At 53.4% G+C, this 57671-nt stretch carries 48 protein-coding genes, 1 tRNA gene and 2 pseudogenes; 27 read left to right on the top strand and 24 right to left on the bottom strand.

Annotated features, from left to right (window positions below):
* Nucleotides 1-11: 11 nt before the first annotated feature.
* The 3 genes from ACR0MS_RS15050 to dgcN form a co-directional block, all read right to left on the bottom strand.
* Nucleotides 12-872: a D-amino-acid transaminase gene (locus tag ACR0MS_RS15050; protein WP_480575032.1), complete on the bottom strand. Its 861-nt coding sequence runs from the start codon at nucleotides 870-872 to the stop codon at nucleotides 12-14.
* Nucleotides 873-882: 10 nt separating this feature from the next.
* Nucleotides 883-1848, bottom strand: a complete 966-nt coding sequence (dgcA, locus tag ACR0MS_RS15045; protein WP_480575035.1) for an N-acetyl-D-Glu racemase DgcA — start codon at nucleotides 1846-1848, stop codon at nucleotides 883-885.
* Between the two features lie 65 nt (nucleotides 1849-1913).
* On the bottom strand, nucleotides 1914-2915 hold the full coding sequence (gene dgcN / locus ACR0MS_RS15040; protein WP_480575038.1) for an N-acetyltransferase DgcN: 1002 nt from the start codon (nucleotides 2913-2915) through the stop codon (nucleotides 1914-1916).
* A gap of 295 nt (nucleotides 2916-3210) precedes the next feature.
* Here dgcN and ACR0MS_RS15035 point away from each other — a divergent pair, with 295 nt between their 5' ends.
* Nucleotides 3211-4173 carry an L-malyl-CoA/beta-methylmalyl-CoA lyase gene (locus ACR0MS_RS15035; protein WP_480575041.1) on the top strand — a complete coding sequence of 321 codons (963 nt, stop codon included), beginning with the start codon at nucleotides 3211-3213 and terminating at the stop codon, nucleotides 4171-4173.
* 33 nt (nucleotides 4174-4206) lie between these two features.
* Here the strand turns inward: ACR0MS_RS15035 and ACR0MS_RS15030 are convergent, their stop codons facing one another.
* A complete protein-coding gene (locus tag ACR0MS_RS15030; protein ID WP_480575044.1) occupies nucleotides 4207-4785 on the bottom strand; it encodes a PA14 domain-containing protein in 579 nt (192 codons plus the stop codon).
* 117 nt (nucleotides 4786-4902) lie between these two features.
* A complete protein-coding gene (locus tag ACR0MS_RS15025) occupies nucleotides 4903-5355 on the bottom strand; it encodes an Lrp/AsnC family transcriptional regulator (protein ID WP_480575047.1) in 453 nt (150 codons plus the stop codon).
* 73 nt (nucleotides 5356-5428) lie between these two features.
* Between ACR0MS_RS15025 and ACR0MS_RS15020 the strand changes: the two genes are divergently transcribed.
* Entirely contained in the window at nucleotides 5429-6025 is a 597-nt protein-coding gene (locus tag ACR0MS_RS15020; RefSeq protein ID WP_480575050.1) for a LysE family translocator, read from the top strand.
* Between the two features lie 112 nt (nucleotides 6026-6137).
* Nucleotides 6138-7100 carry an acetyl-CoA carboxylase carboxyltransferase subunit alpha gene (locus ACR0MS_RS15015; RefSeq protein WP_170486016.1) on the top strand — a complete coding sequence of 321 codons (963 nt, stop codon included), beginning with the start codon at nucleotides 6138-6140 and terminating at the stop codon, nucleotides 7098-7100.
* A 5-nt stretch (nucleotides 7101-7105) separates the two neighbouring features.
* Here the strand turns inward: ACR0MS_RS15015 and ACR0MS_RS15010 are convergent, their stop codons facing one another.
* From ACR0MS_RS15010 to ACR0MS_RS15000, 3 genes are all read right to left on the bottom strand, one after another.
* A complete protein-coding gene (locus ACR0MS_RS15010; RefSeq protein ID WP_480575054.1) occupies nucleotides 7106-8233 on the bottom strand; it encodes a lytic murein transglycosylase in 1128 nt (375 codons plus the stop codon).
* Between the two features lie 111 nt (nucleotides 8234-8344).
* A complete protein-coding gene (locus ACR0MS_RS15005) occupies nucleotides 8345-8992 on the bottom strand; it encodes a GntR family transcriptional regulator (protein ID WP_480575056.1) in 648 nt (215 codons plus the stop codon).
* Between the two features lie 30 nt (nucleotides 8993-9022).
* Entirely contained in the window at nucleotides 9023-9718 is a 696-nt protein-coding gene (locus ACR0MS_RS15000) for a M48 family metallopeptidase (protein WP_480575060.1), read from the bottom strand.
* Nucleotides 9719-9818: 100 nt separating this feature from the next.
* Between ACR0MS_RS15000 and ACR0MS_RS14995 the strand changes: the two genes are divergently transcribed.
* The 3 genes from ACR0MS_RS14995 to ACR0MS_RS14985 all read left to right on the top strand — a co-directional run bounded on the left by ACR0MS_RS14995 (nucleotide 9819) and on the right by ACR0MS_RS14985 (nucleotide 12207).
* Nucleotides 9819-10145 carry a TIGR02300 family protein gene (locus tag ACR0MS_RS14995; protein ID WP_170350278.1) on the top strand — a complete coding sequence of 109 codons (327 nt, stop codon included), beginning with the start codon at nucleotides 9819-9821 and terminating at the stop codon, nucleotides 10143-10145.
* A gap of 143 nt (nucleotides 10146-10288) precedes the next feature.
* Nucleotides 10289-10364, top strand: a tRNA-Ala gene (locus tag ACR0MS_RS14990).
* A 100-nt stretch (nucleotides 10365-10464) separates the two neighbouring features.
* The gene (locus tag ACR0MS_RS14985) at nucleotides 10465-12207 is read left to right on the top strand and encodes a DUF6538 domain-containing protein (RefSeq protein WP_480575063.1); all 1743 of its coding nucleotides are present in this window, start codon (nucleotides 10465-10467) and stop codon (nucleotides 12205-12207) included.
* A 43-nt stretch (nucleotides 12208-12250) separates the two neighbouring features.
* On the opposite strand, the gene ACR0MS_RS14980 is transcribed toward ACR0MS_RS14985, so the two are convergent.
* A complete protein-coding gene (locus ACR0MS_RS14980) occupies nucleotides 12251-13522 on the bottom strand; it encodes a hypothetical protein (RefSeq protein WP_480575066.1) in 1272 nt (423 codons plus the stop codon).
* Between the two features lie 371 nt (nucleotides 13523-13893).
* Between ACR0MS_RS14980 and ACR0MS_RS14975 the strand changes: the two genes are divergently transcribed.
* From ACR0MS_RS14975 to ACR0MS_RS14945, 7 genes are all read left to right on the top strand, one after another.
* On the top strand, nucleotides 13894-14559 hold the full coding sequence (locus tag ACR0MS_RS14975; RefSeq protein ID WP_480575069.1) for a recombinase family protein: 666 nt from the start codon (nucleotides 13894-13896) through the stop codon (nucleotides 14557-14559).
* 1529 nt (nucleotides 14560-16088) lie between these two features.
* The gene (locus tag ACR0MS_RS14970) at nucleotides 16089-16325 is read left to right on the top strand and encodes a hypothetical protein (protein WP_480575071.1); all 237 of its coding nucleotides are present in this window, start codon (nucleotides 16089-16091) and stop codon (nucleotides 16323-16325) included.
* Between the two features lie 60 nt (nucleotides 16326-16385).
* On the top strand, nucleotides 16386-17018 hold the full coding sequence (locus ACR0MS_RS14965) for a hypothetical protein (protein WP_480578980.1): 633 nt from the start codon (nucleotides 16386-16388) through the stop codon (nucleotides 17016-17018).
* Between the two features lie 28 nt (nucleotides 17019-17046).
* Nucleotides 17047-17811: a hypothetical protein gene (locus ACR0MS_RS14960; protein ID WP_353391551.1), complete on the top strand. Its 765-nt coding sequence runs from the start codon at nucleotides 17047-17049 to the stop codon at nucleotides 17809-17811.
* Between the two features lie 234 nt (nucleotides 17812-18045).
* Complete coding sequence (locus tag ACR0MS_RS14955; RefSeq protein WP_480575074.1) at nucleotides 18046-18564, top strand: peptidoglycan recognition protein family protein; 519 nt, start codon at nucleotides 18046-18048, stop codon at nucleotides 18562-18564.
* Between the two features lie 152 nt (nucleotides 18565-18716).
* On the top strand, nucleotides 18717-19130 hold the full coding sequence (locus tag ACR0MS_RS14950; RefSeq protein WP_353391546.1) for a hypothetical protein: 414 nt from the start codon (nucleotides 18717-18719) through the stop codon (nucleotides 19128-19130).
* Between the two features lie 29 nt (nucleotides 19131-19159).
* Complete coding sequence (locus tag ACR0MS_RS14945) at nucleotides 19160-19441, top strand: hypothetical protein (RefSeq protein WP_353391544.1); 282 nt, start codon at nucleotides 19160-19162, stop codon at nucleotides 19439-19441.
* A gap of 105 nt (nucleotides 19442-19546) precedes the next feature.
* Here ACR0MS_RS14945 and ACR0MS_RS14940 read toward each other — a convergent pair whose 3' ends face one another.
* On the bottom strand, nucleotides 19547-20044 hold the full coding sequence (locus ACR0MS_RS14940; protein ID WP_480575077.1) for a thermonuclease family protein: 498 nt from the start codon (nucleotides 20042-20044) through the stop codon (nucleotides 19547-19549).
* Nucleotides 20045-20559: 515 nt separating this feature from the next.
* On the opposite strand from ACR0MS_RS14940, the gene ACR0MS_RS14935 reads away from it, so the two are divergent.
* Genes ACR0MS_RS14935 through ACR0MS_RS14925 form a run of 3 tightly spaced genes read left to right on the top strand, consistent with a single transcriptional unit; the run spans nucleotide 20560 to nucleotide 23038 of the window.
* Nucleotides 20560-21840: a hypothetical protein gene (locus ACR0MS_RS14935; RefSeq protein ID WP_152457318.1), complete on the top strand. Its 1281-nt coding sequence runs from the start codon at nucleotides 20560-20562 to the stop codon at nucleotides 21838-21840.
* Nucleotides 21840-22619 (top strand): COG3904 family protein, encoded by a 780-nt coding sequence (locus ACR0MS_RS14930; protein WP_480575080.1) that lies wholly within the window; start codon nucleotides 21840-21842, stop codon nucleotides 22617-22619. The genes ACR0MS_RS14935 and ACR0MS_RS14930 overlap by 1 nt, the downstream gene beginning before the upstream one ends.
* A 23-nt stretch (nucleotides 22620-22642) precedes the next feature.
* On the top strand, nucleotides 22643-23038 hold the full coding sequence (locus ACR0MS_RS14925; protein WP_170647186.1) for a thermonuclease family protein: 396 nt from the start codon (nucleotides 22643-22645) through the stop codon (nucleotides 23036-23038).
* A 192-nt stretch (nucleotides 23039-23230) separates the two neighbouring features.
* Here the strand turns inward: ACR0MS_RS14925 and ACR0MS_RS14920 are convergent, their stop codons facing one another.
* Nucleotides 23231-23680, bottom strand: coding sequence for a hypothetical protein (locus ACR0MS_RS14920; protein ID WP_480575083.1), 450 nt, complete (start codon nucleotides 23678-23680; stop codon nucleotides 23231-23233).
* Nucleotides 23681-23688: 8 nt separating this feature from the next.
* The gene (locus tag ACR0MS_RS14915) at nucleotides 23689-24735 is read right to left on the bottom strand and encodes a tetratricopeptide repeat protein (protein ID WP_480575086.1); all 1047 of its coding nucleotides are present in this window, start codon (nucleotides 24733-24735) and stop codon (nucleotides 23689-23691) included.
* Nucleotides 24736-25155: 420 nt separating this feature from the next.
* Here ACR0MS_RS14915 and ACR0MS_RS14910 point away from each other — a divergent pair, with 420 nt between their 5' ends.
* Together ACR0MS_RS14910 and ACR0MS_RS14905 are read left to right on the top strand one after the other, a co-directional pair.
* Nucleotides 25156-25458 (top strand): hypothetical protein, encoded by a 303-nt coding sequence (locus ACR0MS_RS14910; RefSeq protein WP_480575089.1) that lies wholly within the window; start codon nucleotides 25156-25158, stop codon nucleotides 25456-25458.
* A 783-nt stretch (nucleotides 25459-26241) separates the two neighbouring features.
* Nucleotides 26242-27780 (top strand): site-specific integrase, encoded by a 1539-nt coding sequence (locus ACR0MS_RS14905; RefSeq protein ID WP_480575092.1) that lies wholly within the window; start codon nucleotides 26242-26244, stop codon nucleotides 27778-27780.
* Nucleotides 27781-27908: 128 nt separating this feature from the next.
* Here the strand turns inward: ACR0MS_RS14905 and ACR0MS_RS14900 are convergent, their stop codons facing one another.
* Together ACR0MS_RS14900 and ACR0MS_RS14895 are read right to left on the bottom strand one after the other, a co-directional pair.
* On the bottom strand, nucleotides 27909-28853 hold the full coding sequence (locus ACR0MS_RS14900) for an alpha/beta hydrolase (protein WP_170649983.1): 945 nt from the start codon (nucleotides 28851-28853) through the stop codon (nucleotides 27909-27911).
* Between the two features lie 323 nt (nucleotides 28854-29176).
* On the bottom strand, nucleotides 29177-31219 hold the full coding sequence (locus ACR0MS_RS14895; protein WP_480575095.1) for an amidohydrolase: 2043 nt from the start codon (nucleotides 31217-31219) through the stop codon (nucleotides 29177-29179).
* A 445-nt stretch (nucleotides 31220-31664) separates the two neighbouring features.
* Between ACR0MS_RS14895 and ACR0MS_RS14890 the strand changes: the two genes are divergently transcribed.
* Nucleotides 31665-32225 (top strand): recombinase family protein, encoded by a 561-nt coding sequence (locus ACR0MS_RS14890; RefSeq protein WP_480575098.1) that lies wholly within the window; start codon nucleotides 31665-31667, stop codon nucleotides 32223-32225.
* Nucleotides 32226-33249: 1024 nt separating this feature from the next.
* Complete coding sequence (locus ACR0MS_RS14885; protein ID WP_480575101.1) at nucleotides 33250-34368, top strand: linear amide C-N hydrolase; 1119 nt, start codon at nucleotides 33250-33252, stop codon at nucleotides 34366-34368.
* 857 nt (nucleotides 34369-35225) lie between these two features.
* Here the strand turns inward: ACR0MS_RS14885 and ACR0MS_RS14880 are convergent.
* The 6 genes and pseudogenes from ACR0MS_RS14880 to ACR0MS_RS14855 all read right to left on the bottom strand — a co-directional run.
* Nucleotides 35226-35396, bottom strand: coding sequence for a hypothetical protein (locus ACR0MS_RS14880; protein ID WP_480575104.1), 171 nt, complete (start codon nucleotides 35394-35396; stop codon nucleotides 35226-35228).
* A 91-nt stretch (nucleotides 35397-35487) separates the two neighbouring features.
* On the bottom strand, nucleotides 35488-38571 hold the full coding sequence (locus tag ACR0MS_RS14875; protein WP_480575107.1) for an efflux RND transporter permease subunit: 3084 nt from the start codon (nucleotides 38569-38571) through the stop codon (nucleotides 35488-35490).
* Complete coding sequence (locus ACR0MS_RS14870; RefSeq protein ID WP_480578985.1) at nucleotides 38571-39668, bottom strand: efflux RND transporter periplasmic adaptor subunit; 1098 nt, start codon at nucleotides 39666-39668, stop codon at nucleotides 38571-38573. Before ACR0MS_RS14870 ends, ACR0MS_RS14875 begins: the two co-directional genes overlap by 1 nt.
* A 651-nt stretch (nucleotides 39669-40319) precedes the next feature.
* Nucleotides 40320-43460 (bottom strand): efflux RND transporter permease subunit, encoded by a 3141-nt coding sequence (locus ACR0MS_RS14865; RefSeq protein WP_480575112.1) that lies wholly within the window; start codon nucleotides 43458-43460, stop codon nucleotides 40320-40322.
* Nucleotides 43461-43463: 3 nt separating this feature from the next.
* Entirely contained in the window at nucleotides 43464-44591 is a 1128-nt protein-coding gene (locus ACR0MS_RS14860) for an efflux RND transporter periplasmic adaptor subunit (RefSeq protein ID WP_480575114.1), read from the bottom strand.
* A gap of 330 nt (nucleotides 44592-44921) precedes the next feature.
* Nucleotides 44922-45130, bottom strand: a pseudogene (locus ACR0MS_RS14855) (site-specific integrase); the annotation flags it as partial.
* Between the two features lie 144 nt (nucleotides 45131-45274).
* Here ACR0MS_RS14855 and ACR0MS_RS14850 point away from each other — a divergent pair.
* Nucleotides 45275-47581, top strand: coding sequence for a glycosyltransferase family 2 protein (locus tag ACR0MS_RS14850; RefSeq protein WP_480575117.1), 2307 nt, complete (start codon nucleotides 45275-45277; stop codon nucleotides 47579-47581).
* A 123-nt stretch (nucleotides 47582-47704) separates the two neighbouring features.
* Entirely contained in the window at nucleotides 47705-49081 is a 1377-nt protein-coding gene (locus ACR0MS_RS14845) for a hypothetical protein (protein WP_480575120.1), read from the top strand.
* Nucleotides 49082-49292: 211 nt separating this feature from the next.
* Here ACR0MS_RS14845 and ACR0MS_RS14840 read toward each other — a convergent pair whose 3' ends face one another.
* Nucleotides 49293-50444 carry an NAD-dependent epimerase/dehydratase family protein gene (locus tag ACR0MS_RS14840; RefSeq protein WP_480575123.1) on the bottom strand — a complete coding sequence of 384 codons (1152 nt, stop codon included), beginning with the start codon at nucleotides 50442-50444 and terminating at the stop codon, nucleotides 49293-49295.
* A 36-nt stretch (nucleotides 50445-50480) separates the two neighbouring features.
* Entirely contained in the window at nucleotides 50481-51554 is a 1074-nt protein-coding gene (locus tag ACR0MS_RS14835) for a polysaccharide biosynthesis protein (RefSeq protein WP_480575126.1), read from the bottom strand.
* 591 nt (nucleotides 51555-52145) lie between these two features.
* Between ACR0MS_RS14835 and ACR0MS_RS14830 the strand changes: the two genes are divergently transcribed.
* Together ACR0MS_RS14830 and ACR0MS_RS14825 are read left to right on the top strand one after the other, a co-directional pair.
* On the top strand, nucleotides 52146-53201 hold the full coding sequence (locus ACR0MS_RS14830; RefSeq protein WP_480575129.1) for a glycosyltransferase family 2 protein: 1056 nt from the start codon (nucleotides 52146-52148) through the stop codon (nucleotides 53199-53201).
* Nucleotide 53202: 1 nt separating this feature from the next.
* Entirely contained in the window at nucleotides 53203-54285 is a 1083-nt protein-coding gene (locus ACR0MS_RS14825) for a glycosyltransferase family 2 protein (protein WP_480575132.1), read from the top strand.
* A 170-nt stretch (nucleotides 54286-54455) separates the two neighbouring features.
* Here ACR0MS_RS14825 and ACR0MS_RS14820 read toward each other — a convergent pair whose 3' ends face one another.
* Nucleotides 54456-54671 (bottom strand): hypothetical protein, encoded by a 216-nt coding sequence (locus ACR0MS_RS14820; RefSeq protein ID WP_480575135.1) that lies wholly within the window; start codon nucleotides 54669-54671, stop codon nucleotides 54456-54458.
* Between the two features lie 76 nt (nucleotides 54672-54747).
* Between ACR0MS_RS14820 and ACR0MS_RS14815 the strand changes: the two are divergent.
* Nucleotides 54748-54864: pseudogene (locus ACR0MS_RS14815) on the top strand (transposase); the annotation flags it as partial.
* A 151-nt stretch (nucleotides 54865-55015) separates the two neighbouring features.
* On the opposite strand, the gene ACR0MS_RS14810 reads toward ACR0MS_RS14815, so the two are convergent.
* On the bottom strand, nucleotides 55016-56203 hold the full coding sequence (locus ACR0MS_RS14810) for a helix-turn-helix transcriptional regulator (RefSeq protein ID WP_480575138.1): 1188 nt from the start codon (nucleotides 56201-56203) through the stop codon (nucleotides 55016-55018).
* A gap of 171 nt (nucleotides 56204-56374) precedes the next feature.
* Here ACR0MS_RS14810 and ACR0MS_RS14805 point away from each other — a divergent pair, with 171 nt between their 5' ends.
* Both ACR0MS_RS14805 and ACR0MS_RS14800 read left to right on the top strand, forming a co-directional pair.
* Nucleotides 56375-56869 carry a CBU_0592 family membrane protein gene (locus ACR0MS_RS14805; RefSeq protein WP_480575142.1) on the top strand — a complete coding sequence of 165 codons (495 nt, stop codon included), beginning with the start codon at nucleotides 56375-56377 and terminating at the stop codon, nucleotides 56867-56869.
* Entirely contained in the window at nucleotides 56866-57291 is a 426-nt protein-coding gene (locus tag ACR0MS_RS14800) for a chlorhexidine efflux transporter (RefSeq protein WP_480575145.1), read from the top strand. Before ACR0MS_RS14805 ends, ACR0MS_RS14800 begins: the two co-directional genes overlap by 4 nt.
* The last annotated feature ends 380 nt before the right edge of the window (nucleotides 57292-57671 follow it).

The following is a 57671-nucleotide window of genomic DNA, read 5'->3' as shown; positions in this document are numbered from 1 at the left end:
GGCCTTTTTACTCAGATCGCCGCTTTGCGGCTTTCGTCCAGATAGATCTCGCGCAGACGTTTGGCGATTGGGCCGGGCGTTCCCTCGCCCAGCGCGACCCCGTCGATCTCAACCACCGGCATAACGAATGCACTGGCCGAGGTGGTGAAGGCCTCATCCGCCTCTTTCGCCTCGTCGATGGTGAACAAACGTTCTTCGACTTCCATCTGCGCCTCAGCCGCCATGCGCAGAACAGCCTTGCGGGTGATACCGTGCAGGATTTCGTTGGACAGCGGGCGGGTGACGATCTTGCCGGCTTTCACGAAATAGGCGTTGTTGCTGGTGCCTTCGGTGACATAGCCATCTTCGACCATCCACGCATCGTCGCACCCGGCGGCCTTGGCCATCATCTTGCCCAAGGACGGATAAAGCAGTTGCGTTGTCTTGATGTCGCGACGACCCCAGCGGATATCGTCGATCGAGATGATCTTGGCGCCTTTCTGCGCCGCAGGACTGTCGGCCAGTCCCGGCTTGTTCTGGGTAAACAGAACCAGCGTCGGCTTGGTGTCGGCCGCAGGGAACACAAAATCCCGGTCTCCATCGCTGCCGCGTGTGACCTGCAAATAGATCAAGCCCTCAACGATCCCGTTCACCTCGACCAGCTTGCGGTGAATTTCCAGCAGCTCATCCTTGTTGCAGGGCTCGGCCATCTGCAGCTCGTCCAGCGAGCGTTTCAGGCGCACTGCGTGGCCCTCAAAGTCGATCAGCTTGCCGTCCAGCACGCTGGTCACCTCATAAACGGCGTCAGCCATCAGGAAACCACGGTCAAAGATCGAGACCTTGGCCTCGGTCTCGGGCAGGTATTCGCCATTCACGTAAACGGTGCGTGTCATCTTGTTCTCCTCAGCCCCAGAGCGCGCTTGAAGGCGGATGCACTCCAGCGTCATCAAAAATCAGCGGGTTGGTGCGGTCTTCGGCCAGAAGAAGCGGGCCGTCAAGGTCCGTTACCATCGCACCCTGCGCCAACAGTGTCGCCGGTGCCATAGCCAGAGAACTTCCGACCATGCAGCCGACCATCACTTGATAACCCTCGGCCAGCGCCTGTTTGCGCAGTTCCAGCGCCTCGGTCAGGCCGCCGGTTTTGTCGAGCTTGATGTTGACCACGTCGTATTTACCCTTCAGCGCCGGAAGGCTGGCGCGGTCATGGCAGGATTCGTCGGCGCAAACCGGCACCGGGCGCTCCATCCCGATCAGCGCGTCATCTTCACCGGAGGGCAGAGGCTGTTCGACCAGCGCCACCCCCAGACGCACCAGATGCGGCGCAAGATCGGCGTAGACGGCGGCAGACCAGCCCTCATTCGCGTCGACGATGATCTTGGCATTCGGCGCCCCTGCGCGGACGGCCTCAAGCCGGGGCATGTCATCCGGTGTGCCCAGCTTGATCTTCAGCAGCGGGCGATGCGCGTTCTGCGCCGCCTGCGCTTGCATTGCCTTGGGCGTATCCAGCGAAAGGGTATACGCCGTGATCTCCGGCCCCGGAACCGGCAGACCTGCCAGGTCCCAGGCCCGTTTACCTGCGCGTTTGCACTCCAGATCCCACAGCGCGCAATCCACCGCATTTCGTGCAGCCCCGGCGGGCAGCAGGTCCATCAGCGACTGACGTGTAAATTCGGCTGGCAGGCCGGCGATCTCAGCCTCAACCGACTCGAGCGTCTCATTGTAGCGCGCATAAGGAACGCATTCTCCCCAACCCTGATGCGCCCCATCCGAAATCCGGACCGTCAGGACCTTCGCCTCGGTCCGCGACCCGCGCGAGATGGTGAACACCTGCGCCAGCCGAAACACATCACGAGAGACCTCTACCTGCACGCGCCTACCCTTTCAGTTTAGTATCCAAAAGGCCGGCAACGAACGCCACCGGCCCAGCGCTTAGATCACAGCGCGGCCAGCGCATCCACCAGTTTACCCGCACCAAACCGATAGGGATCGGTGGCGGGCAGGCCCATTTCGGCCTCAACCTCGGCGATATAGGCCAAGGCGTCCTCTTCGCTCAGGTTCTGCGTGTTGATCGACACCCCGACAACCTGACAGGCCGGGTTTGCGATCCGGGCCATCGGAAGGGCGGCGTCGCGCAGCTCAGGCAGCGTTGGCAGAGAATATTCCGGCAGGCCGCGCATATGAGTCCGGGTGGGTTCGTGGCACAGGATCAGCGCATCCGGCTGGCCGCCATGGATCAGCGCCATGGTCACGCCGGAATAGGACACATGATAGAGCGAGCCCTGCCCTTCGATGTGATCCCAGTGATCCGCGTCATTCTCGGGCGTCAGGTATTCAACCGCGCCCGCCATGAAATCGGCGACGACCGCGTCCAGTGGAACGCCCTGCCCGGTGATCAGAATGCCCGTCTGACCGGTGGCACGGAAGGTGGATTTCATACCCCTCTTGCGCATCTCGGCGTCCATCGACATGGCAGTATACATCTTGCCTGCCGAACAATCGGTGCCCACAGCCAGACACCGCTTACCCGTGCGTTTGCGACCATTTGCAATCGGATACCCAACTGTCGGCACCCGGACATCATGCAACGTGCAGCCATGAGTCTGAGCAGCCGCAACCAGATCACCTTCATCGCGCAGCAGATTGTGCAGGCCGGACGCCAGATCATAGCCCATCTCCAACGCTTCGATCAGCACCTTTTTCCACGCCGCGCTGATCACACCGCCCCGATTGGCAACACCGATGACCAAGGTCTTCGCTCCGGCGGCCTTGGCTTCGGCAAGTGTCATGTCCGTCATCCCCAGGTCGGCCTTGCAGCCGTCCATGCGGAACTGACCCACGGCATTTTCCGGACGCCAGTCGCGGATTCCGATGGCAACCTTGGCCGCCAACTGGTCGGGCGCATCGCCCAAAAACAACAGATACGGTGTCTCGATCATTGCGGTGCACTCCTTTGATTCCGACGCAGATTATTGAACCACCCAAACGAGTGTTTCGCGTTTTCCTGCGAGGACGCAGGGTCGAGAGGGAAATTTTTGCGCATTTTCGAAAAAGGGCGCAAAAACATCCCAAGTTTTTAAAGCGATTAAACTTTAACCGCCTGCGACGCAGCGTATTGCGGTGAATGCTGCGATTGCATTGCCGCATCTGCACAAAGACGCTTGCGTAGCTTCGAGCAATTTAATACCTCAAGAGGCAAGAAAATCGCAATTTCCTTTCTCGCACGAGGTCCAGATGAGCTTTCGCATCCAACCCGCCGCCCCCGCGCGCCCCAACCGTTGCCAATTGTTCGGGCCGGGTTCCAACACCAAACTGTTCCCGAAAATGGCCGCCTCAGCAGCGGATGTGATCAATCTGGACCTAGAGGACTCGGTCGCACCCACCGACAAGGACGTGGCCCGCGCCAATGTGATCGAGGCGCTGAACACCATCGTCTGGGGCGGCAAGTACATGTCCGTCCGCATCAACGGGCTGGACACGCCTTATTGGTACCGCGACGTGGTCGACCTGTTGGAGCAAGCCGGCGACCGCCTGGACCAGATCATGATCCCGAAGGTCGGATGCGCGGCAGATGTCTACGCCGTGGACGCGCTGGTCACAGCCATCGAGCGGGCCAAGGGCCGCACCAAGCCGATCAGCTTTGAGGTCATCATCGAATCCGCCGCAGGCATCGCCCATGTCGAGGAAATCGCGGCCTCCTCGCCCCGCATGCAGGCCATGAGCCTTGGGGCTGCGGACTTTGCGGCCTCGATGGGGATGCAGACCACGGGCATCGGCGGCACGCAGGAGAACTACTACATGCTGCGTGAAGGTGAAAAGCACTGGTCCGATCCGTGGCACTGGGCGCAGGCCGCCATCGTTGCCGCCTGCCGCACCCATGGGGTTCTGCCGGTTGACGGGCCGTTCGGCGATTTCTCGGATGACGAAGGGTATATCGCGCAGGCCAAACGCTCGGCCACGCTGGGCATGGTCGGAAAATGGGCGATCCATCCCAAGCAGATCGCGCTGGCCAATCAGGTTTTCACCCCGTCGGACGAAGCCGTATCCGAGGCCCGCGAAATCCTTGCCGCGATGGAACAGGCAAAGGCCAACGGCGAAGGCGCAACGGTCTATAAAGGACGTCTGGTGGACATCGCGTCGATCAAACAGGCCGAGGTGATCGTGGCACAGGCTGAATTGATCGCCGCAAACGGTTGAAACTGAAAAGGCGCCCTTCGGGGCGCCTTTTTCTTAACGGCCAAAGACGTCGTTCGGCGTCCAGGTGAACCGTTCGCCTTTCTTGCCCCATTTCATCATCAGGCAAGACGTTCCGTATTTCTGAAAATACTTGATCTTCAGAGGGTACCATCCTGCCTGCGGGACTTCGACCTCGGTCCTCTGATTTGCGTCGCATCCCTGACGGCCGTTGAAATATCCAATTTGCTGCCCGCCGACCCAAGCGTCAATTCCGTCATTGGACCACGTCTCAAGCTCGTAGACGCCGGGCGCGTTGAACTTGATGTAACCGGTGATTTCTGCGGCAACATTGAACGCTTCGTTGAACGTCAGCACCGGATCGCCTTCCGACGTATCGCGATAGTCTAACCCGCGCAGCGGCTGGCCAGGTTTGGCCTTTTTCAGCAGAAAATCGACCTTGGACAAGTTCTGGATCTTGCGCGGAGGGTTACCCTCCCATGCGTATTTTACATCAAGCCCGGCCTTCGGGCTGGGCTGAGGGCTGGCCGGTTGCAGCTTGAGCGGCGCTGCCATGGCCGCGCCTGCAATCATCGCGAAGATTGCGACAAGCGCCCCTGTTCTGAAGAGTTTCATTATCTCCTCCCTGAGAGTCATCCTGCGGGGGTTCGAACCCCGTTTGATTAGGTCATTACCTGACACTAGGGCGTGAAATTTACCCTCGCAAGACGGTTAAACATCACAATCGCGGGGCTAGGCGCGCATATCTTTGGGAGAATCCATGACCACGTATGACGTAATCGACGTGACATGCGGCAGTGTTCCCAGCACATCCGTATGAAACGTCTTGTAGGCCGGAAGGTCTGCGCATTCGACGCGCAGCAGGTATTCTATGGTGCCGGTGATGTTGTGACACTCGACCACTTCGGGGGCACGCTGAAGGGCGCGCTCAAACCCTTCCTGCGCGGCCTTGGTATGCTCGCCCAGACCCACGCCGATATAGGCCACGAACCCCACACCAACCGCCGCCGGGTTCAAGACCACGCGGTATCCGGCGATCACGCCTGAACGCTCCAGCTCTTGCACGCGGCGCAGGCAGGCGGACGGGGAAAGCCCGACGCGTTCGGCCAAGTCCAAGTTGCTGATCCGTCCGTCACGCGAAAGCTGGTGCAATATTTGCTGATTTATGCGGTCTATCTTGGTCATTAATTGCGAAAGTATGACAACTACGCACAAAAACGCAATTTCATTTGCCCCCTGCGCAGCAATTATCCCTTTCATGACTTATGAGATTCTTCTGGCCCTGATCACGTTTGCCTTTGTTTCGTCCATTACACCCGGACCAAACAACCTGATGCTGATGGCGTCCGGCGCGAATTTTGGTTTTCGCCGGACGGTACCTCACATGTTGGGGATCGGACTGGGTTTTACGGTGATGGTGCTGCTGGTCGGGGCCGGTTTGGTGCAGGTCTTTGACCGGTTTCCAATCAGCTATACGATCCTGAAAACCGCCTCGGTCCTTTATCTGCTGTTTCTTGCCTGGAAAATCGCTCATGCAGCACCAGCCAGGGCGGGGGAGACCTCGGGCACGCCGATGACCTTTCTACAGGCTGCGGCTTTTCAATGGGTCAACCCCAAGGCATGGGTCATGGCCCTGACCGCCACGACCGCCTACACGCCCGAGCAGACTCTGAACGCCATCGTCATCGTTGCGCTTGTGTTTGGCGCGGTGAATCTGCCCTCGGTCAGTACGTGGACGGTTCTGGGGCAACAGATGGCGCGTGTGTTGACCAATCCAAAACGCTTGTCGGTGTTCAACTGGACCATGGCGGTATTGCTAGTGGCCTCGCTGTACCCCATTCTATGGCCGACGTAACCGGCTTCTTGGCGAAGAAATCTGACGGCAACAAAGGCCGATCGCATTGCCCGAGTTGCATCCGGCGCGACGTCAGGTCATATAGCAGGGAAATTCCGCGTTGAGAGGCGTCATGACCCAGTATCTGGATTTCGAAAAACCCCTGGCCGAGATTGAAGGCAAGGCCGAGGAATTGCGCGCCCTGGCCCGCGCCAACGAAGAGATGGACGTGGCCGAAGAAGCCGCCGCACTGGACGCCAAGGCTGCCAAGCTGCTGGACGAGCTTTATGCGGATCTGACCCCGTGGCGCAAATGTCAGGTGGCGCGGCACCCAGAACGCCCGCATTGTCAGGACTACGTCAAGGAACTGTTCACCGAATTCACGCCGCTGGCGGGGGACAGAAACTTTGCCGACGACCTGGCCGTGATCGGTGGGCTTGCACGTTTCAACGACCAGCCCGTCATGGTGATCGGGCACGAAAAAGGCTCGGACACCAAGTCGCGGATCGAACGGAATTTCGGCATGGCCCGGCCCGAAGGATACCGCAAAGCCGTCCGGCTGATGGAAATGGCAGGGCGGTTTGGGCTGCCGGTCATCACCCTTATCGACACGGCTGGTGCTTACCCCGGGAAGGGAGCTGAGGAGCGCGGCCAGTCCGAGGCGATCGCCCGCTCAACCGAGATGTGCCTGAAAATTGGCGTCCCCTTGGTTTCGGTCATCATAGGCGAAGGCGGCTCGGGCGGCGCTGTGGCATTTGCCACAGCAAACCGCGTGGCGATGCTGGAGCACTCTGTTTACTCGGTCATCTCGCCCGAGGGCTGCGCGTCGATTCTGTGGAAAGATTCGGAAAAGATGCGCGAAGCGGCTGAGGCCCTGCGCCTGACCGCGCAAGACCTCTACAAACTGGGCGTCTGCGACCGTATCATTACCGAGCCCAAAGGCGGCGCACATCGCGATCGCGCGGCTGCGGTTGACTCGGTTCGCGCTGCGATTGCCGCTATGCTGAACGAGCTTGAAGGCAAAGACGCGGCGGCCCTGATCCGCGACCGCCGTCAGAAATTCCTCGATATCGGTTCAAAAGGGCTGGCCGCGTAACGCGCCTAGCCCCCCAACTGCCGCAATAACGCGACCGAGGGCTCGCCCGTCACTGGCAGACCCTTGGCGCCTTGATAGGCGCTGATGGCGGATTTCGTGTTGTTCCCGATCACGCCGTCTGCGCCCTGCGTATCATACCCGGCCGAGGTCAGTCGGCGTTGCAGTTCCTTGCGATCCTCCAGAGTCAGGCCGGTGGCATCCGGCCCGAATGAGGTCTGGAACGGCGCGCCGCCCGCGATCCGGTCAGACAAGTGCCCGACGCCAATCGCATAGCTATCCGAGTTGTTGTACCGTTTGATCACCTGAAAATTCCGGAACACGGCAATGCGTGGCCCCGGCGTTTGCGGTTGCAGAACCGCGACCGGCGTGCCCGAGACCGTTCCGACCTCACCACCCCAAGGCTGTCCGCGCACCCACCCCGCACGGGCCAGATATGCTGCGGTAGAAGCCAGCGAATCCGTTGGGTCATCAGACCAGATATCGCGACGTCCATCGCCGGTGAAGTCCACCGCATAGGCAAGGTAAGAGGTTGGAATGAACTGGGTATGGCCCATTGCCCCCGCCCAGCTTCCGGTCATCTTGTCGGGGGTCGTGTCGCCCTCTTGTATGATTTGCAGGGCCGCGATCAGTTGCTTTTCAAAGAAAGCGCCCCGCCGCCCGTCATACGCCAGTGTCGAGGTCGCCGAAATCACCGGCACATCACCACGGCGGGCACCATAGCGGCTTTCAAGCCCCCAGACCGCAACGACAACCTCTTTATCGACACCGTATTGCGCCTCGATCTTGGACAATGTCCCGGCATGGCGCACCATCATCTGCTGGCCCGTCTCGATCCGCTCGTCCGAGGCCGCGATGGCCAAATAGTCTTCAAGCGAGCGTTTGAATTCAACCTGATTGCGATCCCGCTCGATCACATCCGGCAAATATCCGGCACCCTGAAAGGCACGGTTGATCGTGGATTGCGAAATGCCCTGCGCGGCAGCGCGGCCCTTGAAACCAGCAACCCAGGCATCCCAGCCCGAGTTTGGAACGGCACGCATACGTGACGCAGGCGCGGTCGCCTGTGTCCCAGCGGAACACGCAGTCAAAAGGGCGGACCCGAGGCCGACAGAAAATACTCGACGATTGATCATGGCTGAAATCTGCTCTTGTTGTGATTTGTTCCAGAATACAACAGAGCCGCGCCCCAAACCAGAACGACGAACCCGGTCCATACAAAAGCAGCACCCTCGGCGACAAGCCGCCTAGCTGACCAGCATCCTCAGACCCTGCGTGACATCCGAGCGCACCGCCAGACGCAAACCGGGCTCGTCCCCGGCCTTGAGCGCGGCAATGATCAGCTTGTGATAATGCGGCGGCTCGGTACGGCGCAGACGGCCATAGAGCGCGCGCATGGTCGGCCCCAATTGCAGCCAGACGGTTTCGGCAATGGCCAGCATCGCGGGTGCCTGCGCCCTCAGGTAAAGGGTTCGGTGGAACTCAAGATTGGTCCGGATATAGCCGACGGCATCTCGCTTGGTGACCATTTCAGCCACGTTCATGTTGATGCTTTGAAGCCGGTCAATCAGTGCCATATGCGCCCGGGGAAGAGCGCGGCTTGCCAGCTCAACCTCAAGCAGGGCGCGCAGGGCCGCCAGTTCCTCGATCCGGTCATTGGTCAGCTCGGGCGTCGAGACACGACCGGACGACGACAGGAACAAGGCACCCTCGGCTGCAAGACGTCGCACCGCTTCGCGTGCCGGGGTCATTGAAACGCCGAACTCTTTGCCGATCCCGCGCAAAGTCAGGGCCTGACCCGGCGAAATCTCACCATGCATGATGCGGGCGCGCAGGGCCCGATACACTCGGTCATGGGTTGCAGTTTGGGTTTCTGAAGAACGGGCGCTTAACATGCCCCCATGTGATCACAAACTGACTTGTGGTCAACTCATGGCAGCGTCAAATCTATACTGATGAAGCTGCGCCCCGTTGTCGCGCAGCCACCGCCGCTGGTCTTTGTAATCTCCGAAAATGCGTTCGACCTGCGCCCAGAACGCGGGTGAGTGGTTCATTTCCGCCAGATGCGCAACCTCATGCGCGGCCACGTAATGCAGGATGTCGGAAGGGGCCAAAATCAGCCGCCATGAGAACATCAAACCGCCAGCTGAACTGCACGACCCCCAGCGAGACCGCGTATCCCGGATCGTCAGGCCGGAATAAGGCCGTCCCAACATGGCCGCATAGTCATCGCACGCCCCGGTTAGGCGATCCCGCGCCAGTTCCTTGAGAAATCTGGCCAACCGCCGCGCCTCGGCGCCCTTTGGGACAGCGATCTCATCAGTGCCCAACTGCACACGACGCCCACTGGCAGGAACGATTCGCCGTGCGATGCCCTCGACCGGGATGCTCTGGCCGAACTGAACAATCGCCGGGTCTGGTCTGTCTTCAAGGTGTTGCCGGATCCAGTCTTCTTTCATGCGTGCAAAGTTCAGTGCCTCGGCCTCTGGCACACCTTGCGGGTATGTCAGTGTAACGCGCCCGTCCAATTGGGAAATTCGCAGACTGATCCGCCGCGCCCGCGCTGATTTGCGCAATGTCAGCGGTACCGGAGGCGTCCCGGGCAGTGCGTGATCTCCCATATGCCTGTTTCTCCTGCTCAAAGGCTTTGACAGTACCCGCTGCATGTGGCACGTGACCTGAATCGTTGATACGACTCACCTGATATCAAGGGGATTTGACATGCCCAAGGAAGAATGGGGCGTAAAGCGCGTTTGCCCGACAACCGGCAAGCGGTTTTATGACCTGAACAAGGACCCGATCGTTAGCCCCTATACCGGCGAGATCGTGGAGCTTGAAACCGGCAAAAGCCGGATGATCGCCGCGGATGCAGAAGATGCAGCATCGGCCAAAGCGCGTGAGAACGCGTCGGATGAAGATATTGTTCTGGATGATGACGACAACGTCGACGTTGAACTGGACGACGATCTGCTGGACGATGATGACGACGACAATGATAACGTCTCGCTGGACGACATCACCGACATGTCGTCCGAGGACGAAAACTAATTTCGGTCAGAGGCGGCCTTGCGCCGCCTCGATCCTTCCCGGACGGCGGGTTGAAAGTTTTTAACCTCTCAGCCTGTTTTTGGACTTGCGCTAATCGCCACTGTCTCATAAACGTCCGTCCACTGCTTCGGCAGTACCTGCATGGGGCCTTAGCTCAGTTGGGAGAGCGCTTGCATGGCATGCAAGAGGTCAGGGGTTCGACTCCCCTAGGCTCCACCAAATCTCCATGATATGCTTTGAACTCAATAACTTCATGGTTTTCAATGGTTTTCCCGAGGGTCTGTTACATTGAGGTGTTACAGTGAGGACTCTTGAGAAGATGCCTGGACACCCCCGCCTGTATCGCCGTGGATCAACCTATTATCACCGTGCAGCCGTCCCGAAGGACATTGCTGACTCGTACGGCAAAGTCGAAGAAACCTTCTCTCTACGCACCAAAAACAGGGCTGAGGCTCTCGTTAGGGTCCGTATCGAAGCAGCCCGCATTGACCGCCTGTTTGAGGAACACCGGAGAGCGCTGAGCAGGCAACAGGAGAAGGATGCGGAAGCGCCTCTGGACGAACTGACCCTCATCCAGATAGCTCGAGCAAAGCAAGCCTACCTGCATCACCTCTTGGATGAGGACGAAGAGGCTCGGTTGGAAGGCTTCGAGGACCCAGACGATCCAGACGAACTCATCGCCTATGAACCACGCCCAACCTTTGAGGAATGGCAACAGGTCAACCAAGACATGAACGAGGTCAACCGAACCAACCTCGCTCGAGGCAAACGCGATAAGTTCTTCCGATCAGAGGCCGAGGAGATTCTTACGTGGGAAGGCATTGACCTGAAATTGGCCGAGGGTTCCCCAAGTTGGCCAAGGCTGATCAGGGCGCTCCAAGAGGCATCTGTGGAAGCCCATGAGGCGACGAAGGATAGAGACCTTGGCAACCCAGTTTCTACCCCGCCCTACCCCGAGGTTACCCCTCGCGGAACTGACGGTGACTCGGAGGGTTTTCTCCTGTCTGAGGCGGTAACGAGTTGGGAAGCGGAGAAGTCACGAGGCGCATGGTCACCCAAGGTACGCGATGATCATTTGGCTTGGATATCCGCCTTCAAGGAGATCGCAGGCGATAAAGCCCTCTCTCAGTACAACAAGGACGATGCTCGACGTTTCAAGGCAGTCCTGCTCAAGCTCCCAGCGAACTGGAAGAAGAAACCCGAGGTCAGAAACCTTTCGATCCTAGAGGCCGCCGATAAGGCCGCTGCGACAGGCATGCCACCGATGAGCAGTGCTACACTGAACAAAGCGTTACGAAGGGTCGGTGCCTTCTGGAATTGGGCTGAGGCGCACCATGACGGTATCAGAACCGGGTTGTTCAAAGGATTGACGATCAAGGAGACGGTCAACGCGCGTGAGCAACGCGACCCGTTCAGCACGGAACAGTTGTCCAAATTATTCAATAGCCCTCTGTACACTGGATGCCGGTCTGAGCGTTTCTGCGCGGAACCGGGGGATCACTCCATGCGTGGAACCGCGCGGTACTGGTTGCCGCTCCTCGGGTTGTTCACAGGGGCAAGGCTCAACGAACTCTGCCAGTTGAAAGTAAGTGATGTACGCGAAGAGGACGGGATCGTGTTCCTAGATATCACGGACGAAGCAGAGGATCAGAAGGTCAAGTCAGCGAGCGGAAGGCGGCGCATACCAGTTCACCGGCAACTTGTTGAGCTTGGGTTCCTTGAGTTCGTAGAAGAACGGCGGGATAGCGGTGAACGGCAACTCTTCTCTGAACTCAAGATAGATGCCTCCGGTTATCACTCAGGGGAGTTCTCGAAGTTCTTTAGTCGATACCTCGAGCGTATCGGTGTGAAAACAGAGAAGACATCATTCCACTCGTTTCGGCACAATTTTGAGGATGCATGCCGCAATGGCGGCGTTCTTCCGCACATTATGAACGCAATACAAGGTCACGCTGAGCTAGGCATGGCAGGGCGGTATGGCGATGGAGTTTATCGCTTGGGTCTCTTAAAGGACGCCATAGACAACATCCAATTTGCAGAGTTGGATGTTAGTCAGATCTAATGAAAGTTCATTTTCCGTTGCTTTGCAGGACAAACGAAACCGGCTACTCGCCTTCAAAGAAGCCCTTGGTCATTCGTCTAAATGCGTCTTGCACCCCGGCGCGGTCCGCTGCCTCGTCCGACAACCTTTTTGCGTAGTCGGGGTCAACTGGTGGAGTTTGCTCGACTAACGAGAGTCCTCCATTTTCGCCCTCCGGGAAGAATGTCCTCTCGCCAGATGCAATTTCATTAAACGTCGCTTCATGATCAAGACCAGATATGGTGAACTTACCGAAGTCAGGAGTGAAGGCGAACACCTGAGCGGAACCACGAATGCCCGGGTCCAAATCGTGCCAATCAAAATCGTTGGCTATTTCAGCTTTTATCAGTAGGCAGTCCTTTTCGGGAAAATAGATTGAGCGAAAATTGTGCTGCTGGTTGAAGTGCAATTTAGCCGCCACAAAATCGCCGAATATCTCGATTGATTGAATGAAATTCAGGCTGCTCGGCACTCGCTCGAACTTTCTCTGCGTCATGTGGTTCACGGCTGCAACGTCCGTAAAGGAAACGTAGATACAAATGTCCTTTATCCGAATGAACATAGTGTCCGTGGTCCAGTGGTCTCGATAATCATACGAACCGTGGCTTTCCCAATCTTCGAGACGATAAATCTTCATTGACCCAATTACATCATCCGAGAAAGCTGTGTTGAAAAGCACTGAACGGGCAACGCAGAAGATATGATGGAAGTTTGGCCAAGCATACAAAGCACCAATAGGGGCGTCATGTTCACGTCGATCCACATTGTATCTAAGCGAAAAGTCTCTGAAATGGACTTTGTAGTAGATGAGGCAGAGCCATTGAAATAACAGCTTCGGGTTATCATCGGCGAAATCCAGAAATGCCTCAAATCCACGTTTGACTATGGGGCTGATCTGATCTTCGACATTGTTGGAGAGGTACGAATTACAATGCACACAACTGCGAACCTTGTATTTTGAATATCGCAAGTCTCGCCCGTTGGGGAGAGTAATGCTCATATTCGAAATGCCGGTGTATCTGAGCAGCCAATCGGGAATTACATGCTCATTGTTGAACTCAACCCCGTCAGGATAGCATCCACACAAGAAGCAGTTTTTTCCGTCGATTATGTTCTCGGAAAAGTCCGCAGTATGCACGTACACGAACTCGCCATCGCCTCGCAGAACGCTTTTGTTTGAAGTAAGGAAACACGAGCCGGAGCGCATCGGTCTCAGGAGTTCCAGATCGTAGCTATCAGGCATCTGGATTTGACACTGATACTCTGATTGCCTTTCAAGGTAGTCACGTATGCTCATGAAATCATTGCTCGTTTTTCGAAATCCTCGACCTTTGACTTACCTAAAAAATCCGATAGGTTTCAATATCGAAACGACCGTCTGTCCAGGTAACCTCAGGCTATTTGGGCGGATTCCCATCCAGTGGTGCATTTGCCTGTTCAGAACGCCGTCAACACACCAAATCGTTTTTAGAAGAAAAATCTAAGTCTGTTTGACATCACCTGACCTTTCCTATCTCCCCCCATAGCCCCACTGCGATTACCCCAAGAGTTCATCAAGACCGGCCCGTACTGCAAGCCTACCTCGATTGTAACATCCACAACCTTCCTTGACGATTGCAACATAGCCGCCTATCTGCTTGAATTGAGCCATCAGAGGAAGGCCAATCAATGAAGCAGTACGTCACCTATCGACGTGTATCCACAACCGAACAGGGGCGCTCTGGGCTTGGCCTAGAGGCGCAGACACGGGACATAGACTTGTTCCTGGCTAACTACTCAGACGAACCCTTCGAGGTCATAGGACAGTTCACAGACGTACTGAGCGGGGCAGACAATGAGCGCCCGGAGCTAACCAACGCGATCACCTTAGCGAAGCAGACAGGGGCCGAGTTGCTGGTCGCCAAGTTGGACCGCCTGTCGCGCAAGGTATCCTTCATTGCAACGCTGATGGACGACAAGAAGCTGTCTTTGCGTGTTGCTTCGATGCCCCATGCCGACAAGTTCCAGCTACACGTCTATGCGGCTTTAGCGGAACAGGAACGCGAATTCATATCCAAACGCACCAAGGCGGCGCTAGAGGCCGCAAAGGCCCGAGGTCAGAAGCTCGGCGGTATGCGTGATGCTACGATGAAGCGGAACGAAGTTGTGAGGGCCAACGCTGCCGCAAGGGCTGAGAAGGTGCGGGGCCTTGTGTTGCCTCTGAGAGACGCAGGGAGGTCACTGCGGGAGATCGCTTCGGAGCTTGATAAGGCTGGCGTGGCGACTGCTCGGGGCGGTGCTTGGAGTGCCGCTCAGGTGAAACGGATTATCGACAGATTGGAGGTGAACACTTAGTTCTCTTCTCGCATTGCGTGTGTTCTTGTCCTTTCAGTGCAGCGTTTTGTATCCGTAAACTAAGGGCAAGAAGCCACAGGTCTGTGGGCTAATTCCTCCCCACTGAGTAAACACTCGGAACGTCTCGACTGGAGATCTGCTGGCCGGGACCGGACTACCCGAAGGCCCTATGAAACAAGGGTTCTGAATTACAGCTCCCTCATGAAACAGAAGAAACGTAAGTTATACCTCTAGGTATCACCATCGGCTCAACGGGCGGCATAACCTCAGCATTCATTGTTGCTCAAACCAATTCTCCCTCCCCAATGAAGTAAGAGAAGAACCAGGAGTTATTTCGCTTTGTTTCATCCCAAGCACTACCTCAGGTTCACCCCCAGTATTTCCTCTGTGCTGATGATCGATGATGATCATCACCGGTAAGTAGTTCTCAAGGTACACCTCGTTTTAAATCAATGGGTTGGAATTACTGCCCCCTTATGAATAACAGATACCAAGAGATTTACCTCTAGTTACACGATCAGGTTCCTCTCTAGGCTTCACAGTTCTCTGTCAGTGTACGTCCGGTGAATGTCCATCACCGGCAACCATCAATCCTAATCCCTATACCGCATCGATCTCGGTCCTTGGTCGATGCTGGTTCAGGTCTCACACGCACCCCTGTCTTGCCTGACGGGTCGATGTAGTGAGACCTATTACCGTTTCACTCAGTTCGTGTTGTCTTTGTGAGCTTGACACATGGACGGGCCGATGGGGGTCTCTGTTCCTTGGTGACTGTATCGCAGAGACCCCCGAATTATCCCAACGTACAACTTAGCGAGGCCACAATGATCACCTGTGCCTTAGCTACATGCGACAAGCCACTACCAGCCTACGAGTTCAGACAGCGCTTACCTCGGCAATGGGGCCTGTGTTCTCGCTGCCAATCGGTCGTCAGTAACCGAGGTGTTCCTCTCGGTGGCTATATGTCCGGTGGTGCGATCAACACAGTTGCTCGGTCGGTCTTAAAGAACATCAAGCCGACACCCTCAGAGATCGCCGAGGCCGTTCGGTTTGCCCGAGGCACACGCCATCGGGTCGGTGAATGGGATGATCGCCCAACGTACAGAATGGCTCCGCTGAAATACGGTCGAGCAAGGGCAAGGTTGCCGCATCTATTGGTCGGTAGACGGTATGAACCTAACCCGTCGGTGATCGGTAGGGCTTTCGTCCACTACACGCTCGCTCGGGAGTTCCTCGATACTGGTCATCGTTACAATGTCTTCCTTGCTGGTGGCACGTTCATGGGTCGCCAAGGTCTTTGCGTCCCTCCTGGCCAAAAGGATGCGGTATCTACCAGTGATGTTCGATACTCGAAATACCGCCTGAGCTACGCTGACTTCGCCATTGTCGGCACACACGCCCTACGCGCCGCTGAGAAGCTCGGCCTGCGTCGATCTGACCGAGACCTAACCGCATCCATCGTGACCGCGTACGTTCGTCTCCTAGCCTCTGGTGATGCACATCCACCGGTCTCCGTACCACTGCGCTCAATGCGTACCGACTTCCTCGGAGATAGCCTGTTCGATCACGTCTTGCCGAGGTCCTCGGCGATACCCCTGAGATACCACAAGGCAATCCGTCGTTCCTCTGGTCTGATCTCCGGTGAATGGCCCGAGGGCATCGACCCCGTGTCCGATCTGACACCCCGACCGTCACCCCTGCCAAAATCCAACGCAGTGCTGAAAGCACCCCGGATGCCAGACCCAAGCTGGTTGTTTGACACGTAAGGAACACCCAACATGCCCCCACCACAGCGTAGAGCGAAAACCAAGAAGCCACCCCGGCAGATGTACCTCAAGACCTGCAACGCGTGTGGTGTCGAGTTTGAAACCCACAAGCCAAAAGCATCGAGGTGCGACCGGTGCATCTCTAAGAACCGCAGGATCAACTACAAGTCCTGCATCTCGTGCGGTGTGAAGTTCCCGGCTCCGTTCGGCGATGAATACAACTGTCCTTCCTGTGCCGAAGCTCATGGGATTGGGCAGGCCGAACTCACCCCTAAACAACGCGAGACTATCAAGGCCGAAGAGACGCTCGCTCGATGGAAGAACAAGGTCGAGATACTCGAGGGAGAACTCGATGAACGCAGCAACGCAAAACCCCGAGGGACACGCAAGATGAGCAACAAAGTAAAGGAAAGCGCCGTCGGCGTGGCCTTCCTAGAACTATGCGCAAGGGACGGACAAGTCTCCGCGCTTTCGCAGATACACGAAAGAGACTTGGACGATGACACGAAGCTGCGTCTCATCCTTGCGTATTCCCGCATTCGACTTCGCGGATACTCGGTCGAGGCAATCTCGAAGCTCTGCCCGGTACACCTGATGAGCCTTGATGAAGGCAAAGCAATCGACGGCCTGCCCTTTGTCAAAAACCCACCAACACCGCAAGAGTTAGCCGAGATCGAACTCGGTCTTCGATAACCAACCCATTCCAAAGGACACAAGAAACATGGTTGAAAGAGTAACCCTCGGTGGCGGCGATGCCACCGCACAATCGATGCCATCCTCCAAATCATATGCTTCAAGCGCAGACTACGTAAGCGGGGGCGTAACCGTCCGCGACACCAAGAACACGCAGCGCGATGTTCACTCACAGGGCGATCTCAGAGACAGCGACGTGATCAACGTACAGGGCATGTCGATGAAGGTCGCGCAGGCCAAAGAACTTGGATTGCTCAACACCGTCTTTGACGAAGGTCTGTCGATTGGCGCGGCTCAAAGGGCAGCGCAGGAACAGGCGGCGGCAGTAGACGAGACGCCAGAGGAACCCACAGGCAGCGACACGGGTCATGCAGAGTTTGACAATGTCATCGACGGGCTGAACACCTCGCTTGATGACAGCATCATGACGATGGAAGAAGCCCAGACGTATGAAACAGCGTTCGGTCAGATTGCTATGTCCGGTATGTCCGTCGATGAGGTTACTGAAACCATGCGCGGTTTGGCTGAGGGTTCGGTATCGGAGCTAGACGTGGATGGTAGCACTCGCGCCATGTTCGCGAATGTCCAAAGCACAATTACCGACGCAGCAACACAGAGCGCAATGCAGGAACTTGGACAAGATGGCTTCGATTTCCTGAAACAGGCATCAGACACGCATCCCGGTGTTGATCGTTGCGTTCGCCAGTTTGCCGTGGATCGGGCAGCGGGTCGCGCGGACGGCATCACCTGGACCGAGTTCGCGCAGCACATCCGTGAGCAGCTTGGTCACTGATCTTCTGTCTCGGGACGAATGACAAGAGCATGACCAATCTATCAGACATGGTTTGGGACGTAGATATCACTCTGGTCCTGAACCGTATCCAGCCCCGCACCTGTGCCGACCCGGATTACTTCTATGCAACCGTCGACCTGATTGAAGACGGTCGTTCACCAACAGGGGCGGGGCGGTTGACGCTCAGTGAACTCGAAGCATGGGCAGAACGTGTGAATAAAGGAACCAAGGCCGATGCTCAGGATCAAGAGAGCCGACACCTACCTGAGGACAGCGATGTTCGCTACGTTGCCCCGCGAGAAGACCGCCGGCTTAGTTGTAAGGTACACCCATCATCCACCTGATCCACGCATCGACGCGGCAATCATTGATATCGAACACGCCAAGACCGGTCGCCTCGGGATTGGCTGGCACTACTTGGTACAGTTCGATGGCACGCTCGAACTCTGTAGACACCCCCTGACGCGTGGCGCAGTCGGTCGCGACAATTTCACCCGAAGCCATATCCAGATCGGCGTAGTGGGGGGCCGAGACCGGGAGACCGGCAAGTTCTCTGAGACTCTCACGACTGCCCAGCGTGGCGCCCTTGAGGCTCTCTATCAGAAACTCGCGGATACACTCGGTGTCCCCCTCGAGATCGACGAGAGCCTCGAGAAATACACCCACAAACAACACGAACAAGATGAAGCTGCAGAGGCTGAACTCGAAGATCGCCTCGACCGAACCGAGGCACTGACAGTCGGCACACTCTGACACCCACCAATAACGACCCTCGACCCCCGAAAACACCTCCCGTGATCCATTGATTTTATTGGCTTTTCCAATGCCAAAATCGACCCTCCGCAGGGGTCGGTAGGTAAGTGTTGTTTTAGGGGTTTTGAGGCTTCCACAAAGGACTCCTCCAAATGGCCAACGCCATCACAATAGGTGACGCTAAACGTCACTACCAAAAACACACTCCGCTGCACGGCAGAACCCGCCAGCACAAGGCAGACCTCGACGCAATCGCGAAGGCATCCACCCCGATGCCCAAGGCCGAAAACCTGATCGTTAAACGCCGCGACGAGGTAATCGACCGGAAGATCGACGATATGCTCACGCGTCTTCAAGGCCGTCTTACCCGGCATCGCTACGATCAATCCGCAGTGATCGCCCTCGAGCATCTGACAGATGATCCACTCGATCCCCATACGCAACTACCGATCTGGCGGGACATGCTGCGCCGCTCGAAGGGAACGACCTTGCCAAAGATGGATTTCTATCGAGATGCCCGGTCGATCTTCCAGCAGCACTCATTGTTCAACCCAGCGGCTCAATGAGGCCGTTCAGATCAAAGGACCATGAAACCATGACATCCAAAACCAAGCCCACCCCGGGACCGCTTACCGATGACGCTGAGGTCTGGCAGCGCACTCTGTCTATTCTCGCAGGTATCAAGCAGGTTGCCAGTGAGGTACGCGCAGAAGCTCGCCAGATCGAAGCAGCTTATCCTGATCAGTGGATTAAACCCGGACATTGGGAACGGGCCGATTTAGTAAGCGCCCTTAACAACGCCCACATGGTCATGAGCGCCGAAGTTCGCGCGATTGCGCGTAGCCGTAACTTAGCCATGCCTGAGAGTTTGAGGTGACGATGGACAAATTCAAAACCTCAAATCAAAGGTTTCAAGCGGCTCAGGGTTAACTCCTTGGCCGCTCCTACTTGCGCCACATCAGCTACGGCTTTGGATGTACTGTCAGTTGTTCATTTTCCGAGCGGCCTGCTTCGCGTCGTATTGCTTCCACAGCCCCATGTGTCCGTTTTGCCGCGCGTTTGCCAGCCATAGCTTCCTTCGAGCGTCGGGCATTTCCATAGACCGGTACTGTCCACCGGAGAATTTTGGCCAGTCTATCGCTAAACCAAGTTTGACCATTTCAGCGGATAGATCACGACCATCCTCAAGGTAGCACTTTGCAACAGTCCTTCCGTGGGTGTCTTGCTCGGTCACTTCGGCCCTAATTTTTTGACCCTTGCAAAGCGAAACGAGCGCCCATTTCGCCTTCTTTCCATAGGGATGGTTCATCTCGGGAGCATCGACACCAAACAGACGAACCTGTGTTTTCTTAATGACCAGTGTATCGCCATCTACAACGTAGGCTGAACCCGATAGTATCGTGACGTCGGGTTTCGGGACTGTATGGTCTGGATCAAAACGCTCTGGCTGCGATGTGCGCTGCCGTTGGTTCGTGGTCAATCTAGGTTTCTCATGCCTACCTGACTGACTCGGCGGAGTAGTTGTATCGACTGGCCTGTTACTGCGAATTGCCAAATACGCAACAACAGCCAAAACCAAACCCAAAACTATCAAGATTTCCATGAGCTAGGTCTCCAAGAGTTAGGTCAATCAAGTTTTTCGCACTGGATCAGGATCGAACCAAGCACACGTTCGGGTTGATACGCTAGGGACACCTCATATTCACTCAGGGAGATGTGACTGATTTGCCCCGCTGAGCGAATTCACGCGTGTGACAACGAGGCATGTGATCCATGTTCATGGCCACTCCCAGAATAGCTATCGGAATTTCAACTGGTTGATGTTTTTCCCGTCTTCTAGAGCTGGCGGCGCAATTTGGCAGAAAATCGCAGAAGAATGGCAATTTCGCAAAAGCAATAAATTCGTATCGTCCAGATGTGCAACCCAGGGTGAAAAGTCTTAATAAATGATTAAGTGACGAACTATCGCGTGATGAGTGTGGAGCATGTTGTAGAATGACGGAGAACAAGGATCGCTTGACGGCTGAGGAAGCTAAGGGACTTCGGACCGCAAAAGAACTAGAAGGTCATCTTGCTTGGTTGGATACTTTTACTCCCGCAGCCTTGGGTGTCCTAGCCATCGCATCTGGTATTTACACATATCTCGGCGTGTCCTCACTGCTTGAAGATAACGGCGCGGTCTCGTTCTTCGCCGCGGTCGCATACTCAATCGCTGTCTCTGTCGGCATCTTCGTCTTTTGGAGCTACATGCTCCGTCTGTTGCCTTCAATGCGTACGGCTAGTGGATTCATTGGTCTGACGATCTCAACAATTGTTGGCTCTGTCGCCATCATCGCTATGTCTAGCTGGCTGAACGCAGCTGCACTCGCAGGCTCGGCAGCGGTCGAACAACACTTGGAAAACACTGTCCGTGACTACCAAGCTGCCCTCGAGCAAGCCCACGACATAGCCCTCAGTGGCCAAGCGTTGGGTCGCGAGGTGGAACGCGCCCGCCAGAGTTTTGAAGAACTGGCTGAACTCGAGCAGTCCGGAGACCTCTCAGGAACCGCCGGTCGGGGTGCCGTGTTTCGTGTGCTGACACAAAAAGCTGAGGAGTTGCGAAACCTTGAAGAGCAGATCGCGGCGCAGCAAGAACCTATCGAGGAAGCCTTCCAACAAGGCAACGAAATCCTCGCAAAGATGCGCGAGCTTACCGTTGCTCCTGGTCCCGTGGATCGCCGTTCGGTTCAGTTCTCCGAGGAAAGCGTGAAGCTGGCGGGTGTTATCTCGCGCCTCAACCAGTACAGCGTGGCACCACTTGTTGCTCGCGCTGCTGAGGACCTGCCATCCTCGGTCGTACTACCAGAGCTTGATGGGCGCAGTTCCGACGTACGAGACGCGCAATCGTCCACAATCAACTCCGTTTTGAACGCGCTGGACCAACGCAGCAAGACACTCAAGAACGCTGCTGACGAGGTGTTGGACATGGAGCCGCCCATCGAGACGGCATATAACCCGATTTCCAGCGCCGATGCGGTGATCAAGTACGCCCACAACTTCGTACCTTCTTGGGCTGGAGCTATAGCCATCGACTTGTTACCCGCCGTGTTGGTGTTTGTGCTGGCTATCACACAAGCCGCAATCCGCAGTGGTAAGGACGGCATGAGCATTGAGGATACTCTGACTCTTTCTGACCTTAGAGCCGCAATGAATGCCATGAAGGACGTTGAGGCGACTATGGGCGTGGCAGACGCAGCTATCCTCAACCGCGCCACTCCACAAAAAGATGAAACGTGATGAGCCTGTTAAGCCGTCTCGATCCTCGTTCAGGGCTACGCTACGTTCTCATCCTACAGCTCGCTATTGCAGGCGTTCTGATAGCGTCGGACGTTCTTGGTGTAATACCAAGCCCGTTCAAGGAGCGTGTTCAACTCCCGACTGGTCCGATAACCCCCGGCGATCAACGTCGAGAGTATCGCACTGATCGTAGCGATCCGTCGCTTTTGCCGCAGGATGGACCTCTGGACGTACCCGTGCCAGAGGCTTTTCCAAACCGATTGGACTTCTCAGTTCAGGAAGTCGAAGGGCTGGGGAGAATTCTTCTTCTTAGCGGCCAGATAGAGGTGGACGACTCGGCCCGCTTCGCTTCGTACCTGTCTGACATGCAGGAAAAGCCCGACCTTGTGGCTCTCCACAGCCCGGGAGGAGTGGTTTCTGAGGCACTGTCCATTGGTAAGCAGGTGAGAGGTGCTGAGCTTGCTACAGCAGTTCTAGCTGGCTCGATGTGTGTATCGTCATGTCCTTACGTTCTTGCAGGCGGTGAGGAACGCATCGTCTCTCTTCGCGGCATTGTAGGTATGCATCAGCACTACTACGACCAGCCTCGATTAATACCTGTCGTTTTCGCAGTAGAAGGCATCCAGAAGGGACAAGGAGAGACGATGCAGCATCTGATTGACCTGGGTGTGGACCCGTCACTGATGCTGTTCTCACTGAACACCCCACCCGAGGAAATCTATGCGCTTATCGAGGAAGAACTAATAGATACCCGCATAGCGACCCAAATAGTCGATTAACACGAGACACTGAGGACTTCGCCTTGTTCAAGAAGCTAACCATTGCCTTCGCATTTTTCGCCACTACCGCAGCCGCCGGTGGCCTCCAAGTGCGCGACGCGGACACGATCGTTGTCGATGGCACTCCTGTCCGTTTGAACGGCGTGGATGCGCCGGAGCTTGGCACTCGTTCTGGTCAGGATGCTAAACGCTGGATGGTGAACTATCTTCGCGGCAAGAACATCGAGTGCAGTCTTAATGGCGAACGCACCCATGATCGGTGGGTCGGTGTTTGCTACGCGGACGGACAAGACATTGGTGCTGCTGTGATTGCTGCGGGGCATGCTCTGGATTGCGCGAGGTACTCGGGGGGACGCTATAGGCATTTGGAGACATCCGCGGCCAAATCTCGGTTGAGACGCGCCGGGTACTGCCGGTAGGTACAATCGCTGGCTGGAAAGCGGCCATTCAGGCGAAAACGCTGAAAGTCCGCTTAGAGCCCGAAGCGGAAGAAAAAAGCGAGTTTCCTGTTTCATTGAGCAACGGTTCATTCGCGTCATTGCCAAAAGGAAAAGGGCCATGCTTGAAAAAATCCGACAAACAGAGGCCCTTTAAAGATCGTTGCAAGTCCTTTAAGGGCAGAAAAGACGACCCCAGAAATCGTTTCTGTCTTTGTCCTCAAAGGACAAATGTCTTACTTCGCTGAGCTCAAGGAGCCTATCCCCAGTATCTGACACATGTCCGAAAAGCGTAAGCTCTACTTCTACGCCATCTTCGATGTATACAAAATGCTGCGTTGGCCCGAACACCTGAACCGGGTCGGAACTGATGAACACATACTCACCCGACAGGGGTATGACGACACTCTCGATATAGAAGTCGGCCTCGGGCGCAATATCCAGAATTTCTCCATTCTCTCTATGACCATCCCACTGGACCTCACAGAGCACAGTATCAGCGTCGATCCTCAGAACATGAGGCTCTCGGTCTCGAATGAAGGGCTCTGGAGGCCAAGCCGCTTCAGCCTGAGCAGAAGCGCCAATTGAACAGATCAGGGCGCACAACCTCACAATACTTTTCATCTTTTTCCTCAGCAGTGCTCAAAGAAATTTATGATGCAGTCTTTAGCCATTTGCTCGGCTTCTTTAACCTCTTGATATGACAAGGCAGATGACATCTCATCAATTAGTCTCACTCGGTCAGGTGTGTCTTCACCAAACCGAAGAGAGATGATCATCCACATCAAACCTTTTTGAATATCTCTCTCAACTCCCTTCCCGTTGGCATACATCAAACCAAGAAGTGACTGAGAGTTCGTATCCCCATGTCGCGCACCAAGAGAGAGCCACTCATGCGCCATAGCATCGTTTTGCTCAATTGTGTCCGTTCCGCTATATGCACTGGACCCAACGTGGAAAATTGAATTAACCTCGCCGACGCTGGCAGCCTCTTCATACCAATAAAGGGCCTGTTCAATATCAGGAGTAAAGCCTTCAACTCTGGGTTTCTCGAGTACAGAGGCATAAGCATACATTGCCGGAATGTAGCCCTCTTCCGCCAAGACTTCGAAATAGCGTACTGAAGTAGGGTCCCCACCCAGATGCATTCCAAAGGCGTCTTTCCATCTCTCTTCAAGCTCCGCCCAGCCGCGGATCATGTCAGCAACCTCATCATTCACATAGGGCAGCTCGTACACCTCGTATAATTCAGCAGTCGCCACACCATTAACAATATCGAGCACAGAATATCCGAAATTATCCTTGCTGATCACACTGGCGCCTTCACCAAGATACATGGCGACCACTTCCTTCATTGGACCACCAACTCGAAAAAGGTGCCAATGCAATGGAGTCATTCCACGCTTACTATCCTGCGCGAAAACGTCGCCGCCGGCAAAAAGGAGTGTGGATGTGAAGACGATTGCATCCTCATCGTCGGGATCCAGCGCGGCCCAAATCAATGGCGTTCTTCCGTCTTCCATATGCCCGTTGGCATGCTCGCCATCTGCGACAAGAGGCATGACATCAAGCCCGGAGTCGAGACTGAACATAAAGTCTCGGGAGCAGAGTCTGTCGCACTCGGGTGTTTGTGCATGCGCAAAACCGGCAAGCATAACAAGGATAGAGGAAAGGATCATTCTTCGCATTCTTGGGCCTTTTGAAAGCTAATCTGAGTTGCGATCATCTTTAGTGACCATAACAGCTCACCCAACAACAAATTCTATTTCTTGAGTGAGACTGCTTCTAAAGTTATTGAAAAGACACACTTGTTCATATTTTTTGCTCCATGCAGGCTCGCGAAATAAGCTTCTACTGCCGTTCACGAGAACTGTTGGCGGGCGCAGTTTCAGGACCGAGAAAGTAATACACCGTGCTGGTGAAAATGCTGGTATTTTGCGAGACCTCAATGTCGCACCGCTTGTGCCTCAATAACATGAAGGAAGGAAGTTCCGATCGTCCTTGATCGATTGAAAGCGTTCCTGGCAAAGCCACGGAAGTCTGATGCCAAAGAACCGTTGTCGTTGAACGTTATTCTGACAGAAACACACGGAAGACTTTTGGAACTGTCGTTCGCTGAAAGTTCACCCGAGCGGCAGAACGAAGTCGCTTTCTTGCTGGAATTTATGCTCAGCGAGTTGAGTCTGACGCGCGCAGAAGCCTATATCGAACCAAAGAACTTGGCCCATGAATTTATATCAGCGATGATCGACAAACGCGAAGACGATGCGGCTAATCTTGAATATGCAATTCTTAACTTGGTACGCGATGCTGGTCGCAGTGAGGAACAAGTATCGAGGGTCATGATGTTCATGGTAGCTCCAAACAGAGCTAACGATCTCAGCTGGTCACCTGTCGGATAAACATCCACCTTCTGAGTTTTGATTACTACTTTTGCCTGAAATGCGCAGAAGATCAGAAACCTCATCAGTCTTCATTTCGACTTTGCTAGTGTTGCCAGGCTAAACGCCAAAGGCAGCCCAGAGGCGTTCAATGTGCGACCTCGGGAATTGCGCAGTTCGCCTAACGACCATTGGTGAATGCAACTGTGTGCCCCGATAAGCAGGATGCTTCGTTACTACGGCAGCTATTGAAGTGTTGTTCTTGGTTTCGAACCGATGTCAGCTTCGTCCGCAAAGCGGTCGTAGAATGCATTACATCTAGCGTCCGCTCTGCGGCCATCTACCTGCGTGGTAGAGTAACCAACTGCGGATTTCCTTAGGATGCAAATCGCGCCTTGCGTCTCTGCCAACAACTGAAAAAGTGTTACAGTGGGTTGTTACAGCGCAGGAACTCTCTTACATTTAAGCCACTGATTTTATTGAAACCTATCACCTCAGGATCGCATCCCCTAGGCTCCACCAAAACCTAACAATACAACTAGATAGCAAGCATTAGAGCGGTGTGACACACAGGTGTGACACAAAATGAAGCTGCATGCGTATCTCTCACTGTCCAGACATGGCATCTACTACTTCCGTTGGCCACTGCCCGACACAAGACCAAAACCCCACACTAGACAAAGCAGCACACGCAGGACCCTTCGGGTTTCTTTGCGTACAAGATGCCCTAAAGAGGCCGGTACTCTGGCACGGCGTCTTGCAGTGTGCGGCGACACAATAACAAAGCACATAGAACAATCGGGCATGAACTACGGCGAACTGCGCACACAGGTGCATAAGTACTTTGCGGAAGTACTAGATAAGGCAAAGACGCGTAGGGATGAACTTGGCCCCTACACCGAACTGGAAAGAGAACGTATCGTCGACACCATCCGACTACATGAGACGAACAACGAAGACTTCTGGGGCATGATGCAAAAGGGCTACGCAACCCAGCAATACCAATCCTTTTGCGATGCATCTGGTGTTCCCCAGAAGCAACCTGCCAAAACCCAGTGGGCCATTCTTGATGAAATTCGGAAGGCTTGGATTGGCTTCCATGAAGCGATGCTGGAGCACGACAGAACCTTCGAGACATACAATTTCAGCAAGCCGCCCAGCGCGCCTGTAAGCGGCCCAGAGAGGCAGAAACCTTCTTCCGTTAGTGGTGCCACCAAAGTTGAAAAGAAGTCTCCAGACGCACCTTCTAGTCCGCTTCTATCCGTTCTATTCGCTGAGAGAAAAGCTGAGGCGGAACAGACTGGCCAATGGTCTTCCAAGCTGGTGAGCGATTATCAGACTTGGATAGACCTGTTCATTGAACTACAAGGTGATCGTCCGGTACTAGACTATCGTAAATCCGACGCACGTGACTTTAAGACAGCCTTACTGGGGCTTCCCACCAACAGAAACAAACTACCCCAGACGATTGGCTTACCTGCCAGTGAAGCCATTCAAGCCGCCAAGGATCATAGTCTACCGACCTTATCTGTAGGCACGATCAACAAAGGATTGGGAAGGTTACAAACAACTTGGAATTGGGCAAACAAGCAGTTGGACGAAGAAGTTACGGACCTCTTTGCCCCGATGAAAATTCCTGACAACAACAATGCCAGAAACCAGCATGACCCATTCAGCAAGGAGCAACTGCAAATCATCTTCAACAGCCCGCTGTTTGCTGGATGCAAATCTAGGCGCTTCCGTACTATCCCCGGAGATACCGATCTAAGCGACACGCGCTGGTATTGGCTTCCGCTACTGGGACTATGGACAGGCGCGCGGTTGAACGAATTGTGCCAGCTGAGCGTTGACGATATCGACCAGCAAGACGGCATACCTTTTATCCGGGTTCACGAGGGAGACGAGGACCAACGCGTGAAATTCGGCAAGAGCAGGATGGTTCCTATACATCCTGAGCTGGTGCGCCTTGGCTTTTTGCGCTTCGTTCAGGCACAGCGGGATGCAGACCAAAGAAGAGTATTCCCAGACCTAAAAGTTGGGGCTATGGGTTATCACTCAGAACAGGCCAGTAAAGACTTTAGCCGCTACATGGATGCGATAGGAGCGAAGACGAAAAAGACTTCTTTCCATTCTTTCCGTCACAACTTCAAAGACGCCTGCCGCCATGCCGGTGTGCAACCAGACATCAACGACATCCTATTGGGCCATGCTTTATCCGGCATGGCAGGGCGCTATGGCGACGGAAATGTTCCATTGTCACTGCTAAGCGAAGCGATCTGCAAGATCAGATACAAAGAATTGCGTTTAGAGCACGTCAAAGGGTTCCGAGACGCCGGAGGCTAAAGTTGGGCACAAGGCGGCCGTTAGCTGCAAATAGCTTTAACGCCTACTTTGCGGACTAAACGGGCATTGCGCAAGGCGACTAGTGCCACGCATCAGTCAATTGTCGCTTGCAGCTAGTGATCTGAGCGTTATGACCCTTTTCCGATAACGCGTTCGAGGAACTCGGCAATCCGACCTTCTACAGACATACTCACTGCATCGCTACCCAAACTGGCTGCGCCAGCGGGATAGAAATGGCCGAAGCCCGGCACCCATGCGAACTCGTGATCCACGCCAACTTTTTGGTAGTGATCGATGAGCATTGGAACGGAAGACAACGCGCCTGCCAAATCATACTGCCCCATAAACATTAGTATCGGTGGTCTGTTTGAAGAGGCCGTGACAGCCTTGTTCACGTCAAACCCGGCATCGGTTCCAGACAGGAGAAAAACGCCGGAGACGGGAACTCCCATACCATGCGCGACGTTCCAAGATGTTACTGCACCCGCGGAAAAGCCACCAAGCGCGATACGGTTCGGATCGATCTCGTATGTGTCCGCGAACTCGCGGATATGAAGCACCGCTTTGCGCAAGTCTTCGGCAGCCGAGATCACGCCATCAACCATTGTCTTCTCTTGTTCGGGGATGCTGAAATCAAGCGGCGGCAGGTCCATAGTCCCCCGAATATGGTTGGCTTGGGGCAACAGAGGCAACAGACTGTCGGGCGCGATCCAATCTGCTTGATACCCTTCCCCTGACGGCACAGGCCCTTCGGGTGTCAGCCGATAGTCGATTGCAAAGCACGTATAGCCCCTCGCAGCAAACCGACGGCAATAATTGCCCATCGAGGTATCCTGAGCGCCACCCGATTGAAACGTAAGCCGCGGACTGCCGCGATGGAATGCTCCGCCAAAGGTGAGGACTACAGCGGGTCGCGGCGTGGTTGTGGCTTCGGTCGGATGATAGATGTCCATCCACAAGTCGCGCGAAACCTCCTTACCCTCTTTCGTCACGACCCCCTGTCCATAAACCACGCCTGCTTCAAGCGAATAGGTCACCGGAACGGCCTGCTGAGCTTCAAGAGGGGCAGCCATTAGTGTATTTGAAAGGACTAACGCTGTTACAGCACCAAAGTTTGTTTTTCTAGGCTTGTGCAATTTGGTACCTCGCGGAAGTGTTGACGTGCTTATCGAATACGATCGTGCGATTGATTTGTAACCGATTTAGAGCGTAACCCTTTGGCTGTAGAAAGCTCAACACTCACGCGATGTGTGAAGTAATCGTCTGCCGCAAGCTGTGAAGAGTAAGATTAGCAACTCTACTTTGAACTTGAAGCAGTTGTGCTGAGCATTCCGTTCGACCGACCGCATTTCAGACAATGCCGACGACCGAAACCTATCCTTGGCTTGGCTCCAATCTAAACTTTGGAGGCCCATTCGGACACGACGGCCCACCCCAAAGCATTGGTCCCGCAACAGCTAACAGCAGAGATTTTTCCCGCTGCAGATGTCGTGCACGACTGAGATACGGGTGAAGCGCAACACGAGCATCCGGCAAGCATGCCTTTCTGGGCGATGCCCGATACATCGGCAAGCGCATACAGCGGCTTTGTCGGTGGATTTATTGTATCCCGGTTTGGCGATAATGACGCGCGGTCGAGATCGAAGTCGTCTGAAACTGGAAAAATGTCACCCTCAAGTACGGTCCCCCAGATACCGATGTCTTTAATCTTGTCGGCTTCCACGTCGAATGGGTCCTCTTCAAGGATGGTGAAGTTCGCCAACTTGCCGGGAGCGATAGAGCCAACCTCATCCTCCAATCGCAAGGATTGGGCTGCATCGATAGTCACAGCCCGCAAAGCGTCTTCGACCGACAGGCGGTGTTCTGGGCCTGCGACACGGCCGGAGAAGGTCGTTCGGTTTACGCCAGCCCATACTAGGAACAGCGGTTCACCGGGAGCCATTGGTACGTCGGAATGGAACGAGATCGGAATGCCGTTGGCCTTAATTGGCCCAAGGGGAACGATGTCATCAGCACGTTCCGGGCCCAGTCCAAACTCGCTATATCGATCTGACAGCGCAGTTACGTAGTATGGATTGCCGCTGACGATGCAGCCCAACTCAGCGATCCGCTTTGCTTGATCTTCTCTCGCATAACCGAAGTGAACCAACGTCGTACGGTGACCTGCCCGCGGCATCCGGCGCATGTTTCGCTCAACAGCGTCCAAGATCAAGTCCACGGCAAGGTCGCCGGTCTGATGAACATGTATTTGGTAACCTGCATCCCAATATGCATCGAATACGGGATTGAACTCGTCCGGCTGCATGATCCACTCGCCGTGGAAATCGCCGCCCACATAAGGCTCCGATACCTGCATGGCCAAACTGTAAACAGCGCCATCGGCGAAGAGTTTCACCTGCTTCGGCATGAACGCCGTCTTACCTTCGCCCCAGTCCAGCAGTTTTTCGGTCTCCTCAATCATCGAACCATTTTGAAAGTGCAAGGCAGCCAGGGATTTCCCGTCAGGTATGAAATAGGTCCTAAGTTGGGTATCGGGTCCTGAAAAGACCGCGTTGGTTGCTTCTTGAAGAGGCCGGGACAGCACGCCACCAGGTTCCGCAGCAACTGTGACGCCTGCACGGTGCATATACTCGCGCGCCAGCCTCAAACCCGCCCCCAGGCGCTCTGGTGTAGCAAGCACCGGAGCGACTGCGGGAAGAACGGCGAACATGCCTGCCTCGAAGAAATACCCGTCCTCGAAACTTGATTGCTCAAGAGCGAGCCCCTCAAAGCCATTAACAAAATCCTCGGTGATGCCCAGAAATTCCAATGCTGGAGTGTTAAGGACAAACTCGTGCGCAGATCGGTGAATTATGATGATTGGACGCGTGCTACTGATCTCGTCGAGTTGCGCACGCCTGATCTCGCCATGAAAGAAGTGATGGTACCCCCATGTCAGCAGCAAGGCATCGGGATCATCCATAGCCGCTTCGGCGGCTTGCAAACGAGACTTATAATCTGCTTCATCGACGGCGGCCTTCGAAAGGCCAGTCGGAATGTTCCAATCCTCGATCGATATTATCTCGGAGGTCAGGGTCAATCCCGCGAGGAAAGGATGCACATGCTGGTCGATCAAACCCGTGATAATAACTTTTTCGGAGAACTGATCGTCCAGCCGAAACGGCTGCGAACCGATCCGGTCAACGAGTTTGTCGCGCGGGCCAGCGGCCAGAATACGGTCTCCGACCACGGCAACCGCGTTAATAGCCGGGTCGTTGTCCTCCATGGTGATGACGCGCTGCGCTGTGTAGACAGTGATCTCGGGCAGTGTTTGGAGCTGGCCTCCAAGATCCTGCAATGTCGAGGCCGCATAAGAGGATGTGGCATTGGCAATCGCGATCATCGATGCGCAACCAAGACCAGTTATTGCTGTACGACGGGTGACATTCAGTTTGGTCATAGTTTTTCCATACTCAGCAAGGCGAACTATCCCGAGCCTAGCATCGAGATGATCTAAGGCAGAAAGGAAAATTTCTGCCGACTTTAGATTGCGCGCCAAGTTTCCCAATCAAAATGATGCTCTGAATTGGCAGCCACACTAGACCGCTTTGGGCTCAGGGTGGTCATACGCTGCATACAGCGTCAATGTCCGCTGCTCGGGCCAAATTTACTGCAAATTTTTGGCAAATTTTTTCGAGACCGTATCTATAGTTCCAGACAGGCTGAGTTCCCCCATGGGGTAGTTGGCATACGTCTTGGCTCTTTAGTTTAGTATTGCTGTTTCACAAGGCCCTGCCCCAGTGACACAACTGGCACACACGCAAATTGTGTCTCACAGATGTTGACTTTGATTTTTGAGACAGTATGTGTCTCAATATCTAAGACTTTGAGAGACGGAGCGGATCATGCTTGTTGGCTATGCTAGGACTTCCACTTTGGATCAAACGGCTGGGCTTGATGCACAACTACGGGAACTGGAACAGGCCAGGTGCGAGAAGTTATTCACCGAACAGGTATCCTCAGTGGACGTGAGAGCGCGTGAGAAGCTCACAGAAGCGCTGAACTTCATTCGAGAGGGCGATCACCTAGTAGTAACCAAACTGGACCGTCTGGCACGCTCTATGGCCCACCTGATGGAAATCCGCAGCCAGCTTGACGCTGTTGGGGCACACCTAACGATTTTGGGGCTAAGTCTCGACACTTCCACGGCCCAAGGCAAGCTGATGCTGAACCTGCTGGGAAGCGTGGCCGAGTTTGAGCGCGAGATTATGCTGGAACGTCAACGCGAAGGAATTGCCAAGGCCAAAGCTGCCGGAAAGTACAAAGGACGCAAGCCAACCGCATTGGCAAGGTCGGACGATGTGCTTGCGCTGGCAGGCGAAGGCGTCGGCGCTACCAAGATCGCCCAAGACCTCGGTATCAGCCGTGCATCGGTGTACCGGATACTCAATGCAGGTCAAAGCTGACCGCTGCTACCTTAGTTGTTAGCTGGCTGGACAAGTGCCGATCTGAACCTGAACAGATACATGCTCATGCCGGGTCATCTATCTTCTTTGACCTGATGTGTGCATTTGTGCTGATACTGTCTTAGCCCTCCCTCAATTGAGCAAATAAACCGAGCGGACAGATTGCAAAAGCGTGATCTGTCTGCCGCGACAAGGTTATATTTCAGATTACACTTACCGAATGTGTCATCTGTCTGCCGCTGCACGGTTATGGATTGGATTAGATACAGGATGTGTATCCGAGCCGCATAGGTATATCTTATACATATACTTATTACCAATACTTAGATGTACTCTTTGCATCACATGCTTAGTATATTACCTGTATATACATACTAAGGCTCTGGATAGTTGATACATACCGAGTACATTATACTACTATATGTCTGTATATACATAAGCTGTGCATAATACAGTTTAGTCTGTAGCTGGGTCTACTACCTAGTTACCTATGTAGTTCAAATCACCTTATATAAACCGAATAGGTTAGCCATAGTAAACACTAGCTTGATGTAACTTGTATATACATAGTGTAGTCAGTAAGTGTATCTATTTGTTTTTTAAACCTTCAGTACTGCGCTCGGTTAAATACCGTAGTAGAAGACCCGCGAGCAAAAGCAGCCTCATGACCAGTTCAAAGAGACTGCATCGGGTATAGAATAGCACTGTTGGTACTAACTTGTTCTATACACTTGGGACCACAATTGAGAGACCTTCTACCAGATGCTGTGCAGTATGGTGCTGACCGAGCTTACTGGCAGCGGAAAGCCTCTAGCTTCCCAGCCGCATTATCAAGACTGCACTGTGCATCTAGTGCGCTATCCAGTACGCAGTTCCTGCACTCTTGGTTAAGGGATTGGCCAAATCCTGCCGCTACATTCGCGCAGTTATGTAAGCACCTGCCACGTAGCAGGCAGACATCTCAGTGTCACGCATGTAGGCTTTCTTTATTGTTACCCAATTTAGCAGCAGGAGACTTACGAAGATGGTGCACAGATTGATAAAGCTCGGCGCACGCGCTGGGGTCGCCTTGGTTGCATCCGTTTCAATGGCTTGGGCCTGTACAGGGATCATGCTGACAGGAACGGACGGAAGCATCGTTCGCGCAAGAACAGCGGAATGGGGGCCATTCGATCTTGAGACCAAGATCAACGTCATACCAAGGGGCTTTGCTTACAGCGCAGGGGAGATGCCCGACGGGCAAGAAGGGGCCGATTGGACAGGACGCTTTGGGATGGTTGGCATTAGTATGCTGGACCACGGGGCACCTGCTGATGGTATCAATGAGGCTGGATTGACCGCCGGACTGTTCTATTTGCCGGGGTTTACAGAATACCAAGAGTATCTGCCCGATCTTGCTGACAACACTATACCCGGCGACCTTCTAGCTGCCTACGTCCTTTCTATGTTCGAGACAGTTGAGGAGGCACAGGCCGGTCTTGAGGGCATACGTGTTGTAGGAGTTGTTGACGAGACACTCGGCTTCCCATTTCCGTTCCACATGTTGGTCGCAGACCGCTTTGGTGGCCGGATCGTCGTAGAGTACATTGACGGTGAACTGACCGTCTTTGAGGCTCCGCTTGGTGTCATCACCAACTCGCCTAACTACGACTGGCACATGACCAACCTCAACAACTATGTAAATCTGACGGCTATCGGCCTTCCTGAAGTCGAAGCCAGCGGCGTCACCTTTGCCCCGCTGGGCGCAGGAAGCGGAATGATTGGTCTACCCGGTGATTTCACACCTCCTTCGCGGTTCGTCCGCGCGGTCGCATTCTCTCAAACGGCACGTGAGACAGAAGGCGGATATGACACTGTGCGCGAGGCGTTCCGAATACTCGACAACTTCAACATACCAGCCGACGCAGCAGAGGGTGCTCAGGACGATGTACAGTCTGAGGACTTGCTATACAGCGCGACACAGGTAACGACTGCAAGCAACTCACTAGACCTGACCTACTACTATCACACGATGTACGACCGCACTGTGCACATGGTCGATCTCAAACAAATCGACTTCGAAGCGATGGGTGACGAGATGATAGTCTTCCAAACAAGTGGCAATCGCGAACCCACAATCGTCGACATGACACCGACCAACTAGTCGCATGCGCACTTGGGCCACGGAATAAGTAGAGTGGGAACGTGGCCCAAGACACCAGCTCAAACGTACTGCTTGCCTATGTTCAGGTGTGACACTAAGGTGAGACACACTGCAAACCAACACACTACAATAGTGTTTACTATCAGTGCATTAGGCGTTCGGCGGCGTTTCCCCTAGGCTCCACCATATCTCAAGTGATCCGCCACCCATAGCTCTTCCTTTTTGACAGAGGCAATTTCCTTTGTGTCGGAAGCGGAATTCAGCTCGCTGTGCAGTAACAAAAGAGAACCGCATGCCATCATTGCTGCACCTGCGGAACTCTATCGTTGCATTCGAAGCTTTCAGTCCAATACCCAATGATCGGTACCAACGCGACGACACGCGTTAAGTCATTGTTGGCAACTCGTTCAACTGACTGCTGTTGCGTGAGGCTCCAATCAGAATGGAACTTCATTGAATTGCGCTACTCTCAAACAATCGTGGTCTCCCAACGACGCGAGAGGCTGTATCCCTCAACGTCTTGAGGATGATACCTCACTGAAAAGTTGCCAAATTACTTGACTCAAGGCGAAACTGCCCGTTTGTTGCCTGTTCTCTCAACCACGTCAAAAGAAGTAAACTTGGTTCTAACCGCGTCTAGGCTGCTATGCGCGAGATTTCGTTTACTGGACTCAGGTTTGGCGGGCGCTTTCGCAGCGGCAACATTCTCAGGAGCCGCTGGTGAAAGTCGGCCATTAGCACGGGCAATCCATCTTTTTCTCGGAGTAGCAAAAACACAGCGAATCCAATGAGCCTCGTTCTCGGATCAACTGCCGTTTTCTGTAACTGGCAACGTCTTCAATAATGCCATTACAAGCTCACTTCGGTGTGTCGCCAAAGTAACCTCCAAAATATGCGATCATTGCCAACAACACACCAACCAGTATCACGATCACAAGCAGTGCTCCGCTACCTTTGGCAAAATATCCCAATGAAACCAGGCCAACCACGAAGATGCCGACCAGAAAGTAGAGTACTGTATTGTCCATCTTTACCCCCGAATGAGTTGTCTACGCTCAACAACTGCATGCTCCACAAAAAACGATCCAAAGGCCGCTAAAAAAGGTGACGTCAAACGGCCTACGGTGACTGTCGAATGCCGCTCAGCGTGGCGAACAAGACCGGGACCAGGATCATTGTGAGCATCGTACCCACTGTCAAACCGCCCATGATCGTGACAGCAAGACCCACCCAAAACACGTCTGGCAGCAGCGGTATCACACCCAAAACTGTAGTGGCGGCGGCCAGTAAGACGGGGCGAAGTCTTGAGGCTCCGGCATTCAAAACGGCATCGTAGCCCGGCTGACCTTCAGCCAAGTTATCGTTGATCTGATCGATCAGAACGATTGCATTTTTAATCATCATGCCCGCCAGACTCATGCCCCCGAGCAATGCAACGAACCCAAACGGTGTGTTTGTGAGGAGCAGGCTCGGAACAATACCTATCAGCACAAAAGGTACAGTCAGGAAAATGACCAGCGGTCTGCGGTATGAGTTAAAGAGCCCGACAACAATCAGTGCCATGATCGAAAACGCGGGGATCAGACCCGGAATCAAAGAAGCTTGCGCAGACACTGTGTCCTCGTATTCTCCACCCCATTCCATACTGTAGCCCGGCGGCAATTCAGCCTCCAAAGCTTCAAAATCGGCAAGAACTGCGGCGCGATAACTTGGCAGAGTTACACTATCTATTGGGTTGGCTTGCACAGTCAGAACGCGACGCCGGTCGCGACGATTGATCGTCGGGTCTTCTGGCTGAATGTTCACGCCGCGAACGACCTGCGCCAATGGGACAGGCTCTACAGAAAACGGCGACTGCAGTTGCAACAGTTCAAAATTGTCCACGGCAGCCACATCTTCTGCGCCAGGCCGGACGATGATTGGCAGCAACTCGTCACCTTCGCGGAAGAGGCCGACCGCACGCCCGTCAAATGCGCGTTTTGTCGTGTTACCAAGATCTTCATAGGTGATACCGGTCCACCGCGCTCGGTCCTGGTCATAGTCTGGGACAGTCTTCAGGACACGGTTGCGCCAATCGGTGCGGGCCACTTTCGTCCATTGATGCTGATCCAGGATCGCAACTGCTCTGTCACCAATTTCGCGCAGAGTCTCAGGATCAGCATCTGCTGGGCCGATGATGCGGTTCTCGAACGCCCAGGTGTTGCTAGGTCCCACACCGAACTGACGTGTGAAAGAGGTCGCCTCGGGCATATTGGCTGATATCCAAAGTGATATCTCTTTAGTCATCTCGGGAATGTCGCGGTAATCCTCGACGTTCACAATGACTTGCGCGTAGGACGGGTTGGTTCCTTCAGGGTCGACCGGCAGGTAGAAACGCGGCGGGCCAGCTCCGATAAAGCTGGCGATGCCGGTCACACGATCGTCCATTTCAACCTTTTCTTCGATCCGCGAGATCGCTTCCGACACGGCTTCGATCCGAGTTCCCTCGGGCGCGTAATAGTCGATCATGAATTTAGTCATCGACGAGGTCGGGAAGAACAGCTGTGTGACAGACCCAAAGCCAACCCCGGCAATGACCAAAGCACCCAATGCCACCCCGATCGTCAGATAGCGCACGCGGATCGCCGCAGCCAGAAAACGGCGATAAACCGCATAGAAACCGGTGTCAAAGGTCTCGCTTGCTCCACCCTTTGGCTCCGGCAGCATGGCGACGCATTGCAGTGGCGTAACCGTCATCGAAAGCAACCAACTGACCAGGAGTGCGATCCCGACAACTGAGAAAAGTGTTCGGCAATACTCCCCCGCGCTCTCGACAGACGCAAAGATTGGGTAAAAAGCCATAACCGCGACAAACGTGGCCCCAAGCAATGACATCGCGGGACGCGTTGCAGCCTCAATCGCGGCCTTTGCTCGGTCCATTCCTTGCGACATCCGGACCATGGCGCCGTCCGCTACGACGATCGAATTATCTACCATCATGCCGAGCGCGATGATCAATGCACCCAAAGACATGCGCTGAAGATCTATGCCCAGTGCCGCCAAGGGTATGAAGGTGGCAAGGATTGTTAGAATCAGCCCGCTGCCGATGATGATCCCCATCCGAACGCCCATGGCCACGGTCAAAACGATAAGAACAATCGCGACGGCTTGGCCAAGGCTCACCAAAAAACTGCTGACAGCAAGGTTTACATCGTCGGATTGCCAATGAACCTGTTCGACCTCAATGCCGACCGGCAGGCCCGCAATCAGCTCCTTAATTCTCACGTCTACGGCCTCACCAACGCTGACGACGTTGACACCAGACTGGAAGGAGATCGCCAAGCCAATAGATGGTAAGCCGTTATAGCGCATCATGGTTATTGGCGGGTCAGCGTAGCCTTCCTGAACCTCAACGATTTCACCCAGCCTTAGCAGCTCTGGCCCCCGACGCTGACCGCTTTGAACCTGATCCAGACCACTCGGCCGGACAACTAAGTCTGCGATATCAGCTGGGCTAGTGAACGTCCCGCTTGGCGCAATGCGCATGCGGTAGTCACCGATATTCACCCGCCCTGCATCCACAATCGCATTCTGGGTTTGCAGGGTATTGAGAATGGTCTGAGCTGACACGCCCAATGCAGCCAAGGCTTCTTCCCGCGTTTCCAGATAGATGACCCTGTCGCGTTCGCCCCACAGATCGACGCGGCCGACACCGTCGATCAACGAGAGCTCTCGCTTGAAGTCTTCGGCATAGCCATCAAGCTCCTGAGCGGAGAACCCATCGGACGTCATAGCCAGCAGTAGACCGAAGACATCACCGAAATCATCGTTGATGGCAGGACGACCTGCGCCCGGGGGCAGATCTGTTTCCACGTCTCTGACTTTCCTTCGCAGTGTGTCCCAGATTTGCGGCAGCTGGTCCGACCAATAGTTCGGGCGAATTTCGACTTTAATCGTCGACACACCCGCCCTGCTTTCACTCGAGATGTAATCAATCTCCTTAATTTCCTGAAGTTTCAGCTCGATCCGTTCTGTGACCTCCTGCTCAACTTCTTTAGGGCTGGCGCCAGGATAGAGGGTGGTCACAACCGCAGTCTTGATAGTGAACTCAGGGTCTTCTAGCTGCCCCAGACTAAAGAAAGCCGAAATGCCGCCCAACGTGAGCATGACGACAGTGAACCAAACAAATTTGGCGTTTCGGATCGAAAAAGCCGCCAAACCCATTAGTCCGTGCCCTCAGAAAGCAGCGAAACTTTCTGACCTTCTCGCAGAGAGTTTGCCCCGGCAGTGACTACCACGTCACCAAATTCCAAACCTTCACTAACGGCCACCCCTTGCGACCGTGGAGTGCCAAGCGAAACCTTCCTTGCCGTTACGGTTTCTGAGCCGGTATCAAATACCCAGACATGCGGATCGGTTTCCCCTTCAGGGACGAAAACCGCGCTGGCAGGAACCATGATCGCATCGAATGGTTCGTGCCCTTCCTTTGGTTTTCCGCGAACGCGCCCTGCCATACCCGGAAGAACAAGTGCGTCTTCGGGCTGCTCCATTATCAATGTGACAGGGAATGTTCGTGTCGTCGCCGAAGCCTCTGATCCAATCTCACTAATTTCCGCCGGTAGAACCACATCCCCCAGTGCGTCAAAAGTAACGGTTATGTTTTCAATATGCGGGATCAGGGCGATGTATCGTTCGGGGATATCGATCACCACTTCGATGCGTTCGGCATCCAAAATGCGCAGCACCGGCGTCTGAGCGGCGACTTCTTCGAAATCTTCAATGTATTTGCCGACAACACGACCATCGAACGGTGCCGCCAAACTTGTATAGGTTAAATCCAGAGTGGCTCTGTCCAGAGCGCCTTGGACAGAATTGATTGCCGCCTGAGCAGATGTTTCGCCCGCGACAAATCGGTCGAGTGTAGCCTGAGCAGCAACGTCTTTTTCGACCAGTGATCGTTGCCGATCTGTTTGCAACTTTGCGTTTTCAAACGTCGCTTGTGCGCTCGCAAGTTCAGCAGTAAGCCGATCAACTTCAGCCTGGTACGGGGCTGGGTCCAAGGCCGCGATGACGGCGCCTTTCGTTACAAGGTCGCCAACTTGCACGTCGACACCGACAACATTGCCCGGCACGCGAAACGCCAACGACACTTCGCGTGCGGCTCTCGCCGTTCCGACAAAATATCGGTCATGCAAACTGGATAGGTCAGAAATCTCAGTGGCTCTGACAGGACGTATTTGTGTTTGGGTCGTTTCTTCCTCTTTCTCCCAACAGCCGGCAAGCAAAACGAAGGCTAAAAGCCAAACCGATAATCTCTTCATATCCACCTCCCGTGCCGCCCGCGTTCCGCTCTTCATCGCTGTGAAGGTGGCCTAACTTGCGGATTTTGCGCCTAAAGCTGTTACAATTGTACGCGCTTACCAAACAAAGTCAAAAATCCGAATTTGTTAAAAAATGGGGGGGGAGAAAGAAACCCGAGCACTTCTTGTCAAACTGATAAGACAATTTCGTAGAACGACGCCGTCTCGGTGCTGCTGTTGGTCTTATCGGCAGCTCAGAAAGCCGTTTTTCGAGTTAATGTAGCTGCGTTAAAAGGTGAACGCGCGGATGTTACACTGTGATTGAGCAAAGCCAACGCAGTCGTTCGAACCAACGTGAGGAGCGGAAATGTCCGCTTTTTGCGAACTGCTGTCATTGCCTACTTTCGAGCAATCGACAGTTTTGTTCGCATAGGTTAAGTTCGACCAACCTGGTATTTTGCGTACGCGGCGAAAGTCCGCAATGCAGATTGCGACTGCTGCATCGACCGGCCGTGATCAAGGTCGGTTCTGGGCAGTTTCTATTAGGTGCTAAACTCAATTTGGCGGCTATACAGAACAATATGCAGTGACGTAAGCCCCTCATAAAATTGGGTTTTCTATGATCGATTCAGCCGAAACTCGCATAACTCCTTTCATGCTGACTTGAATGTTCTAAACAGCATTTTCGCCGCCGCCCCGATCCGTTTTGCCATGTACTTTTTCTCTGAACCGCTGCGCGACGATATAGAGCGAAGGGATGATAAATATGCCCACAAGAGCGGCGGCGATCATGCCTCCGAAAACCGGTGTGCCCACACCTCTGCGCGCGAGCATAGAGGCGCCGTCAGCGACAACCAGCGGGTAAAGCCCGGCAATAAACGCAAAACTGGTCATCATGACCGCTCGAAAACGTGCGCTGGCACCCTGAATGGCGGCATCCACGGCGCTCAGGCCCTGTTGGTACCTATCCATCGCAAATTCGACGATCAAAATCGCATTCTTGGCGGCAAGAGCGATTAGAACCACTAGTCCGATTTGAGCATAGAGATTGTTCTGTAGCTTCAGCAACATCAGCGCACCCAAGGCCCCGCACACCGCAAAGGTAACAGAGAAAAGCACAGCAAGTGGTATCGTCCAGCTTTCGTAAAGCGCAACCAAAAAGAGATACGCGAACAGCAAGGCAAGCCCCAGAACTATGGGCGTTTTTCCCGCAGCCTCGATCTGCTGCTGCGCTGTTCCTGTCCAATCATAACTGTAGCCCACTGGCAGGGTCTGGGCAGCAATTTGTTCCATCGCCGCGATAGCCTCGCCCATGGACGAACCCGGTGCCGGACCGCCGTTGATAGAGACAGCCTGAAAATTATTGTAGCGGGTCAACGATTGAGGACCCAGAATTAGCTCGGTCTTTGCCACCGCGCGCACCGGTACCATCTCTCCGTCGCGGTTCCGGACATGAATGCGCGCAATATCTCCGGCGTTGGCGCGGTATTTCTCATCGGCCTGTAGGTTGACCTGCCATGTTCGGCCAAAGAGGTTCATGTCATTCACGTGATACCCGCCCAGCGTGACCTGCATGGCCCGGAACAGATCATCGACATTCACACCCAGCGTTTGCAACTTTTGGCGATCAAGATCGAGGTTCAGTTTCGGGGTTTGCGCCGAGAACGTCGTGTAAACACCGGACAGTCGCGGATCGGCATTTGCGGCGGACACTAGTCCGGCCGCAGTGGCACCCAGATCCAAAACGCTTCCGCCGTGCAAGTCCAAAAGCTCGAATTCGAACCCGGCACCCGTACCCAGTCCAAGGATGGGCGGAAGGTTGAAGGGGAAGGCAATGGCATCTTCCAAACCGGCAAACTCGCGTCGGACGTGCCGGATCGACGATCTGACGGACAAAGAGGGATCGGTTCGATCTTCGAACGGTTGCATGATGGCAATACCGAACCCGCTGTTTGATTTGTTCAACCCATCTACAAAGCTGAAGCCCGTCACCGTCATGACATCTTGCACGCCGGGTGCGGATTTAATGATGGACGAGACGTCCTCCATGACTTTGGATGTGCGGTTGATCGAGGACCCCTCGGGCAGAGCGACCTCGACGAAATAGGCCCCTTGGTCTTCGACCGGTAAGAAGCCGGACGGCGCGGTCTTGAACAACCAGCCTGCGCCGAACAGTCCAAACCCAAGCAGCAAAACGGCCAGAATTGCCCGACGTGCAAGAATTGCGACCGCATAGGCGTAGCCGTCGCGCGCGTTGTCTATTCGACGCGAGATCCAGGCAAGCGGTCCGCGCTTTGGCGCGCTGTCCCGGCGCAACAACACCGCACACAAAGCCGGGCTGAGTGTCAGCGCGTTCAGTGCCGAAATCAGCATCGAAAAGGAAACGGCCACCGCAAACTGTTGGAACATCGTTCCAGTAATACCGGGAATAAATGCAACCGGCACAAACACCGAAAGCAGCACACAGGTAATTGCGAGAATAGGGGCCGTTATCTGTTTCATGGCTTCGCCTGTGGCGTCGGCCACGGTCATCGCGGGGTTTTCGCCCATGACCTTTTCGACATTCTCGATCACCACGATCGCGTCATCCACCACGATACCGATCGCAAGCACCAGAGCCAGCAACGATACCGTGTTGAGGGAAAATCCCATTGCGAGAATGAACGCCAGTGCGCCGACAAGCGAAACCGGAACCGCAATTAGCGGGATCAACGCCATCCGCAGGTTCCCCAGAAACAAAAAGACCACGATCACCACGAGGGCAAACGCCTGTATCAGAGTTTTCACGACCTCGTCGATACTGGCACGAACGAAGGTCACCGAGTTGTAGGGAACACTCCAGCTCACGCCATCTGGAAAGGCGCTTTGCAATCCCGTCAGGGCCGTGTTTATGGCTTTTGATGTTTCAAGCGCATTTGCACCCGGTTCCAGATAAACACCGATCATCGCGGCGGGTTTGTTATCAAAAGAGGAGAAGGCATCCCTGGTTTTAGCCCCAAGCTCTACGCGCGCGATGTCACTGATCAGAACGAATGAGCCGTCCGGAAGGGCCCGCACGACAATCTCTTCGAATTCGTCGATGCTGCTCAACCGACCCTGCGTTTGGATATTTAGCTGAAATGCCGGGTCATTCGTCATGGGCTGTGCCCCGATGCGCCCCACCGCCGCCTGTACGTTTTGCGCGTTAAGCGCCGCAATCACATCATCAACGGCCACCGAAAGATTGGTCATCTTGTCGACGTCGAGCCAGATCCGCATAGAGTAATCCAGCGCACCGAACAGGGTCGCATCCCCTACGCCGGGTGATCTTTTTATGCTGTCCAAAACGTTGATTGTCGCAAAGTTGGACAGGAACAGATCGTCGTTTTTCGGATCGTCCGAGGTTATGGCCACGACCTGCAACAAAGCCGAGGATTTCTTTTTGGTGCTGACACCCGCGCGCGTGACCTCTTCGGGCAATGCGGACATGGCCAGACTGACGCGGTTCTGCACATTGACAGCGTTGATGTCCGGGTCAGTTCCCGGCTCAAATGTGACCTGCAAATTATAGCTGCCATCAGAGCCGCTGGTCGATTTCATATACAGCATGTCACTGACACCGATCACCTGTTCTTCGATGATCTGGGCGACAGTCGACTCGACGACTTCGGCCCCGGCTCCTGGGTATTTAGTCGAGACCTGAACCTGCGGCGGAACGATGTCGGGAAGCTGTTCAACAGGCAATTGCGTTATAGAGATCAACCCGGCCAGTGTAATTACAACCGATATGACAATGGCGAATCTGGGACGGCGGATAAACAGCTGAGAGATCATCAATCAGTTTCCGCTGGCGCTGGAGGAGGTATTCTGCGGTGCCGAAATGCTGACTTCGACACCCGCATGGACGCGCTGCAGCCCGTCGGTGATGACCTGATCACCCTCGCTCAGACCGCCTGAAATCACAGCTTCCACCCCTTCGGTCCGATCCAGTTGAATCTGCTTTTTCTCAACTTTTCCATCGCTTCCGACCGTAAATACAAAATAACCGGACTGATCTTTTTGCAGAGCTTTGGCGGGTATTACCAGAGATTTGTCGCTTGTAGGGTCAGTGACCATCACGCGCACCAGTTGGTCGTCGAGAAGATGCCCGTCAGGATTGGGAAAAGAACCGCGGACCAGAACTGAATCCGTTCCAGACTGTACCTGAGTGTCAATCACTTCGATGCTGCCTGTTGCACCGTATGTGGTTCCATCGGCAAGGATCAGTTGCAGTTCTAACGGCTCATTGTCGGACGCCTTTTCGCGGCGCGAGCGAAATTCAAGCAGTTCGGCTTCCGTTACCGGAAAGGTAACATGGATGGGGTCGATGCTGGACAGCGACAGCAGCGTTCCGCCCTGAGGACTTACAAATGCACCAACGGACAGATCAGTTAATCCGACCCGTCCTTCAAACGGCGCAGCTATCTTTGTGTATGACAGGTTAAGTTGGGCGTTCTGTAGGCTGCCCTGCAATTCGAGCACATGCCCATCGGCTTCACCCTGCTGCGCCTGCGCCTTCTGAACAACTGCTTGCGGAGCGTCGCCGGAAGAGAAAAGCTTTTGCTGTCGGTCCAGTTCGATATCAGCAAGCTTTTTTGCCGCTTGTGCCGCCTGAATCTGCCCCTGAATTTCCGTGACTGTCGCCTGATAGGAATCCGGTTCGATTTCGATCAGCACATCAGCCGCCGCAACCGTTGAACCATCCTTGAAGTTGATGGATTTCACAAATCCGGGCACGCGGGCAATCAGATCCACTCGATTTACCGCCTCGACCCGTCCTGTAAACACTTCGGTCAGCGCTAATGACTTCATCTCGGCAGCCGTTACCGTCACCTTGGGCTTTGCTTGGCTTTCCTGCGCCACAAGGACAGACGGTGCCAGACCCAAATGCAGAAAAATTGCGGCGGCAAACAGCTTTGCTGACAAGGTTCATCCTCCTGAAGACTCTTGTAAGTTTTCACGTCGGGACCACGGTAACGCAATGCGGTTGAAATGCCAGTGGCTGTCATTGCTCGCCTTGCCGGGCAACCCAACCAATTGGAGGTCTTTGCTATGTAAGTAAAGCGGCGTGGCCTCAAACTGCCGTCGCCATAACGTAGAGCCAGTCGCGCAATCTTTATGCTCGACAATTTCTTAAACCTACGGGTGCAGCGAATGGCAATAATGCGGGCTGCAAACTCAGCATCCGGGCGGAGCGCCGAATGTCTCTTTTGGACCGTCCGCTAAGGCGACCTGAAGTTGCTGGACTTCAGGGGCCTAGGCGATTGCTAACGCGTACTCAAGCTCGACGCCCAGATATCGGACTGTGTTGTCCATCTTGGTTGGTGTACCCAGGCAGAAGCCGAACCGCCCGAAAGTTGCCAGTCTTCTTGTATATCTGGGTCACCTTTGTTCGCCTCATCGAATGCGCGCCATATGCGCTCGCCCCCCAGACCGATCGATTTCACCCAATCTCGAACGATCCGCACTTGCCACTTCAAGAAGAGTAACTCCGACCAGCCAGTGAAAGCAAAGACGGTCTGCTTTTATCTCCTGGGCAAAACAAATAGGATGTACCGACTTAGCGGGGGCTTGCCGCGGCCCTCGCGGAAATTAATGAAAGAGATCCGATGAACATAGACCACGCACCGCTCGAAAACATTGCTGTTTTTGATGTCGTTCCGGGGCAGATATACGAAATCAAACTAGCTGTGCAAAGAACGGATGGCGAAAACGAAGGCAAGCTTACTACATCGTCTATCGAGTTAAGGTTTTTTGACCGGTTTAGTTGCCGAGTTGGTCATGACGCAACTTGCATACAATCTGGCCAGTTAGGTGGTGATCCACTTCAAATTGAAACGCTGCCCGCAGGCGACTATGGTGACGATGTCTACACCGCCGCACTTGCGACACGTTTCATTGTGGCGCCCTCTGACGCGGTGCGTATGGAATTGCATCCGCTGGCTAAAGAGATTGTACTGAAGCGATCCTATTTATCCGCCGCAGGAGTGCTTTGGTCATCAAATGATGCCGACCGCGTGCTCGAATTTGCACAAGAGAGAACCCAGGAGAGGCTCGGGCAATTGAAGACTGATTTTCTCGTGGAAAGTGATACGGCTGCCCTGATCGCAAATTCACCTCAGACCCAGATCAGTGCCCTAAAATCAAAATATATACCCAATGAAGCTTGGAAGGATTTTTTCCTTCGATTTAATGAGACCAGCGAACAGAGCGATTTTGAACTCCGCATGAAACACCTTCGCAGTGAGGTGACAAATCTTCGTAGAATTGGATTCATTGGATCAGAAAGAGGCTATGAGCGTCTTTTCGGAATGTCGATGGTCTTCTGGCTCCGAGAAGCAAGCTATGTCGAACAACTGACGTACCTTAACCTTGATTTAATCGTTGTGGAAACCTCATCAAGCAGCGAACCGGGCACCGATGAAACTGATTGGGCCTTAGCGTTTTCAAGTTTGGACGGTGCTTTGCCTGAACGAGGCGCAGCGTTACTGACTGCGGCAAAAACAGCGGATGTTCCCGTACACCTTTGGGTTACAACCTATCCAGAAGCGGCGGGTGTTTGGAGCGAGTGCGCATCTGCCGTCGACAAAATAGTAGTGGAAGCTGGATCAAATGAAGACTGGGGGGCTCTGGGCGCGCCGTTTGTTAAGGTTCGCCGGGCAACCGAATTAGCCGCGTGTTCGTTGGCGAGTTTGTACCGGCGTGATCCCGGACGTATTCTCTGCCCGGCTGCTTCGGATGCATTTCAAAAATCGGACTTCGCTGATCTGGTCGCAGCACCTCTGCCCGGCGAGACAGCTCTCTCTGAGTTCCACTATGGCTTTACCCGCGGCGCGCTGGACACGCGACTTGGGGGGCGCTACCTAAAGGTTGTCGGCGAGCACAACCGGGCAATGCAGCGCCAGATGCTCCAAGCGTCCGGGGTCGTGCTCCTGCCAGCCGAAAGTGTGCGGGCAGACTCGATGCTTGAATCTCTTGCCATCGACGCGATCGCATCTGGTGCGATTCCAATTCTGTTCGGCGAACCGAGGTCGGACTCTGCGCTTCTGACCAGCCTCGACAATATCTTTGGGCCGCTCGATTTCATGGAACTGCTGGGGCGCTACGGTTGTGAATGGGAACGTGAGCGGCGTTGGCGCGGGTTGATGCGGGACATAGTACGAAATCACGTTTGGAACAGCGAAGAACGCGCGGCGCTGCTCGGCCAGGATCCGTTCCCGGAAGGTTTCGATACTCCGCGCGTCAGTTCTATTCTGGTGACCAAACGACCACACCTTCTGAAACAGTGTTTGGAAACATTTCGGAAACAAACTTGGCCGAACAAAGAGCTTATTCTGATTTTTAACTCGAAGAATATCCCAGAAGACTTGCCCGAGATGAATGAAAATGAGCATCTCTTTGCCATGCCCGAAGCTGCAAATATCGGAGAGTGCCTCAACCGTGGAATAGAATATTCTTCCGGTCGCTATTGGGTAAAAATGGACGATGACGATTTCTACAGCGCAACCTACATTGAAGAGACGGTAACCTATTTTCGCTCGACTCAGTCCGAAGTCGTTGGACGACAATCGGCGTATTTCTACTTCGACGGAGAAGGTCAAACGTTTGCCCGTAGTATCGTTTTTGACCGTTGTTTTCGCTTGCAGTCGATGCGCGGACACGTGTCGGGAGCGACACTTTCAGCGGACAAGGCACGGGTCTCTTCCCGTTTTTCTATGAAATACCGAAACTCCAACGACTCGGAGTGGATCGGAGGGTTGATTAGAAGTGGAGCAAGGGTTTTTTCTGGAGATTCCACCTCGATGGTTGTCTATCGGGACGCCAACGTGAAAAATCACACATGGATGGCGAAAGACCTGCGAGCTGAAGTTCTTTGCGGTGGCAACTTGTTCGATCGTCTTGAAGAAAAGACCTGAAAACATGGTTTGTAACCCCTGTCCGGTCTTACAAACGGTTACACGTTCACAGAATATGTTGCTAGATTGGTAGTCCATTTGCGTTGAAGCGTCTTTGTATTGTAGCGCCCCTGGGAGGCCGGTATGTCGTCACAAGTGGTCTTTGTAATTGGTACCGGTCGGAGCGGTACGTCTCTGACAACCCAGGCCCTCTCGGTGCTGGGGGTAAAAATGCCGGAAGATCCAGTACCAGCCAGCGCGAATAACTTGCGCGGGACTGGTGAATCAATCCAGTTGCGTGATCAAATGAATGACTTAAAGACCGCCCTTGGACACAAGAATGCCTTTCGCCCAAAAAACTGGGAACAGCACCCCGCTACGCGGCACGCTCAATGTGAACTCAGAGACTATCTGCTGCAACGGTCTGCAACCTCCGGGCGCTTGGGGTTTTTGGCCAAAATTCCAGTTATGTCGGAGTATCTGCCAATGTGTGATCTGGCGGCGACCGAAGCACGGGTCAGGTCACACTATGTGTGGGCAACCAGAGGTGCGGCCAAAACGCTGAACTCACTCATGCGAAGCTACAACTTCTCAAAGCGCGAGGCCCGGAAAAGCTATCTCCAACGTGTTTACTATATTTTGCGTGATGCACCAGATCACACTACTCTCATCCCCTACGAGGCGTGGGCAGTCGACTCCAAAGGGCAGATCGACCTTCTCGCGGATCTTATTGGTCAGAAAAAAACTTCTTGCCGAAGCGAAGCCGAGGACGCCTTCACCCCTTCCCTAGACCATAGCCGATCTGCTGACTTGACCGCGTTGTCAGAGGTGGAAGAGGTGGTTGATACACTTACCCTTGAGAAAAGATGCCGATTGGCTGACCTTGTGGATCGGAACTCACCAGAGTTTTTCAGACTGATGACTTGTCTAGCAGACGAGATTTTCCGACTGAGCCCTGACGTTCCGACGAATTCCCTAGATGTTGAACAAGAAATGCGTCTGGCCTTGCTTACTTGCTTGGCAGACACTTCTGAAAAGGAAACACCGGAAATGAATGAAAACCTAGAAATTCTTGAACATCGTGTTCGGGAAGTAAGCACGCAACAACTTGTAAACCAGGAGGCATTTGACGAGCTAACTTTGGAACGAGATGCACTCGTAAAGGCGATAGACAGTCTTACCCTGGAACGGGATTCGCTTGAGGAACAAATTGAACGACGCTTCTATATCAAAATACAAGACTTGGAAGACCGTGAAGCGAAACTTCGTTTGAGGAAAGAAAAAGGTCAAAACAAACTAAAAGAAGACATCAAAATCCTTCGCCAACAAAGCGATCAAAAACTGAGAGAATTTCGCCACCAGAACGATCAAAAACTGAAAAAGATCGCAAAGTATAAGAAAATCTCCGTCTTTCTTGCAATTCCTTACGTTATTCTGACTGCGCCGTTAAGCATTCCGCTAATAGTCTTCTTTGCTCTGAAAAGAGAGGCTCGACGTAACATTTCTAGAAAAGCCACATAGCCAAAACTTCAAAGTAGTGTCGGTCATCGACGTGACTTAGCGGGCTTTGCAGGGGTTTGGGAGCGCGGCACTCCCAAACTTCGTCCTGCATTACCTTTGTCGCTATCCAATTTTATTTTTGTGGTGAGTTAGTTCGCATTCGCGCGGCCCGGCCTATGCTACTTGGCTCCGACAAGGCTGGTCAGCTACACACGTTCGCCATCCAGAAAATCTACTTCTTCCATTTAACGCCCCGGAAGATTTGCTCCTCTACAATCCGATCTTTGTAACGCGCAGTAAGCTGCATCATCTCGTCCATGACGTCGTCTGTCAGGATATTGGGCTTGAGGCCCAGATCAAGCAGCCCTGTATGCGCAGGATTGTAGTAGTGATCCTCCATTTCCTTGCGAGGGTTTTCCAGATTGCGAATTTCCACATCCAGCCCCAAGCGTTTCCCAGACGCCTGTACACGTGATGCAAGATCGTTAACTGAAAAAGTTTCCACGAACTGGTTAAAGACCCGCAACTCGCCTTTATCAGCCGGATTTTCAACGGCCAGCTGTACACATTGAAGCGCATCTTTGAGGTGCAAATAGCCGCGCGTTTGGCCTCCGGCCCCATAAACTGTCAAAGGATACCCAGCCACCGCTTGAACCATGAAGCGGTTCAGAACAGTGCCGAAAACCTCGTCATAGTTCAGGAAGGAATACAGAGCATCATCATTATCATTTTCTTCGGTAGCAACACCATAGACAGGGCCTTGCATGAGGTCAGTTACCCTTAGGTCCCATACCCGCACATAGAACCATAGCATGTCGGTGTCGAGCACCTTGGTCGTGTGGTAGAAAGAGCCTGCAGCACGCGGGAACAGGAAGGTTCCTTTGCGCCCTTTATGCTCGATTTCGATCCACCCTTCCTCGATGTCTATGTTCGGCGTGCCGTATTCACCCATGGTCCCCAACTTTACCAAGTGGGCATTTGGAGTGTACTCGTTCATTGCGTGAATTACGTTGAAGGTCGCGCCAAGATTGTTATCGAGCGTCAGGCGCGCTGCAGCGCGATCCAGCATCGAGTACGGAGCAGAAGGCTGCTCTGCATAATGGATAATAGACTCCGGGCGAAACTCTTCAAAAACTGATGAGATAAAATCCCAGTTGTCCAGATCGCCGATGCGGACTGAAACGTCCTTGCCAGATTTTTCATTCCACAGCCTTGCCCGCTCCTGCAGATTTGGCACGTCAAACAAGGCCGGAGTGTTGATTTCCATCATGAGGCGACGACGCAGATAATTGTCTACGGCCATCACCTCGTGACCCGCCGCCGATAGCTTCATCGCTGTTGGCCAACCAATGTAGCCGTCACCGCCAAGAACAAGAACACGCATGGAAGGGTTCTCCCGAAATAGTTGAGTTGAAATGTGTTAGAGTTTTTCGAGCGCTCGGGTTCTCAACCTGTTCGGAAGAACACCTTCGCGCAGCAACATGTCATCAATTTCAGAATCCGACATTAGCTCAGACCGATCCGAGTGATAGATGATAGTACTTGGCTGTGTTGTGATCCAATCATACTTGTACTCTTGGCGCTGCTCAGACGTATGTCCGGATGGAAGCACGATAAGAAACTTCTCACTTTCAAGGAGCCGGTTGCTTTCTTCATCTGTAGAAAGTTCTTCCCAAAGTTTCTCACCAGGTCGCGACCCTGTAATTTTAGTTTCCACACTAGATGGCGACACGTTGGCGAGCGGGGCGAGCCGAGCGATCATTACTCGCGCCAGATCAACAATCTTCAACACGGGCATTTTCGTTATAAATATCTCTCCGCCACGCGCCAGCATCATGCTTTCGATGACCAGATCTGCGGCTTCTCTCATTGTCATCACGAAACGAGTCATTCGCTCATCAGTAATTGTAACAGGCCCACCCGTTTCAATTTGTTGAGCAAACAGCGGAACAACTGAACCACGTGAACCCAAAACATTGCCAAACCTTGTGCAGGCAAAGACTGTTTTCGTCTTTTTGGAACGAAGGAAGTTCATGGCAGTGAACAGGCGCTCTCCCATCAGCTTGGAAGTCCCCATCACGTTGGTCGGATTTACGGCTTTGTCCGAGGACGTGAAAATCACTTTCTCCAACCCTTGGGCAATGGCGACCCGACCCACAACTTCGGAACCCTGGATATTCACATTGATCGCCGAGAACGGGCTTCGTTCGCAGGACGGTACATGCTTTAGAGCAGCGCAATGGAAGCACAAGTCCATGTCAGAGAATGTGCGACTCATTTCTCGTTCGTCGGTGATGTCGCAATGGTAGAACTCGACACCCTCATTGCCCCGGTATTCGACTTCCATTTCAAACAACGCGCTTTCGTTGTTGTCGATTACGCGGATCAACTCGGGTTCAAGTTCAATTAGGCAGGCAAAGATTTCTCGTCCTACGGACCCCACGCCCCCTGTAATGACTATGCGCTTCCCTCGGAAGTATTTGGCAATATCCATATTTGTTTCTCTGCTCTTCCATGCCAGTGGCTGAATTAATCGTTTAGCTTGCCTGTTGGAGCGTGTACTTGGATGCCCTGATGTTCAGGGTGTATGTTTCTTTTCAACTTCCGTTAGGACGTACTTTTAATCCAACGCTCCTGACACATTGTCAATGTTTGAAAAGCCGGGCAAGGCCGGGGTATCATGTATGGAAGGAAGACCCTGTATTGGGGAAGGCTCTTGACGCCACAGAGCGGCAGTATGACGTTACTTCGTTTGTCGGCGGCGCTCCGCGCAGCGTGCCGATTTGTGCCCTTCGCAGGTTGAACACAAGGTGAATGAAGATAAGTGTGAGCACTTGCAGGATAACGCATGCACTGCAACTCAATCCGGTATATTTCCGATTGTCCTGCTCAAAACTAACGACACGTGTTTCCAGCAATTTTAGTCTTCTCGTTTTGCAGCATCGAATAGGCTGACAGGCCATTGCACACCAACCAGTTAAGCAATATTGAGGTAGGGTCGAACGCAGAAAATCGGCGAAGTTGTCTGATTGCTGAATGACTGCAATCCCGGCCATTTGCGCTGGGAAAATAGGGTCTTCTATGAGTGGCGGGTACTGACGATATGGCAAATGAGCGGAAGCGTCGGGTAGCTGTATGCATGCCTGTCTTTAATGCCGAGCGGTGGCTCAAAAACAGTGTCCAATCCATTCTCGGGCAAACTTATGAGGACTTTGATCTATTCCTTTGTGACGACGGATCAACGGACGGAAGTTTCGAGATTGCATCTTCCTTTGCAGACCCAAGAGTTTGCCCGCTCAAAAACGATAGAAACAAGGGTCCTGCTGAAACCAGAAACCGGATGAACCGGAACGCAATCGAGCAAGGGTATGATTACATCGCTTTTATGGACGCCGACGATGTTTGTCGCAAAGACAGGCTCAGCACCCAGATTGAAATCTTGGACAGAGACCCATTCCTAGACATTTGCGGTGCGTCTTGCAGAGTTGCGTTGACCGGCGGGCGTTGGCGGGTATCCGAGGAGCCGAGCAAAGTAAAAGTTGACTGCTTGTTCCACAACCCGATTCCGACCCCAACGGCTGTAATAAGAACAAGCTGCCTTGCCCAAACGAAGATTGAATTTTCACCTAGTATGGTGCCGTGTGCAGACTATGATTTTTTTTCAAAGCTCGTAATTGAAGGCAACAGACCAGCTGTTGGAGTAGATCAGGACCTACTCACATATAACTACAATGAGGCCGGTGTCAGTCACAACGATAAGCGGGCAGGTCAAATAAAAGTGGATAAGAAAATTAAGCTAAACATTTCAAGATTCCTGGGATTGGATGTGGACTCTGACATCGTTTCCTCATTCCATGACGTTGCGTTTCGCCAGGAAGACGTTAGCTACAATGATATCTTGAATTTTCTGGCTTTTGCAGTGCAAGTTATTGTGCAAAACGACAGGGGGGCGGCGGTTTTTGAGAAAGCGTATCTCAGGAACCGTTTCAGATCCTGTCTGTCGTTCTACAAATCAAAGTTCAACATATTGAAACTTTCCCAAACGTGCGAACTCGAAAAGACATTTATAGATCGCTTGGGCCTTTCTCATGGAAATTCAATGACAAGCGCACTTCTCGCAGAAGAGATTTTGGTTCGGTAAGATGTCTCTGTCCGTAATTATTCCGTCATTTAATACCGAAAAATGGATCGAGCTTGCTATCCGTAGTGTTGTCAACGAAGGCATCGAAGACTACGAAATCATTGTAGTGGACGACGCGTCCACCGACAATACCGCAGCCGTAGTAGAGGAGTTGGCGCAGCAAAACGACAAAATAACCTTGGTCCAACTTCCAGTAAATACTCCCGGCGGCGCCGGAATTCCTTCTAATATTGGCTTACAAAAAGCAACGAAGGGTTTTGTGGCCTTTTTGGACAGTGATGATTGGGTTCAGCGCGGGTACTTTTCAAAACAGCTTTCTGTACTGAAGCAACAGGACGCCGATTTTTCAATTTCCTCATATGTGAGTATCGACGCGGAAACACATGTGAAGAGGCCCGCCTACGATTTCGACGTCTGGCCTGCAGACAAGGGGAGAGAACGATCAATTGACCCGAGAAAAGCGCTAGCTTTGTCTCCAGAACCTTGGCGGAAAGTCTACAAATCAGAATTTCTGAGAAAAAAAGGTTTGAAATTCCCCGAGGTAGATCACTTCAATGAAGACTATCCGTTTCATTGGAGCGTGTGTACCAATGCAAATTCAGCCGTTTTGGTGCCACAAACCGGGTACTTCCACCGTGTTAATCGAGATGGTCAGACGACGGTGGACTCAGGAAATAGATACACTTCTTTCCTTCCGCACTCGCTTGCCATTGTTGAGGAGCTGAAAAAGAAAAATGACAAAAGGGCTCTTGGTTATTTTCAATCTTGGCTTATTCGACACTCGCGAATTATTGAGGCTCAACTGTCCGAGAAAGAGAAAAGGGAAATTTTTTCAGCATTCCAGGAGATTTGTGAATGCGCGAATTTTAGGTATATCTCTCTCGAGGCGCTTAGAAACAATAGCGTGAATAGACTGTATCTTTTTTTCTCGATTAATGCTGGGGATTACTCCGAATATACCAAAACCCTATTCTTAACACGGCGTAAATCACGCAGGTCAATTAAGCGGCGCCTCCTAAAGAAACTGGGGCCTGCAGGTATTGCTCGTTTTATTTTGTCCAGAATATGGCGCAGGTCTTTTTGACCCAAGGTAAAGGTAACGATTTTCAGAAACATGCATCCTTCACCCAGTTCCCCCCAGAAATGGGCAGCGTAAGCGATTAATATAGTGCGCCTATTGGAGCCGCACTTGGATCATATTCCTTCTTCAACCTTCAAACTCGGAAAGCGTAATCTATACTCCAAGGGGTTCAATTAGAAGGTTTTCGACCATTCGCCCTCTTCAGGTTTTTGCGTAAGATTTTGCAAAATCGACAACATTTTTGTTCTGTTGTGAACAGTGTAGTCACGATGGCTTTCAACCAACCAAGTCTCGTCATTACCAGAACGGTAGATCGTATTGATATTTTCTAAGATGAGTATGCCTAGAATGCGGCTGCCATAGTCGAATAGCAGCGAGCTGCGCGCCACCGCCTACTCACAATGACCTGAGCCCCTGAAACTTCTCCGGTATTGTGTAGAATCCGCCCATCTAAAGGACCGACAAGTGAATACAAGATTTACCGACGCACAGATCATCCAAATGATCAAGGAACAGGAAGCTTGCAAGAAGACAGCTGAAGTATTCAGGCGTTATGGGATCAGCCAGAGCACCTTCTACAAATAGTCTGCGTCAAAATTGGCCGCTTGGTCCGCTATCAGGTGGGGAATAAAGAAGTGTTCGAGGTCGCGTCTTCAGATAGGTGGTTGCAAATGACTAGTAACTGGAAGCCCATAGAAATTGCAGCAATTGCGGAACTGGCCTAGTCCAAACTTCAAAGTACTTGCCGCGGAGAGGCGACCGGCATTGGCAAACTCAGGACCTTGGCCACCATTTCGCCTTGGCGTGACACATCCATTTTATCAAAGGCAATCTTCAGATATTGACGCGCGCTGGCTTCCGTTATGCCTGCATTGTTTGCGGCTTTTTGTAGAGACAACCCGCCCACAATCAGAGTGACAAGCCGCGCCTGACTTGCAGTCAACCCAAATGCTTTGCACAGTACTTCTTGCCGTGTTTCCATGGGCCGCTCTGAATCTCGGATGGTCAGCACCGCAAGTGGTTCATTTTTCCGAGCCCACCCAGAGTACGCGTTTTCACCCAAAAGCGGAGAGACGTAAGTCTGCAAAGGAATCAAGCTTTTAGTGCGAACAATCGAAACGGCTTGACCTGAAACTGCATTTCCTTTTCGTGCTTGCGATATGACGAGATCAATAGCCGAGTACAGACGTCGTTCATTGTCATTGCTTGGGACTATTGCTCCGTCGACCACGGACAGTCCGTCTCGGTCTTGAAGTATTTCCTGAGCTGTCGCGTTGCTGAACATAATCTTGGATAACCCGCTTACGACGAGTATTCCGATCGCCATGTTATCAAGAGTACTCGCGGCGAGATTCCTTTCGAAGTCGATCGTGCCGATATCTCGCTGCAAAACAACAGCCCGGTTTAGATGAGGGATCAGTTCACTCATCAAATCGCAATCAGACCTATCAAATTGACTTTGTGACTTGTTTCTCAATGCAAGGAAATATGAGAGCGAACGCGTGTCTTCGATGAGATTTACACCCAGTGAATACTCAACACCGCCCGGTTCCAGAACTTCTTGGTAAACTTGGGTGCTGTGCAGTTCGTCATCGCTTAAATGCATCCTGCAATGCACGGGCTCAAATGGGTTCTGCGCAAAATAAGGTAGCCGAGGATCCATTGGCATAAGCTCATCATATCGGCGGTAATGGCTGTCACTCCACTCGTACCCGTAGAGCCGGCTAAAGGAGAGCGTATGATTGCGAAGATCATGATGGCCGATTTGAGCGCCCTGAGCCTCAAAAAGCTCTGCGGCGGATTGCAGGAAAACAGACCACTTCCCGGGGTTGCAAGCTGCTTCATACAAGGCATCCACAGTCTTCAACAATTGACGAAGCCGTTCTCTGGTCGGTTGGCTGTTCAAAATTCCAAGCTCCATATCATGGCGTTCGGTTCGTCCTCGGTTGACGGTGAAGCAGATTCGAAATTCTACTGAAATATAACATTTATTTGCGTCGCAAGTTCACATTTGGGAACTGTCAGCCCCTATGTTCCAAACTACGGTCTGCCACATATTCAACGGCAGATTGGGCATATCGAGTTTCCCTCCATGGATTTGTTACAGACCAGCTTTGATACCATGCTGACCTATCCTGATCTTCTTCAGATGATTGGTGTCGTGGGCTTTCTAACCTACGTGATCGGTTTTGGCCTGGTTCAAAACGAGAAAGTTTGCGGCAACGGTATATTGTACCCGGCGTCCAAGGTTTTTGCCGCAATATGCGTGTTGATCAGCCTTGTCGGTGCTTTCAACCTCGCCTCATGCCTGATCCAGCTGAGCTACATCGTTATCGGTCTTTACGGAATTGCGGTACGCCGCAAGAAAAACAGGCTAACAAACGTGGCAAAGGCTGAAGCGAAGCACTCAGCAACATCAGAAAACATCATGGTCTTGGCCGCCACATCAAGCCGAATGATGTCAGAAGAAGAGCTGGGCCGGTGCGGTCAGTGGTTCGACCCCAGTATGCTAATGACAATCAGCCAATTATCCTACAATGACTTTAAGATCCCCAAAAGAACGTGTGATCCAGACACTTTGTTTTGAGGCCGGAGGGGGTTGCTCTGGTTTCTCCAGCATATGCTTACCTGTCCGGCGCATCCATGGCAGGAGGGTTTGCAACAATTGCGCTATTGTCGATGGTGACTATGATCTGGGCGCCAGTTTACAATACGCTTTTTGACTATATCGAGCGGGAGCATTCCGGTCATCTTGCCAGCGACAGATCAAAGGGAATTCGCATATTGCACGCAGTCCATCATGAAGCGAGTTCCGTTCTGTTGACCTGCCCGTTGCTCATTTGGCTTGGAGGGCATTCACTTACTTCGGCCCTTTTCATCAATGTAAGCCTGACAATCACATATGTCGTTTACACTTTTATTTTTCACATTTTTTCGACCGCTGGCGCCCTGTTCGGTGCCCAACTGAATTTGCCGGCGATCTGTGAATTGCGCCGTCATCTTCGCTGAACTGCTCATCAATGGCTTGCTTTCCGCCGCATTATGGCATCCGCCAGCTCGCATCTGTACCAACTACGATGCTGCGAGCACCCGCTGCGTTAAAGCGCAATGGCGGATTGCGCTCAAAGCCATCATACCGGATATCGTCTTGAGCCATGGTTTCTCGCTACCCGGAGTATACGCGGGAACGGGTATAACCCAAAGTCCCGATGAGTACGCCTACGGGCAACGCAGTTTCACTTGGCTGACAGTGCCGACAGCACTGACGGTGACAAAAAGTTGATTTTTCTTTTGCGTGGAAAGTCGGCGACTGTGGCGGCTGGATTCGCTGCTCAGACTTAGCTGTCCTGTGTAGCGTCGCACAGTTGCAGCTCCGGGTGTGGGTTCCC

The sequence above is a fragment of the Ruegeria sp. CJ2 genome (assembly GCF_056536745.1).
The sequence above is the reverse complement of the archived record's forward strand: the minus strand, read 5'-3'. Positions and strand labels throughout refer to the sequence as shown.

Bases quoted from the DNA above. Each gene is read 5' to 3' on its own strand.
- ACR0MS_RS15000 (WP_480575060.1), bottom strand. From the start codon at position 9,718: ATGGGAGATCACGCACTGCCCGGGACGCCTCCGGTACCGCTGACATTG.
- ACR0MS_RS14895 (WP_480575095.1), bottom strand. From the start codon at position 31,219: ATGACCAAACTGAATGTCACCCGTCGTACAGCAATAACTGGTCTTGGT.
- ACR0MS_RS15025 (WP_480575047.1), bottom strand. From the start codon at position 5,355: ATGACCAAGATAGACCGCATAAATCAGCAAATATTGCACCAGCTTTCG.
- ACR0MS_RS14915 (WP_480575086.1), bottom strand. From the start codon at position 24,735: ATGATCCTTTCCTCTATCCTTGTTATGCTTGCCGGTTTTGCGCATGCA.
- ACR0MS_RS14805 (WP_480575142.1), top strand. From the start codon at position 56,375: ATGGATTTGTTACAGACCAGCTTTGATACCATGCTGACCTATCCTGAT.
- ACR0MS_RS15035 (WP_480575041.1), top strand. From the start codon at position 3,211: ATGAGCTTTCGCATCCAACCCGCCGCCCCCGCGCGCCCCAACCGTTGC.
- ACR0MS_RS14880 (WP_480575104.1), bottom strand. From the start codon at position 35,396: ATGGACAATACAGTACTCTACTTTCTGGTCGGCATCTTCGTGGTTGGC.
- ACR0MS_RS14920 (WP_480575083.1), bottom strand. From the start codon at position 23,680: ATGAAAAGTATTGTGAGGTTGTGCGCCCTGATCTGTTCAATTGGCGCT.
- ACR0MS_RS15050 (WP_480575032.1), bottom strand. From the start codon at position 872: ATGACACGCACCGTTTACGTGAATGGCGAATACCTGCCCGAGACCGAG.
- ACR0MS_RS14965 (WP_480578980.1), top strand. From the start codon at position 16,386: ATGTACCTCAAGACCTGCAACGCGTGTGGTGTCGAGTTTGAAACCCAC.
- ACR0MS_RS15015 (WP_170486016.1), top strand. From the start codon at position 6,138: ATGACCCAGTATCTGGATTTCGAAAAACCCCTGGCCGAGATTGAAGGC.
- ACR0MS_RS14955 (WP_480575074.1), top strand. From the start codon at position 18,046: ATGCTCAGGATCAAGAGAGCCGACACCTACCTGAGGACAGCGATGTTC.
- ACR0MS_RS15020 (WP_480575050.1), top strand. From the start codon at position 5,429: ATGACTTATGAGATTCTTCTGGCCCTGATCACGTTTGCCTTTGTTTCG.
- ACR0MS_RS14825 (WP_480575132.1), top strand. From the start codon at position 53,203: ATGTCTCTGTCCGTAATTATTCCGTCATTTAATACCGAAAAATGGATC.
- ACR0MS_RS14850 (WP_480575117.1), top strand. From the start codon at position 45,275: ATGAACATAGACCACGCACCGCTCGAAAACATTGCTGTTTTTGATGTC.
- ACR0MS_RS14930 (WP_480575080.1), top strand. From the start codon at position 21,840: ATGAGCCTGTTAAGCCGTCTCGATCCTCGTTCAGGGCTACGCTACGTT.
- ACR0MS_RS14870 (WP_480578985.1), bottom strand. From the start codon at position 39,668: ATGAAGAGATTATCGGTTTGGCTTTTAGCCTTCGTTTTGCTTGCCGGC.
- ACR0MS_RS14935 (WP_152457318.1), top strand. From the start codon at position 20,560: ATGACGGAGAACAAGGATCGCTTGACGGCTGAGGAAGCTAAGGGACTT.
- ACR0MS_RS14885 (WP_480575101.1), top strand. From the start codon at position 33,250: ATGGTGCACAGATTGATAAAGCTCGGCGCACGCGCTGGGGTCGCCTTG.
- ACR0MS_RS15010 (WP_480575054.1), bottom strand. From the start codon at position 8,233: ATGATCAATCGTCGAGTATTTTCTGTCGGCCTCGGGTCCGCCCTTTTG.
- ACR0MS_RS14810 (WP_480575138.1), bottom strand. From the start codon at position 56,203: ATGGAGCTTGGAATTTTGAACAGCCAACCGACCAGAGAACGGCTTCGT.
- ACR0MS_RS14975 (WP_480575069.1), top strand. From the start codon at position 13,894: ATGAAGCAGTACGTCACCTATCGACGTGTATCCACAACCGAACAGGGG.
- ACR0MS_RS14840 (WP_480575123.1), bottom strand. From the start codon at position 50,444: ATGCGTGTTCTTGTTCTTGGCGGTGACGGCTACATTGGTTGGCCAACA.
- ACR0MS_RS14995 (WP_170350278.1), top strand. From the start codon at position 9,819: ATGCCCAAGGAAGAATGGGGCGTAAAGCGCGTTTGCCCGACAACCGGC.
- ACR0MS_RS14905 (WP_480575092.1), top strand. From the start codon at position 26,242: ATGAACTACGGCGAACTGCGCACACAGGTGCATAAGTACTTTGCGGAA.
- ACR0MS_RS14950 (WP_353391546.1), top strand. From the start codon at position 18,717: ATGGCCAACGCCATCACAATAGGTGACGCTAAACGTCACTACCAAAAA.
- ACR0MS_RS14960 (WP_353391551.1), top strand. From the start codon at position 17,047: ATGGTTGAAAGAGTAACCCTCGGTGGCGGCGATGCCACCGCACAATCG.
- ACR0MS_RS14835 (WP_480575126.1), bottom strand. From the start codon at position 51,554: ATGGATATTGCCAAATACTTCCGAGGGAAGCGCATAGTCATTACAGGG.
- ACR0MS_RS14865 (WP_480575112.1), bottom strand. From the start codon at position 43,460: ATGATCTCTCAGCTGTTTATCCGCCGTCCCAGATTCGCCATTGTCATA.
- ACR0MS_RS14970 (WP_480575071.1), top strand. From the start codon at position 16,089: ATGCGTACCGACTTCCTCGGAGATAGCCTGTTCGATCACGTCTTGCCG.
- ACR0MS_RS15005 (WP_480575056.1), bottom strand. From the start codon at position 8,992: ATGTTAAGCGCCCGTTCTTCAGAAACCCAAACTGCAACCCATGACCGA.
- ACR0MS_RS14945 (WP_353391544.1), top strand. From the start codon at position 19,160: ATGACATCCAAAACCAAGCCCACCCCGGGACCGCTTACCGATGACGCT.
- ACR0MS_RS14890 (WP_480575098.1), top strand. From the start codon at position 31,665: ATGCTTGTTGGCTATGCTAGGACTTCCACTTTGGATCAAACGGCTGGG.
- dgcN (WP_480575038.1), bottom strand. From the start codon at position 2,915: ATGATCGAGACACCGTATCTGTTGTTTTTGGGCGATGCGCCCGACCAG.
- ACR0MS_RS14980 (WP_480575066.1), bottom strand. From the start codon at position 13,522: ATGAGCATACGTGACTACCTTGAAAGGCAATCAGAGTATCAGTGTCAA.
- ACR0MS_RS14900 (WP_170649983.1), bottom strand. From the start codon at position 28,853: ATGGCTGCCCCTCTTGAAGCTCAGCAGGCCGTTCCGGTGACCTATTCG.
- ACR0MS_RS14875 (WP_480575107.1), bottom strand. From the start codon at position 38,571: ATGGGTTTGGCGGCTTTTTCGATCCGAAACGCCAAATTTGTTTGGTTC.
- ACR0MS_RS14845 (WP_480575120.1), top strand. From the start codon at position 47,705: ATGTCGTCACAAGTGGTCTTTGTAATTGGTACCGGTCGGAGCGGTACG.
- ACR0MS_RS15030 (WP_480575044.1), bottom strand. From the start codon at position 4,785: ATGAAACTCTTCAGAACAGGGGCGCTTGTCGCAATCTTCGCGATGATT.
- ACR0MS_RS14985 (WP_480575063.1), top strand. From the start codon at position 10,465: ATGCCTGGACACCCCCGCCTGTATCGCCGTGGATCAACCTATTATCAC.